Annotated in this window: 40 protein-coding genes and 1 tRNA gene; 22 read left to right on the plus strand and 19 right to left on the minus strand. The window is 67.6% G+C overall.

Annotation, left to right across the window (positions count from 1 at the left end):
- The 3 genes from BKN37_RS06245 to BKN37_RS06255 form a co-directional block, all read left to right on the plus strand.
- Positions 1–217: (d)CMP kinase (locus BKN37_RS06245; RefSeq protein WP_207547211.1), on the plus strand; the 217-nt coding region annotated here is incomplete at its 5' end.
- Positions 214–1,641, plus strand: a complete 1,428-nt coding sequence (gene der / locus BKN37_RS06250) for a ribosome biogenesis GTPase Der (RefSeq protein WP_071023396.1) — start codon at positions 214–216, stop codon at positions 1,639–1,641. The genes BKN37_RS06245 and der, both read left to right, overlap by 4 nt.
- A gap of 71 nt (positions 1,642–1,712) precedes the next feature.
- Positions 1,713–2,468, plus strand: a complete 756-nt coding sequence (locus tag BKN37_RS06255; protein WP_423212768.1) for a sulfite exporter TauE/SafE family protein — start codon at positions 1,713–1,715, stop codon at positions 2,466–2,468.
- Between the two features lie 45 nt (positions 2,469–2,513).
- Here BKN37_RS06255 and BKN37_RS06260 read toward each other — a convergent pair whose 3' ends face one another.
- The 3 genes from BKN37_RS06260 to BKN37_RS06275 form a co-directional block, all read right to left on the minus strand.
- Complete coding sequence (locus tag BKN37_RS06260) at positions 2,514–3,281, minus strand: group I intron-associated PD-(D/E)XK endonuclease (protein WP_071023402.1); 768 nt, start codon at positions 3,279–3,281, stop codon at positions 2,514–2,516.
- Positions 3,282–3,330: 49 nt separating this feature from the next.
- Positions 3,331–3,404: transfer RNA gene (locus BKN37_RS06265), tRNA-Pro, on the minus strand.
- Between the two features lie 947 nt (positions 3,405–4,351).
- Positions 4,352–5,266 (minus strand): alpha/beta hydrolase family protein, encoded by a 915-nt coding sequence (locus BKN37_RS06275; RefSeq protein WP_071023409.1) that lies wholly within the window; start codon positions 5,264–5,266, stop codon positions 4,352–4,354.
- A gap of 113 nt (positions 5,267–5,379) precedes the next feature.
- Between BKN37_RS06275 and BKN37_RS06280 the strand changes: the two genes are divergently transcribed.
- Positions 5,380–8,508, plus strand: a complete 3,129-nt coding sequence (locus tag BKN37_RS06280) for a tetratricopeptide repeat protein (RefSeq protein ID WP_083341608.1) — start codon at positions 5,380–5,382, stop codon at positions 8,506–8,508.
- 154 nt (positions 8,509–8,662) lie between these two features.
- On the opposite strand, the gene BKN37_RS06285 is transcribed toward BKN37_RS06280, so the two are convergent.
- From BKN37_RS06285 to BKN37_RS06295, 3 genes are read right to left on the minus strand one after another with little or no spacing between them, the layout of a single operon-like run.
- Positions 8,663–9,655 carry an NAD(P)H-quinone oxidoreductase gene (locus BKN37_RS06285; RefSeq protein WP_071023415.1) on the minus strand — a complete coding sequence of 331 codons (993 nt, stop codon included), beginning with the start codon at positions 9,653–9,655 and terminating at the stop codon, positions 8,663–8,665.
- Between the two features lie 12 nt (positions 9,656–9,667).
- Entirely contained in the window at positions 9,668–10,729 is a 1,062-nt protein-coding gene (locus BKN37_RS06290) for an AraC family transcriptional regulator (RefSeq protein ID WP_071023418.1), read from the minus strand.
- The gene (locus BKN37_RS06295; protein ID WP_242657113.1) at positions 10,726–11,799 is read right to left on the minus strand and encodes an AraC family transcriptional regulator; all 1,074 of its coding nucleotides are present in this window, start codon (positions 11,797–11,799) and stop codon (positions 10,726–10,728) included. Before BKN37_RS06295 ends, BKN37_RS06290 begins: the two co-directional genes overlap by 4 nt.
- A 194-nt stretch (positions 11,800–11,993) precedes the next feature.
- On the opposite strand from BKN37_RS06295, the gene BKN37_RS06300 reads away from it, so the two are divergent.
- From BKN37_RS06300 to BKN37_RS06310, 3 genes are all read left to right on the plus strand, one after another.
- Positions 11,994–12,683: a type 1 glutamine amidotransferase domain-containing protein gene (locus BKN37_RS06300; RefSeq protein ID WP_071023422.1), complete on the plus strand. Its 690-nt coding sequence runs from the start codon at positions 11,994–11,996 to the stop codon at positions 12,681–12,683.
- 320 nt (positions 12,684–13,003) lie between these two features.
- A complete protein-coding gene (locus BKN37_RS06305) occupies positions 13,004–13,972 on the plus strand; it encodes a phosphotriesterase family protein (protein WP_071023425.1) in 969 nt (322 codons plus the stop codon).
- A gap of 44 nt (positions 13,973–14,016) precedes the next feature.
- Positions 14,017–14,754, plus strand: coding sequence for an SDR family oxidoreductase (locus BKN37_RS06310; protein WP_071023429.1), 738 nt, complete (start codon positions 14,017–14,019; stop codon positions 14,752–14,754).
- A 35-nt stretch (positions 14,755–14,789) separates the two neighbouring features.
- Here BKN37_RS06310 and BKN37_RS06315 read toward each other — a convergent pair whose 3' ends face one another.
- Complete coding sequence (locus BKN37_RS06315; RefSeq protein WP_071023432.1) at positions 14,790–15,887, minus strand: saccharopine dehydrogenase family protein; 1,098 nt, start codon at positions 15,885–15,887, stop codon at positions 14,790–14,792.
- A gap of 261 nt (positions 15,888–16,148) precedes the next feature.
- On the opposite strand from BKN37_RS06315, the gene BKN37_RS06320 reads away from it, so the two are divergent.
- The gene (locus BKN37_RS06320; protein WP_071023436.1) at positions 16,149–17,045 is read left to right on the plus strand and encodes an oxygenase MpaB family protein; all 897 of its coding nucleotides are present in this window, start codon (positions 16,149–16,151) and stop codon (positions 17,043–17,045) included.
- A 132-nt stretch (positions 17,046–17,177) separates the two neighbouring features.
- On the opposite strand, the gene BKN37_RS06325 is transcribed toward BKN37_RS06320, so the two are convergent.
- The 3 genes from BKN37_RS06325 to BKN37_RS06335 form a co-directional block, all read right to left on the minus strand.
- Positions 17,178–17,618 (minus strand): nitroreductase family deazaflavin-dependent oxidoreductase, encoded by a 441-nt coding sequence (locus BKN37_RS06325; protein WP_071023440.1) that lies wholly within the window; start codon positions 17,616–17,618, stop codon positions 17,178–17,180.
- A 91-nt stretch (positions 17,619–17,709) separates the two neighbouring features.
- Positions 17,710–19,284, minus strand: a complete 1,575-nt coding sequence (locus tag BKN37_RS06330) for a succinic semialdehyde dehydrogenase (protein WP_071023443.1) — start codon at positions 19,282–19,284, stop codon at positions 17,710–17,712.
- Positions 19,285–19,320: 36 nt separating this feature from the next.
- The gene (locus BKN37_RS06335) at positions 19,321–20,283 is read right to left on the minus strand and encodes an alpha/beta hydrolase (protein ID WP_071023446.1); all 963 of its coding nucleotides are present in this window, start codon (positions 20,281–20,283) and stop codon (positions 19,321–19,323) included.
- A gap of 266 nt (positions 20,284–20,549) precedes the next feature.
- On the opposite strand from BKN37_RS06335, the gene BKN37_RS06340 reads away from it, so the two are divergent.
- From BKN37_RS06340 to BKN37_RS06355, 4 genes are all read left to right on the plus strand, one after another.
- Positions 20,550–21,464, plus strand: a complete 915-nt coding sequence (locus BKN37_RS06340; RefSeq protein ID WP_071023450.1) for an acetoacetate decarboxylase family protein — start codon at positions 20,550–20,552, stop codon at positions 21,462–21,464.
- Between the two features lie 66 nt (positions 21,465–21,530).
- On the plus strand, positions 21,531–22,016 hold the full coding sequence (locus BKN37_RS06345; RefSeq protein WP_071023455.1) for a pyridoxamine 5'-phosphate oxidase family protein: 486 nt from the start codon (positions 21,531–21,533) through the stop codon (positions 22,014–22,016).
- 20 nt (positions 22,017–22,036) lie between these two features.
- Positions 22,037–22,531, plus strand: a complete 495-nt coding sequence (locus tag BKN37_RS06350; RefSeq protein WP_071023458.1) for an O-acetyl-ADP-ribose deacetylase — start codon at positions 22,037–22,039, stop codon at positions 22,529–22,531.
- A gap of 127 nt (positions 22,532–22,658) precedes the next feature.
- On the plus strand, positions 22,659–23,732 hold the full coding sequence (locus tag BKN37_RS06355) for a hypothetical protein (RefSeq protein WP_071023505.1): 1,074 nt from the start codon (positions 22,659–22,661) through the stop codon (positions 23,730–23,732).
- A gap of 13 nt (positions 23,733–23,745) precedes the next feature.
- On the opposite strand, the gene BKN37_RS06360 is transcribed toward BKN37_RS06355, so the two are convergent.
- The 3 genes from BKN37_RS06360 to BKN37_RS30360 form a co-directional block, all read right to left on the minus strand.
- The gene (locus BKN37_RS06360) at positions 23,746–25,260 is read right to left on the minus strand and encodes a hypothetical protein (RefSeq protein WP_071023461.1); all 1,515 of its coding nucleotides are present in this window, start codon (positions 25,258–25,260) and stop codon (positions 23,746–23,748) included.
- Positions 25,261–25,338: 78 nt separating this feature from the next.
- Entirely contained in the window at positions 25,339–25,674 is a 336-nt protein-coding gene (locus tag BKN37_RS06365; RefSeq protein ID WP_071023465.1) for an antibiotic biosynthesis monooxygenase family protein, read from the minus strand.
- A gap of 8 nt (positions 25,675–25,682) precedes the next feature.
- Positions 25,683–25,859 (minus strand): CocE/NonD family hydrolase C-terminal non-catalytic domain-containing protein, encoded by a 177-nt coding sequence (locus tag BKN37_RS30360; RefSeq protein ID WP_423212766.1) that lies wholly within the window; start codon positions 25,857–25,859, stop codon positions 25,683–25,685.
- Between BKN37_RS30360 and BKN37_RS06370 the strand changes: the two genes are divergently transcribed.
- Both BKN37_RS06370 and BKN37_RS06375 read left to right on the plus strand, forming a co-directional pair.
- The gene (locus BKN37_RS06370; RefSeq protein ID WP_071023469.1) at positions 25,815–26,111 is read left to right on the plus strand and encodes a TetR/AcrR family transcriptional regulator; all 297 of its coding nucleotides are present in this window, start codon (positions 25,815–25,817) and stop codon (positions 26,109–26,111) included. The genes BKN37_RS30360 and BKN37_RS06370 overlap by 45 nt on opposite strands.
- Before the next feature lie 59 nt (positions 26,112–26,170).
- Positions 26,171–26,458: a hypothetical protein gene (locus tag BKN37_RS06375; RefSeq protein WP_071023472.1), complete on the plus strand. Its 288-nt coding sequence runs from the start codon at positions 26,171–26,173 to the stop codon at positions 26,456–26,458.
- Positions 26,459–26,478: 20 nt separating this feature from the next.
- Here the strand turns inward: BKN37_RS06375 and BKN37_RS06380 are convergent, their stop codons facing one another.
- Genes BKN37_RS06380 through BKN37_RS06395 form a run of 4 tightly spaced genes read right to left on the minus strand, consistent with a single transcriptional unit; the run spans position 26,479 to position 32,670 of the window.
- Positions 26,479–27,543: a PDR/VanB family oxidoreductase gene (locus tag BKN37_RS06380; RefSeq protein WP_071023475.1), complete on the minus strand. Its 1,065-nt coding sequence runs from the start codon at positions 27,541–27,543 to the stop codon at positions 26,479–26,481.
- Between the two features lie 22 nt (positions 27,544–27,565).
- The gene (locus BKN37_RS06385; RefSeq protein ID WP_071023477.1) at positions 27,566–28,471 is read right to left on the minus strand and encodes an alpha/beta fold hydrolase; all 906 of its coding nucleotides are present in this window, start codon (positions 28,469–28,471) and stop codon (positions 27,566–27,568) included.
- 6 nt (positions 28,472–28,477) lie between these two features.
- Positions 28,478–29,386, minus strand: a complete 909-nt coding sequence (locus tag BKN37_RS06390) for a metal-dependent hydrolase (protein WP_071023479.1) — start codon at positions 29,384–29,386, stop codon at positions 28,478–28,480.
- A 47-nt stretch (positions 29,387–29,433) separates the two neighbouring features.
- Positions 29,434–32,670 (minus strand): fatty acyl-AMP ligase, encoded by a 3,237-nt coding sequence (locus BKN37_RS06395; protein ID WP_071023508.1) that lies wholly within the window; start codon positions 32,668–32,670, stop codon positions 29,434–29,436.
- Positions 32,671–33,364: 694 nt separating this feature from the next.
- On the opposite strand from BKN37_RS06395, the gene BKN37_RS06400 reads away from it, so the two are divergent.
- A complete protein-coding gene (locus BKN37_RS06400) occupies positions 33,365–33,646 on the plus strand; it encodes a hypothetical protein (protein WP_071023481.1) in 282 nt (93 codons plus the stop codon).
- Positions 33,647–33,660: 14 nt separating this feature from the next.
- Here the strand turns inward: BKN37_RS06400 and BKN37_RS06405 are convergent, their stop codons facing one another.
- A complete protein-coding gene (locus tag BKN37_RS06405; RefSeq protein WP_071023483.1) occupies positions 33,661–34,659 on the minus strand; it encodes a diacylglycerol/lipid kinase family protein in 999 nt (332 codons plus the stop codon).
- Positions 34,660–34,798: 139 nt separating this feature from the next.
- On the opposite strand from BKN37_RS06405, the gene BKN37_RS06410 reads away from it, so the two are divergent.
- Both BKN37_RS06410 and BKN37_RS06415 read left to right on the plus strand, forming a co-directional pair.
- Positions 34,799–35,668, plus strand: a complete 870-nt coding sequence (locus BKN37_RS06410; protein ID WP_071023486.1) for an oxidoreductase — start codon at positions 34,799–34,801, stop codon at positions 35,666–35,668.
- A gap of 28 nt (positions 35,669–35,696) precedes the next feature.
- Positions 35,697–36,635 carry a DMT family transporter gene (locus BKN37_RS06415; protein WP_095407008.1) on the plus strand — a complete coding sequence of 313 codons (939 nt, stop codon included), beginning with the start codon at positions 35,697–35,699 and terminating at the stop codon, positions 36,633–36,635.
- 17 nt (positions 36,636–36,652) lie between these two features.
- Here BKN37_RS06415 and BKN37_RS06420 read toward each other — a convergent pair whose 3' ends face one another.
- A complete protein-coding gene (locus tag BKN37_RS06420; RefSeq protein ID WP_071023488.1) occupies positions 36,653–38,347 on the minus strand; it encodes a patatin-like phospholipase family protein in 1,695 nt (564 codons plus the stop codon).
- A 100-nt stretch (positions 38,348–38,447) separates the two neighbouring features.
- On the opposite strand from BKN37_RS06420, the gene BKN37_RS06425 reads away from it, so the two are divergent.
- From BKN37_RS06425 to BKN37_RS06445, 5 genes are all read left to right on the plus strand, one after another.
- Positions 38,448–40,799: a Tex family protein gene (locus tag BKN37_RS06425; protein ID WP_071023490.1), complete on the plus strand. Its 2,352-nt coding sequence runs from the start codon at positions 38,448–38,450 to the stop codon at positions 40,797–40,799.
- A gap of 563 nt (positions 40,800–41,362) precedes the next feature.
- Complete coding sequence (locus BKN37_RS06430; RefSeq protein ID WP_423212767.1) at positions 41,363–43,666, plus strand: FdhF/YdeP family oxidoreductase; 2,304 nt, start codon at positions 41,363–41,365, stop codon at positions 43,664–43,666.
- A complete protein-coding gene (gene fdhD / locus BKN37_RS06435; protein ID WP_071023495.1) occupies positions 43,666–44,526 on the plus strand; it encodes a formate dehydrogenase accessory sulfurtransferase FdhD in 861 nt (286 codons plus the stop codon). Before BKN37_RS06430 ends, fdhD begins: the two co-directional genes overlap by 1 nt.
- On the plus strand, positions 44,495–45,055 hold the full coding sequence (locus tag BKN37_RS06440; RefSeq protein WP_071023498.1) for a class I SAM-dependent methyltransferase: 561 nt from the start codon (positions 44,495–44,497) through the stop codon (positions 45,053–45,055). Before fdhD ends, BKN37_RS06440 begins: the two co-directional genes overlap by 32 nt.
- A 96-nt stretch (positions 45,056–45,151) precedes the next feature.
- Entirely contained in the window at positions 45,152–46,633 is a 1,482-nt protein-coding gene (locus tag BKN37_RS06445; RefSeq protein ID WP_071023500.1) for a neutral zinc metallopeptidase, read from the plus strand.
- Positions 46,634–46,880 lie beyond the last annotated feature (247 nt).

Consider the following 46,880-nt stretch of genomic DNA (forward strand, 5'->3'; position numbering starts at 1 on the left):
GCGCAACGACCAGAACGTCGCCGCCGGGTTGGCCGACGACTACGACGCGGTGTTGGCCGACGTGCGCCGCCGCGACCAGCTGGACTCCACCCGGGCGATGTCCCCGCTGCGCGCCGCCGACGACGCGGTGGTGGTGGACACCAGCGAGATGACCCAGGCGCAGGTGGTCGCGCACCTGCAGGACCTCGTCACCCAGCGCAGCGGGGCGATGCGATGAGCGACTCGGATTTCTCCGGCGCCGACGGCACCTGGTCCGACGAAAGCGACTGGGAAATCGGCGATGACACCGGCTTCGACGACCTGGCCGAGGAATCCGGCCCGCCACCGGTGGTGGCGGTGGTCGGGCGACCCAACGTCGGCAAATCCACGTTGGTCAACCGCATCCTGGGCCGCCGCGAGGCGGTGGTGCAAGACCTGCCCGGGGTGACCCGGGACCGGGTGTCCTACGACGCGCTGTGGACCGGGCGCCGGTTTGTGGTGCAGGACACCGGCGGCTGGGAACCCGACGCCAAGGGCCTGCAGCAGCTGGTGGCCGAACAGGCTTCGGTGGCCATGCGCACCGCCGACGCGGTGATCCTGGTGGTGGACTCCGTGGTCGGGGCCACCACCGGGGACGAGGCCGCCGCCCGCATCCTGCGCCGCTCCGGCAAGCCGGTGTTCTTGGCCGCCAACAAGGTTGACGGTGAGAAGGGCGAAGCCGATGCGGCCGCGTTGTGGTCGCTGGGGCTGGGCCAGCCGTATGCGGTCAGCGCCTTGCACGGCCGCGGCGTGGCCGACCTGCTCGACGAGGTGGTCGCCGCGCTGCCCGAGGTCGCCGAATCCGCCGGTGGCGGCGGGGGGCCCCGGCGGGTCGCGCTGGTCGGCAAGCCCAACGTCGGCAAGAGCTCGTTGCTGAACAAACTGGCCGGCGATCAGCGGTCGGTGGTGCACGACGTCGCCGGCACCACGGTGGATCCGGTCGACTCGCTGATCGAGTTGGCCGGCGAGGTGTGGCGGTTCGTCGACGCCGCCGGGCTGCGCCGCAAGGTGGGCCAGGCCAGCGGGCACGAGTTCTACGCCTCGGTGCGCACCCACGGCGCCATCGACGCCGCCGAGGTGGTGCTGGTGCTTATCGACGGCTCGGTGCCGTTGACCGAACAGGATCAGCGGGTGCTGTCCATGGTGATCGAGGCGGGTCGGGCGCTGGTGTTGGCGTTCAACAAGTGGGACCTGGTCGACGAGGACCGCCGCTACGACCTGGAGCGCGAGATCGACCGGGATCTGGCCCGGGTGGGTTGGGCGCAGCGGGTCAATATCTCCGCCAAAACCGGTCGCTCCGTGCAGAAACTGGTGCCGGCGCTGGAGAATGCGCTGGCGTCGTGGGATACCCGCATTCCCACCGGGCGGCTCAACACGTTCTTCAAAGAGGTCGTGGCGGCCACCCCGCCCCCGGTGCGCGGCGGCAAGCAGCCGCGGATCCTGTTCGCCACCCAGGCCGCCGCCCGGCCGCCGACGTTCGTGCTGTTCACCACCGGCTTTTTGGAGGCCGGCTACCGGCGGTTTTTGGAGCGGCGACTGCGGGAGACGTTCGGGTTCGACGGCAGCCCGATCCGGATCAATGTGCGGGTGCGCGAGAAGCGGGGCGCCAAGCGATCACGCTGATCCTGGCGCTGTCGCGCTGACGCCGCCCGGCTAGGGTGCTGCGAGTGCCCATCTCGCAGCTGTTGTTGATCATGCTGGCCGGGGTGGGGGCCGGCGCGATCAATTCCCTGGTCGGATCCGGCACCCTGATCACCTTCCCCACGCTGGTGACGCTGGGGTTTCCGCCGCTGACCGCGACCATCTCCAACTCGATCGGCCTGGTGGCCGGCGGCGTGTCGGGCACCTGGGCCTACCGCCGCGAGTTGCGTGGCCAGTGGCGGCGGCTGCGGTGGCAGATCCCTGGTTCGCTGCTCGGCGCCGTCTGCGGGGCGTATCTGCTGTTGCACCTGCCGGAGAAGGTGTTCAACCGGGTGGTGCCGGTGCTGCTGGTCTTGGCTTTGGTGCTGGTGGTGGCCGGCCCGAGGATCCAGGCCCTCGCGCAGCGGCGCGCCGAGGCCGCGGGCCGCTCGGTGGATCATCTGAGCCGGCGGCGGTTGGTGGCGCTGGTGGCCGGGACGTTCGCGGTTGGGGTGTACGGCGGCTATTTCGCCGCGGCGCAGGGCATCTTGCTGATCGGCGTGATGGGGGTGCTGCTGCCCGAATCGATGCAGCGGATGAACGCCGCGAAGAACCTGCTGGCGCTGGTGGTCAACGTGGTCGCCGCACTGGCCTACACGCTGGTGGCGTTCGACCGGATCAGCTGGGTGGCGGCCGGGTTGATCGCGGCCGGCTCCCTGGTGGGCGGCTTCTTGGGTGCGCACTACGGGCGGCGGCTATCGCCGACCGCGCTACGGATCGTGATCGTGGTGGTCGGGTTGATCGGGCTGTACCGGCTGATGGCGGAGTAAGCAGCTGGCGGAGCCAGGGTTTGCGTCGACGGGTGCGTCGATGACCTACCTCGATGGTGAATTGACCGAACCCGCCGAGCTGGATGGCCAGCGACAGCCGTCCCGGGGGAGTCGGTAGTCCTGGTAGGCGGACAACTGAATCGCCGTCAAACCTCCCACGGCAGACACAGGGATCAGGTAGCAGTCGAAGTCGCCGTCGATGACGAAGAATTGATCGATCTCATCCGGGTCGTACGTCTTACGCTCTTTGCCGGCAGTGGAGATCCACACCGTCCACGACGTCCGTTGCTTCACCGTGGTCGTCTTGACTTGGATGCGTTCGGCCGTCGTCCCCATCCAGACGAGCAGGTCGTAGCGGCACGGCTCCAGCGGCCATGAAACGGAATAACCACAGAGTTCAAACCACGCCGCGGCCATGAGCGACCCGGCCCTGGCCAGATTGACCTGTTGCGGACGCATCAATTCGACCGGCGGCTGCGGCTTCCTCGGCTGGGTGAGATGCGCAGTGTAGAGGCCGAGCCGTACGGCGTGGCCCCGTATCGTCGTCGTACTCGAGCCGCCGGACAATCCGAGCATCTCCGCGACCTGTGTCCAGCTCGTGGCGGCGGCAATCGCGGCTTCAAGCTGCTGGTCGGTCCAGCGCCGCTGGCCGGTGAAGTGGCTGTAGTCGAGTCCCAGTCGGTCGGCATGCACACGAACGGAGCGCATCGCAGCCGCGGACGTGGCCGAGAGACCCAGTGCACGGAGGACACCGCGCCAGGAGTGGGAAGCCTGGATGGCCTCAACCAATTGCGCATCCGAATAGCGCCTCATGACACGACATTACCTTATCGCGCCCCCCATGATGCGCCATCATGCTCGGTCGGGCTGACAGGATTTGAACCTGCGACCCCTACACCCCCAGTGTAGTGCGCTACCAAACTGCGCCACAGCCCGCGAATCCGCCGGAACAAACCGACGGACGCGAGGGAACGATACCTCAACGGTCGGCTGAACTCCGAAACGATCCCTACTGGGCGCCCCCGAGGACTCCGATGACCGGGGAAAACGCATTACCGCTTCTTCCTTGGCTCAAGCCACCGTGGCGCCGGCTTGTTGAGTCGACTGTCGTCGTGTGGGTGACCAGATCCGTGGCCAGCCGACGCTGGACGCGTAGACAAGGTCCTCGGCCTCGTCCAGAAATATCCGAGCACGATTGCGCTGCTGGGGATCAGACATCCGGTGCAACCTCCAAGCTCCGGGCCCGGCGCACGGCGTGCCGCGAGATCGGTGCACGATCACGGCCCGGCCAGGGCTAATCTCCGCGGTGTGTCCGGTTTGCGTAATCAGCCCGGCACCGCGGGTCTGGAACAGGGCGTACAGGTGCCTCCTTGTCCTCGGTTCCACGTGAAATCAGCACGCGGCTTCGAGTTACCTTTTCCCGCTCGTCCGCTTCATGGACAGGGCGAAGTCCCCGTAGCTGGCGTAGCTGATCTCGCCGAAAACGTCCGGACCGTAAGGCGTCGGTGCGACGTCGACGTAGGCTTTGCTCCGCACGGAGCGCCAGTAGTCGATGGCGATCTGAGCATCAACTATCCGTGTGGACCATGTCGCGGTCTCTGGCGCGGCAGCCGCGTCGTGTCGGGACACGTCAGCCTCCGCAACCTGCGGGCCCCCCGGACTGTATGCGCTAGCGGACCGCAGGGACGACGTCTGAACCATCGGTGGTCCACCCTGACGCCTTTCCCCTGAGAAAGTGCAGTCAGCTGACCTGCTTGTTTTAGAGACGTTGCAGCTCAATCGTCGCAGGTTCAAATCTCGTCGGCCCGACCACAAAGAGCGAGGTAGAAGGTGGTTTCGGAACTACACCGTTATTCAAGCCCTCCGGGGCCGCGCGTTCCAGGTCACCGGAGTGCATCAGCGACGGCGGATCCGCAGCTCTTCTTCGTGAGGTAGAAGTTGACCTGGTGGGGTTTCGATCCATTCTCGACTCTCCAGGTCTTTTCGAACACCGCTCCGTGGGGCCTGTCGCGGTCAAAGACAGGGTGCAGATCACGGCGGGCCGCTACCACATCGTCGGGTGCGGCGATGTTGACCCACCGCCGGACCGCCGCTGGAAACGCCGGAGGTTGAGGCTTAAGCCGTTTGCTGATCGCCGACAGCCCCAGGGGGCTTCCCAACGTCACCAATAGCGGCACCGGTTGGTTGGACGGCCGGGCGCGCAGCGTGTCGTAGGCGACGACCGAGCCCAGACTGTGCCCGATGACCACCCTTGTTTCGGGCCTGAGGTGGTGGTTGACCTGGGCAATCGCATGGTCGTGGATGGCTGGTTCATTAAGGTAGCGGGTCACTTGCGCCAGGGTGCGGTTGACTGCGGACCCGGCGGCGAGGGCGCCGCGCCCAAACCACGGGATGTGGTCGAGGACACCGGCCGCGCTGACAGCCATCGTCTTGAGAGCCCCCTGAGCATCGTCGGCTTCGGCGGTGAGAATCTCCAGTTCGAGGCGCGCTTCACCGGCATCGCTTTGGTTCTCGGATTCCGCGGCACTCCGGAGCAGGTCCAGCGCGAGCTCTTCGGCGATTAATTGCTCATCTGCCGTGAGTTGATCCGGTTCCAGACCTTGGTGGTCGGCGGTGAGAAATATGTCGCCATAAAAGGCCATCCTGGCGTCGAAATCTCCGGCGCGTAGGCGATCGGCGAGCGAGCCGAACTTAGCGTTTTCCAATCCACCCGCCAGGCTGGGCAGCCATTCGTCTTCGAGGTCGGCGGCGGAGCTCTGCTCTTGGGCGATGCCGTGAACCAACACGATCGTGGCCATCTGTCATCTACCTCCTCCACGGGTGGACGGGCCATTGATTTGGCCTGGCGCCCACAGCGAATAGACCGCATTATCCCGTTGTGGCAGGCCTTTCGCGGTGGGATTCTGATGAAATGAGCAATCCGGCAATAGGGCGCCGCGCCTTGGTGATCGGTTCCCAATGCGACGCTCTGGGTGAGTCGAGCAAGCTGAGCTTCCTACCCGACCTGGCAGCCGAACTGTACGAGGTCCTCATCGATCCGCACCTCGGAGCTTGCGAGCCCGCACTTCCCCGCCGGCATTGCGGAGGCTTGTTGCTCGACCCAACACACAACGCGGCCCTCAATGCCCTGCATAACGCGTTTGCCTGGGCGAATAAGGACGGCGCGTTGCTGTTTGTGGCGGTGCTCGGACATGGCATGGTCAAATACGGAGATTTCTTCTTTCTCAGCCGCGACAGCAGCGGCACAGGCGACTACAGACGTGACGTGTTCTTGTCGCACGCCCTCAAGCACTTGCTGGGTGACTGTGGCGACCTGAACGGTCTGATCGTCTGGGTCGACAGCTGCCATTCCGGCGTGGCTGCCCAGCAGGCGGCCACCGAGTGGGGTCAGGTCGGCCTGGGGCAAGCGGCCCGCCGATACGAACTGCTGTCGGCTGCCGACGATAGGCCCGCTTACCGCGGGGATTTCACCCGCGCATTGATCAGTACGCTGCGCCACGGTATCGCTGGTGCCGGTGAAACCATCGACGCCCGTGATTTGCGTGAACCGTTGAAGATGGGCGCGAAAGCGCAGCGGCCGCAACGCGTCACCATCGATGGCGGTCAATGGGCCGCCCGCGGCGACCAAGGTCTATGGCTATCTCGAAACCACGCGCTCTATAGCGCCCAAGACAACACGGCCAGTGTCGCCGCGCAGGCCCGAGTCGGAGAACTCACCGATTACCTGCAGCCCACCGAGACGCTTGACGCGCTGGTCGCCGCCGCCAAGGTTCACGACTGTGTGATGCTCACCGGCCCGCGCGGCACCGGCAAGAGCACGCTGGCAGCAGCGTTAGCGCAGCCCAGCGTGACAGACGGCCGCGTTCCCGACGGTTTCGTCAACGCGATCATTTTCGCGACCCCGCTAAGCACCATGAACACCCTTTCCTCGGCGCTGGCCGGCGGGCTGCGGCGTACCGTCAAAGGATTCTCACAGGCCGTCAACGCTTTCGACGAACGACTCGACCCCGCTGAACGAGAAAGCCTGCCGGCGCTGGAACGTCAAGTAATGGGCCCGCTGAGGCTCATCAAACGCAGACGTCCGGTAAGGCTGGTGATCGACGCACTCGACGAGTTGCCCAAAGCTACCGAGCGGGCCCTGCGCAAAGCTGTGACTGACGCCCGCGTCCGCAGGAACGGGGAGTCCGGGAGCGCCGGGGTGAGCTTCGTGTTGACCGCGCGCCCCGGCGCCGCCCCACTGGCGGGTGCGTGCCGGATCGCGGTTACGCCGCCCGGCGACGCCGCGATCGGCGCGTATTTGCGCCGTCGCGAGATCCCCGACGACCACATACCCGCCCTGGTCGATAGGGCAGGTGGAAATTGGCTGCACGCGTATCTGCTCGCAGAGCAGGCGGTGCGCCCCGGATTCGATCCTGGCCAGCTTCCCGTGGACCTGGCCCCCTCGCTCGCGGAGCTTTACACCACGGAACTCGCCGCCGCGGGCGCCGAAGACCGCGAGCGGTGGGAAACCCAATTGCGCCCGGTGCTTGCAGTGTGCGCCGTTGCCGGTGTCGGACCGGTGCTGCCACTGCCGCTCGCCGTGGCGGCAGCGGCCCGCCTCGGCGGCCCCAACACTCCCTCCAGGTTCCGAGATTCGGTGGTCCGGTTGTCCGGGCTCATCGTCCGCGCCAAACCTGGCCAACCTGAGGAGCAAGTCGGCATATTCCACCTCAGCCTGCGCGACGACTATCTGCTCAAGCCGGATCTCGGTGTGCAATTCACAATCGATGGGCCCGAAGCACACGGGGCGCTCGCCGAGGCCCTAGCCGAACTCGCGCCTGTTCAGCAGCACGATCCCGAAAATCCCTTGCACAATTACGCAATGCGTGCCGAGGCTGAGCACCTGTGGGCCTGCGGCGACACCGCCGATGTGGTCAAGAGCCTTACCTGGCGCCCCCTCGAGCGGGCCGTGGATGAAGTGGAACGCTGGCAACGCTGGAAAGCCCGACTCGATGATCGGCTCAAACCTGAGGACCCCGCCGTCCTCACCGCCAGGTCATATCTTGCCTATTACACCGGCACGGCGGGTGACCCGGCGGCGGCCCGCGACCAGTACTCCAACCTGCTTCCCCTCCGGCGGAAGGTGTCGGGGCTCACACACCGCGACACCTGGAGTGACCTGGTGGCTCTCGCCCGCTTCACCGGGGAGGCGGGCGACCCGGTCGCGGCCCGCGACCAATATAGCGATCTGCTGCCCGCCATCGAGAAGGACTACGAACCCACCGACCCCCTCGCCCTCCTCGCCCGAGCGAATCTTGCCTACTTCACCGGGGAGGCGGGAGACCCGATTGCCGCGCGCAACCAGTACGCCAGACTGCTTGAGATCCGGCAGGAGGTCTTCGAGCCCACACATCCCAGTATCTTCACCACCCGGATGAATCTTGCCTACTTCACCGGGGAGGCAGGTGAACCCCTCGTGGCCCGTGATGCGTTCGCTGAACTCCTCGAGATTCTGAAGCACGACTCAAGGCCCGCACGCAGCCACACTCTGACGGTCCGGGCGCATCTGGCCCGTTTCACTGGGGAGGCGGGGGATCCGGTCGGGGCGCGCGACCAGTTCAAGGCGTTGCTGCCCACTCTCGAGGAGGTGTGGGGCCCCGACCATCCGGACACTCTGACCGCACGGGCGCATCTGGCCCGTTTCATCGGGGAGGCGGGCGCGCCGGCTGAGGCCCGCGACCGGTTCGCGGTACTGGTCGAGATTCGGAAAAAGGTTTCCAAACCACGACACCCCGACACCCTTTGTGCCCGCGCGAATCTCGCCCGTTTCACCGGGGAGGCGGGGGACCCGATAGCCGCCCGAAATCAGTTAAAGGCATTGCTCCCCACCATGCTGAAGGTCTTGGGAGACAGACACCCCGACACGCTGACCGCTCGGGCGCATCTGGCCCGTTTCACCCGAGAGCCGGATCGCCCCGGCCGCCGTCCGCAACCAGTTCGCCGTGCTGCTCGCCACCATCGAGGCGGTCGTGCGACTCAGGCGCCTCGGTCACTATGTTGAAGGGCTCGGCTTCGCGACACGACCGAGAAACCCGCGGGCGCGGACCACGAGGAAGACCCCAGTTCGAGCACTAAGACCAAAAATGGCGCAGTCGAGCCACGCGCTCAAAACGTACCGATCTGCAAGCCTCAACCTGGCCGACCGCGGTCAAAAATCACGGCTCGCGCACGGTCAGCAGTACCTTGCCAACGGTCTGGGCGGAGTCGAGCAGCTTATGCGCCTCCGCGGCATCGGTGATCGGGACTTCGGCGGCGACGACCGGCGCTACCGTCCCCTGCGCGATCAGCGGCCACAGCTGCCGCCGCAGTTCGGTGATGATCTCGGCCTTGGAGCCGGGGCCCTGCTCGGGCCGGCGACGCAGGTTCGTCACGTGCACCGATCCCCGTTTGAACAGCAGCGCGCCGAGATCCAGTTCCGCGGTGGCGCCGCCTTGTAGTCCGATGATCGTCAGGTGGCCGTTCTCGGCCAGGGCTTGCACGTTCTTGGCCAGATAGCTGCCACCCATGATGTCGAGGATGACGTTGGCGCCGCCGTACTCGGCGTTGACCACCGCCGGGAAATCCTGTTCGCGGTAGTTGATCAACGTTTGTGCGCCGAGCTCGCGGCAGCGGTCCAACTTGAACTGCGTTCCGGCGGTCACCGCCACGTTGGCGCCCAACCCACGGCCCACTTGTATGGCGTGCGTGCCGATTCCGCTGCCGCCACCGTGAATCAGCAGCGTCTGTCCACGGTCCAGGCCGCCGGTCATCACCACGTTGGACCACACGGTGGCGGCGGCTTCGGGTAGGGCCGCTGCCGCGGTGACGCTGACGCCCTGCGGCACCGGCAGCACCTGGGTGGCGGCCACGTTCACCCGATCGGCGTACCCTCCGCCGGCCAGCAGTGCACACACCGCATCGCCGGGCGCCCAACCTTGCACTTCTGCACCGACGTCGGCGATAACACCGGAAACCTCGAGGCCGGGGGTCTCACTGGCGCCCGGCGGCGGCGGGTAGAAACCCATCCGTTGCATCACATCGGCCCGGTTCACCCCCGCCGCCACCACATCGATCGCAACTTGTCCCGGGCCGGGCGGGGGCAGGTCGTCGACCCGAGCCCACTCCATCACCTCCGGGTCGCCAAATCCGTTGAGCGTTATCGCATACATGTAGCTTTCCCTTCACTTACTTCTCATGGTCATGGTCCGACGCGTAGACGTCGCCGCGCTCCGGCGGGCTAGGTAGGCCCGCGGGCTATCGCCCTTCCATCGGTGGAAGGCGTGCGAGAAGTTGCTGACGTCGGTGTATCCCAGCCGGTTCGACACCTGCTCGACGGTCATGCCGCTCTGAAGTAGCTCCGTCCCGAGGTGTTGGCGCACTTCGTCGAGCAGTCTGCGAAACGAGGTTCCCTCTGCCTCCAGTTGCCTGCGCAGCGTCCTGGCACTGCAGGACAGCCGATCCGCCACTTGGGCAAGGCTCGGTGGTCGAGCCGGGTCGGCCAGCAACAGATCACGCACCACACCGGCGCGACCGGTTCTGGCTTCACGCTGCTCGAGCAGCATTCGGCATTGCTGCTCGGCGAGCTTGGCGCTGTGGGTACTGGCCTGCGGCAGGGGAACGTTCAGCTGCTCGGCGCAGATGGTGACGGAGGTTTCTGCCTCACCGAATTCGGGTACCGCGCCGAACATCTCCTCGTACCGGCCGATGGCCGGCCCGGGGTCGGGTAGGGCGAACGAGATACGGCTCGGTGGTGGCGGCACGCCGAGGATCTCACGGTACAGATTGGGGATGGCCGCAGCGTCACGTTCCAGCACGAACCTGCGTACCGGCGCCGGTATTGAACGGGCGTCGATGACGATCGAGAGCTCGTCGCCATGCTGCCGCGTCTCGAAGGTGCAAAAGGCGTAGCTCAGTCGCACAAATCTCACCGCGACGTCGATCGCCTCACCCAGAGTTGGGCTGGTGAGGATGGCGAATCCCCACACCCCGAAGGCGGTGACCGGATATCTGGCCGCGGCCTGCAGGCCGAGCCCGGGCCGGTCCCCGAGCGCGGCGACAATATTGGCGATCGCCTTGAGTTCTTGTTGTCCGCTGACCTCGGCCGCGGGGCTCCGCAGGGCGGCGGGTGTCGTCCGGGTGCCGGCCAGACACTGTTGGGGGGTGATCCCGAATTGACCGGCCCAGTCGAGCAGCACCACCAGACTTGCGGCCGACCGCCTGGTTTGCAGGTCAGGCGTGGTCATCGGGTGCGCGCCTGCTGCCGGTATTCCCGGGGCCCGACACCCTTCCAGCGCCGGAAGGCCTGGGTGAAGCTGGACACCTGCGAATAACCGAGACGTTCGGCTATTTCCGCGACGGAACGCCCGTCGCTGACGAGCAGTTCCTCGGCGAGCGCCTCGCGCACCTCTTCTTGCAGGACCCGCAGCGAGGCCCCTTCCAGAGCGAGGTGCCGCCGGAGGGTGCGCGAGCTGACGGTCAGTTGCCGCGCGGCCTGGTCGAGCGACAGTACCGGGGACGGATTCGCCAGCATCAGGTCGCGCAGCAGGCCTGCGACGCCCGCCCGGGCAGATCGCTGTCGCAACAATTCGACGGCTTGGTTCTCCGCCAGCGACCGGGCGTAAAGATTCGCCTGCGGCAGCGGCTTGGCTAACGACTCCCGGCTGACGATCAGGCAGTTCTGCAGCGCACCGAACTCGGGTTCAGCGCCGAACACGTCGATGTACTTGTGCACCACTTCGTCTGGTGGCCGCGCCATCGTGTAGGCGACCCGCAGGTCGATATCGGGCGTCATGAGCAGGTCGCGTTGCAGGGTCTGGATGCCGGTGCTGTCGCGCTCGACGGCGAACCGGCGGACGTCGATCGGGAGGGCCGTTGGGTCGAGAATCAACCGGACGGAACCGTCGGTCGTGTCGGTAGCGACACTGAGGCGGCACAGACAGAAGCTGAGCGCGGCCAGCGACATACCCACCGACATCGCGTCTCCCAATGTCCGGGAGCTCATCAGCGCGAGCCCCCAGATCCCCGGCGATGTGGCATGGCAGCGCAGTCCAGCCTCGATGCCCAGCCCGGGAACCTCCTCGAGCGCGGCGACGATATTGCTGATGATCTGGAGCTCATCGCGCAGCCGGACCTCGGCGTCGAGGTCGTCGAGGGCATCCCGGGTCAGCGGCGTGCCGCGCAGTGAGTCGGCGTGTGACACTCCGTGCTCGGTCGCCAGGTCGACGAGCAGCGCCGCGCTCGCCGGGGAGCGCAGAACACCGTGCGTACTCACATCAACCTCACGTAGCCGTAGCTCGCTGATTACCGTCATCATGCGTTATTCCAATGCGTCCGACTCCGCGAATACCGTGTTTGGGGCTACGTCGTCCGGGAGGTGGGCACCGGGCGACACGCAGTACCGAGGTTAGGGACCAGTCCACCGCGGACAACAGGTGACGGATGGCCAACTAGTTGTGGGAAGTGGCCAGCCGGTGGCGCCGCCCGGTCGTCAACAGGAATGCTTAGACCATGGTCAAGCGCATCCTGAACGTCGTCACCAACGTCGCTCACTACGAGGATCCGTCCGAGCCGACCGGGCTGTGGCTCTCGGAGCTGACCCACGCCTATCACGTTTTCGCCGAAGCGGGGTACGAACAGACGATCGTCAGCCCGAACGGCGGCCGCTCACCGTTGGAGCCGCGTTCGCTGAAGTTCCCGAACTACGACAAGAGCGCGAAGGCGTGGAAGGCCAACGACGCGAAGATGGCGCTGCTGGCCAGCACCGCCGCACCCGACGAGATCGACTCGGCCGATTTCGACGCGATCTACTTCACCGGTGGTCACGCGGTGATGTTTGACTTTCCCGACAGCGAGGGCCTGCAACGCATCACCCGCGAGATCTTCGAACGCGGCGGCATCGTCTCCTCGGTCTGCCACGGCTATTGCGGCCTGCTCAACACCAAGCTGTCGGACGGGTCGCTGTTGATGGCCGGGCGCAAGCTCACCGGGTTCGCCTGGTCGGAGGAGGTGTTGGCACGGGTCGACAAGTTGGTGCCCTACAACGCCGAGGAGGAAGCGAAGAAGCGCGGCGCCCGGTACGAGAAGGGCCTGATTCCTTTTGCCTCGCATGTCGTCGTGGACGGGCGGCTGGTCACGGGCCAGAATCCGGGGTCCGCTAAGGCGACGGCCAAGAAGGTCGTCTCCGTGCTGGAGGGCTGAGCTACGGCGCGGGGGAAATCTCGATGCCGAACGATGCCTGCTGGCGGTGGGTTATCCAGACCCCGAATTCTGGTGAACGACACATAGCTGGCTCGGCCGACGACATCCCAGTTCGTGACGTCGCTCATCCCGTCTCCCTTACTTGTTGCGCCTTGCCGCCGATTCTTACGCAAGGCGGCGCCGAGCGCACCGGGGCGGCCATTAGCCACAACTAACTGGCCGCTGCTCACCTTCAAACCCGGCCGTTGGACAACTAGCGTTGACCGTGCCTGCCACACAACGGCATTCGGCGTCGGCCGGGGCACCAAGAGGAGCTACACATGACCCGCGTTCATACCGTCCGCGGCCCCGTCGGCACCGCCGAGCTGGGCCGCGTCCTGATGCACGAACACGTCTTCGTTCTCGGCACCGAGATACGCCAGAACTACCCCGATTTCCCCACCCCGTGGGACGAGGAGGCCCGAGTCGCCGATGCGGTCGCCAAGCTCAGCGCGTGCAAGTCGCGCGGGATCGACACGATCGTCGACCCGACGGTGCTCGGCCTGGGCCGCTACATCCCGCGCATTCAGCGGATCAACGCGCAGGTCGACATCAACATCGTCGTCGCGACCGGCATCTACACCTACAACGACGTCCCCTTCCAGTTCCAGCGGGGCCTGATCTTCGATCGACCCGATGCACTGACCGAACTGTTCGTCAAGGACATCCGTGAGGGCATCGCCGACACCGGCGTCAAAGCCGCCTTCCTCAAATGCGCCATCGAGAAGCCAGGCCTGACGCCCGGGGTGGAACTGGCCATGCGGGCGGTGGGACGGGCCCATGTCGAGACCGGGGCACCCATCACCGTGCACACCAATCCGCACACCGAGTCGGGTCTGGTGGCCCAACGGGTCCTGGCCGAGGAGGGCGCGGATCTGACCAAGGTGGTGATCGGGCATTCCGGCGACTCCACCGACCTGGACTATCTGTGCAGGCTCGCCGACGCCGGGTCCTACCTGGGCATGGACCGCTTTGGCCTGGACGTGACGTGTCCGTTCGAGGAGCGGGTCAACACCGTGGTCGAGCTGGCCCGCCGCGGATACGCCGAGAAGATGGTGCTCGCGCACGACGCGGCCTGCTTCATCGACTGGTTCTCCGAGGAGAGCAGGCTCGCGGCCGTGCCGAACTGGCACTTCACCCACATCAGCGACGATGTGCTGCCTGCGCTTCGCGAGCGCGGCGTCACCGAGGACCAGATCACCACCATGCTGGTGGACAATCCGCGCCGCTATTTCGAGACCGCGACATGACCGATGCCCGCATCCCACCCCGATAGCAGAGGAGCGCCAAGAACATGGAAATCGACGGCAGCGTCGTCGTGGTGACCGGGGGCCAGCGTGGACTGGGCAAGGCCTTGGTCAACGCCTTCCTGGACGGCGGGGCCGCCAAGGTCTACGCCACCGCGCGAACACCGCAGGACAGCGCCGACGACAGGGTCATTCCGGCGCGACTCGATGTCACCGACCCGGCGTCGGTGACGGCGTTCGCGGCCCGTGCCGCCGACGCGAACATCGTCGTCAACAACGCCGGTGCACAGCACCGCGCCAAGCTGTTGGACATCGACATCGATTCCGTACGAACGCTGTTCGACACCAACGTGTACGGGGCCCTGCGCATGGCCCAATCCTTCGCACCGGTGCTGAGCCGCAACGGCGGGGGGACGCTCGTCAACGTCATGTCCATCTTGTCGTGGTCGGTCGGTACCGCGGCCGGGGCCGCACCCTACGGCGCCACCAAGGCGGCCCTGTGGTCGCTGACCAACTCCCTGCGAGTCGAACTCGCCGAGCAGCACACCCAGGTCGTCGGCGTGCACCTGGGCTACCTCCAGACCGACATGACGACCACGCTCGATATCCACAAACTCGACCCGGCCACCGCGGCGGAAACCATCGTCAGCGCCATCGCCGCCGGCGCCAGCGAGGTGCTGGTTGACGAGGATTGCCGACGGGCCAAGGCCCTGCTCGGCGGCCCCCCGGAGGGACTTGCCTTCCGGTTCGTCGACGGACGGATCAGTTTTGCCGGCGACGCGTAGCGAGCCCGAGCCGGTACCGCTAAATCCCCGGTGTTTCAGACCTGCACCAGGCCGGCGGCGGCGCAACCGGTGACGAGCTCGTCGAGGCCGAACGCGTCGACCGGACCGACAACCCCGGGTGTCTTCCCGGCTCCGCAGGCAAGTTCGTGCGTGGCCCAGGCCATCAGCTCGCCGGTCAATGAGTAGGGGCTGGGCCCTTCCAGATGCACCTCCGCGACCGTCTCACCCGATGCGTCGCGGGCCACGGCGACGACGTGGCTGAGCGTGCGTGCTCGCTCGGCCGCATCGGGACCGCCGCTGCCCCCGACCGTGCGCGCCGCCAGCGCCTCAACAAGGTTGCGACCGTAAGGAAGCCTCACGGTGGTGTTCGCGAGCGTCGACACCAGTTGGATTACGCGGCTTAGCTGCGGGAACCAGCCGTTGTAGACCGTCACCGAATCAAGCTCGGGTAGCTGCGCGGGCAAAAAGAGCACCTCGGTGCCCGAGACGAGAAACGCCTTCTTGCGCGCCGCGCGCACCGGGAATTCGCGGACCTGGCGTGCGGTGATTTCGTCGACGAGACGCCCGTGGCGCCACACCGGCGCGGGCAGGATCAGCCCCTCTGCCATGGTCTTCCGGGTGCCCTGGCTCAGCCCGTTGCGCAGCGAGCCGATGGCGAAGTAGCCGACCTCCATCGCGCGGACCGCCGCGCCGGCGGCTCGCGCGGCCAGCGCGCCGGCAAGGATTCCGGGAACGTAGTCGTAGCCGAACGCCGGCGCGATGATGGCCCCCGCCGCGCGGGCCCGGGCGTCGTGCCGCTGGCGGAGCGCACGAACGAAGCCGACCTCACCGGTGGAATCCACGTAGTGGGCGCCGGCGTCGACCGCAGCCCGCGCGACCGGGTGGCCGAATTGCTCAAACGGGCCGACGGTCGTGACCAGGACGTCGCCCGCACCGACGAGAGCGCGGACGCTGGCGGGGTCGTCGACGTCGGCAACGCGGTACTCCAGTCCGCCCAACTGTTCGGCCAGTTTGGCCAGACGCTCGGCGCCCCGGCCGGCCAACACCGGTCGAACCCCACGCCGCAGGAGCGCGTCGATCACCAGTCCACCGGTGTACCCGGTGGCCCCGAAGACGACGATCTGATTGGTCATGCGTTGATCCTTTCGGACGGCGGCGCACACCGCGACCCCTACTCTCTGCGACCCGTTGCGCCCGTGCCGATTCTCCGGCAGGCGTCGGCAAAAGTGCACTGCCCTGGCAACTAGGCACAACTAGTTGGCCATTGCTCACCTGCAGGCGCCGCCGTTCGACAACTAGATTTGGCCTCGCCCCGGCATTCGGATCCGGTGGGGACGGCCAATGGGCGCCGTCACCGTGCCGGATATCAGTCGCACGCACCGTCAGGAGTTCACATGACCGGCGTCCACACGATCCGCAGCATGGCATCGCGCCAGGCGCTTTCTCCAGTCCAACATGGCCTTGCGCGGGGGCGTTGGAAGTGGATGCGCGACGAGATCGAGCGCCTTGATCCTGTGGCAGACAGCGAGCAGATTATGCGTTTGATGATCAGTTCGTTGCTGCCGCCATTCGGTAGTCGGTTCATATTGGAACTGCTGTTCACAGTTTCCTTGATGCGGGTAATGGGGCAGTTCGAGGGCGCTGCCGCCGTCGATCGTCAGGGTCGCGGCAAGGTCTACCGCAACGGTGACCGGCGTGCGGACGACACGATCCGCTACCTGACCGGGTGGGTGTACGACGGCGCCAGCAGCCCGCAGACCCAGGCGTCGGCGGCTGATGTGAAACGCATTCATGACCGCATCGGTCAGCGGTATCAGATGTCGAACGAGACTTTCGTACACACCATCGCGTTTTTCACGGTCCAAATCGAGTGCATAACGAACATCGTGGGTGCACCGGGATTTACCGAGCGAGAGCGCGCGGCGCAGGTGCGGCACTGGAGGGCGGTCGGTGAGTATCTGGGCGTTCGTGCCATGCCCGACAGCTGGTCCGGTATGCAGGAGGCCATGCGCGCCTACGAGACAGAGCCACAATGGTTTGGTCCCTCCGAGGCAGCGCACCGTGTCAGCGAAAAACTGCTTGAGCAATTCGGTAGACGCACCTTTCCGCCCGGATTGCGTTGGCTCGCCCGACCTCTCGTTCTGTCCCTCCATGAGGATCACGTCTTGACGGCGCTGATGATGGTGAAACCAAGACCTGCCGTGGTGGCCGTCAATCGTCGGATGGTCCGCGCCGCCTTCTGGGTGATACGCGAGCTACTGCCCGACCGGCGCGAAGTCATTACGTCATAGACGCCGACCCGCCGAAACGGTTCTAAAGGCCGCCGTTTCGGCGTTCGCCGGAGGGACCGAGGACGACCTGGCCAACGCTCTCTCGTGCTAAGCAAGAGGGTTCGCGTCCGCGCCATCACCCGATTTGGCCATTTAGCTCCGCAGCTCGCAGATCACCACGGGTATCTCACGGCTGGTCCGCGTTTGGTAATCCGCATACCCGTTGTAGGCCGCAACAATCTTCGGCCACAACTCGGCCCTCTCGTGCGAGGTGGCGGTACGTGCGTGAACTTTGCGCCGGGTGCCGTCGATCACCAGTTCGGCGTCGGGATACGCCTGAAGATTGAGGTACCAGTCGGGGTTGCGGTCGTCGCCACCCTTCGATGCGACGAGCACGATCCGACCCGAATCGTGAATTGGTGTCGTCAGATAGCAAGACCGGGGTAGCCCGGACTTGCGCCCGGTCGTGTGGAGTTCCACCACCGGCATCCCGAACGGCCTGGCCAGCAACCTGTTCCCGCTGACCGTGAGGATCAGCCGGTGCGCGCGGTTCATCAACTTGGCCCCGGTGTCTTTCAGTGCGTAGCTGGTCATCGAATGTTCCTGTCTCGAAGTGCGTTGCCGTGCCGTGTGCCGTCGGACAGCGTCCGGGTGTCGGCCGCCGTGAGCACGAAGAGAACCTTGGTCATTTGACCCCGGGGAGGTGCCGCAGGGCACGTAGAACGGCGGTCATAATCCGCGCATAGCGGCCCGGGTTGAGCCAGTCCGGCGCCCCCATCGGCAGCACGCGCTCCACCGCAATCGTTTGCGGTTCGGTGTATTTGAGGATTCCGTGCTCGCCGTGGCGGCGTCCGATGCCGGAGGCTTTCATACCGCCCATCGGTGCGTCGACCGAGCCCCAGGCGGCGGCGTAGGCATCGTTGACGTTGACGGTGCCGGCTTTCAGCTGGGCGGCAACCCGCCGACCACGCTTCGGGTCGGAGGTCCACACGCTGAAGTTCAGACCGTAGGGGCTGTCGTTGGCCTTCTCGATCGCCTCAGCTTCGCTGTCGACGCGGTAGAGCGAGACCAACGGCCCGAACGTCTCGTCGGCGAACACCTCCATGCCGTCGTGCACATCGGACAGGATGGTCGGCTCGTAGAAGAACGGTCCCAGCTCAGGGCGTGCTCGCCCGCCGGCCAGCACCGTGGCGCCTTTGCTGACCGCGTCGTCGACGTGCTCGGTGACCTTCTTGAGTTGCTTCTCCGAGATCAACGAGCCCATTTGGGCCGAATAGTCCAGGGCTGCTGACAGTTTCATGGCTTTCGCAGCGGCCGCAAAGCGGGTAGTGAACTCCTCCCACAACGCTGCCGGGACGTAGATGCGTTCGATCGAAATGCACAGCTGCCCGGTGTTGGAAAAACACGCGCGGATCGCGCCGGACACCGCCTTGCCGATGTCGGCGTCGTCGAGGACCAGCAGCGCGTTCTTCCCGCCGAGCTCCATCGAGCAGTCGATGAGCGCTTTACCAGCTTGGGCGGCAACATTGCGGCCCACGGCGGTGGACCCGGTGAACATCAAAAAATCGGACTGTTCGATGATCGGTGTCCCCAGTTCAGCGCCCGATCCGGTGACCACCTGCACCAGGCCCGCCGGCATGCCGGCCTCCTCGAGCAGGCGCACCGCCCACAGTGCCGCAAACGGTGTCTGCTGATCGGGTTTGGTCAGCACGGCGTTGCCGGCGACGATCGCCGGCAACGCATCACTGATGCCCAGGGTCAGCGGATAGTTCCACGGTGAAATGACCCCGACCAGACCCTTGGGATGATGCAGCTCCCACACCTGGGTCAGAGCCAGTTGTGCACCGTGGCGACGCACGGGCTTCAGGTAATCGGCGGCGGTATTCGCGTAGTAGCGGGAAACCATGGCGACGTCCATGATCTCTTCGAACGCGTGCCGGCGGGCCTTGCCGTTCTCGAGCTGGATCAGGTCGAGCACTTCATCTTGGCGTTGCAGTACCAGATCGTGGAAGCGCCGCAGCATGGCCGCGCGTTCGGCGACCGGTCGTGCTGCCCACGCGGGCTGGACCGCGCGGGCGCGTTGCGCGGCGGCGGCCACATCAGCAGCGCTGCAGCGCGGGACGTCTCCGAGCAGGCGACCGGTCATCGCGTTGAGGACTTCAAGGCGAGAATCGGGGTCGGCGGCCTGCACCCGGCCGGCCAGTTCCTCCAGAAAGGCGCTGTCTACCCCGCCCGCAGAGCGGGCCGCGAATGTGGTCATGGTGTTGTCTCCCCTTTCAACTTGATATGGCGGGTTTCAGGGCGTCCACCGCAGCGCCTCCCGCAAGGTGTCCTGTGCCAACTTGGTGGCGGTTGTGGCGGCGTGGGTCGAGCGCAGCGCATTGAGCATCATGAAGTCGTGGATGATGCCTCCGAACCGCACCTGCGTCACCGGCACACCGGCTTGGCGGAGTTTGGCCGCGTACGCCTCGCCCTCATCACGCAGGACATCGGCCTCGCCGGTGATGACCAGTGCGGGCGGCAGTCCTGCGAGCTGCTCCACCGAGGCTCGTAGTGGGGAGGCGTAGATCTCGCCCCGCTGGGCGTCGTTCTCGGTGTACTGGTCCCAGAACCACTGCATACCCGCACGAGTGAGGAAATAGTGCTCGGCGAACTGGTGGTAGGAGCCAGTGTCGAAGTTGGCGTTGGTGACGGGGTACAGCAGCACCTGCTGTTTGATGCGTACATCGCCGCGCTCTTTGGCCATCAGGGCGAGTACGGCGGCCATGTTGCCGCCCACTGAATCACCAGCGACCCCGAATCGCGAAGAATCAAGACCCGTTTCGGCACCATGGGCGAACACCCATTGTGCAGCCGCGTAGTTCTGTTCGATCGCGGTCGGATATTTCGCCTCCGGGGACAGGTCGTACTCGGGGAACACCACCGCGGCGTGCGCGCCGACGGCGAGTTCGCGGACCAGTCGGTCGTGGGTCTGCGCGTTGCCGAACACCCAGCCAGCGCCATGGATGTAGAAGACGACCGGCAGGGTTGCGCTCGCCCCGGCGGGCTTGACGATGCGAACCTTCACCGAGCCCGTGGGCCCGCCCTCGACGGTGATCCACTCCTCGTCGATTTCCGGCATCTCGACGGCCCCGGACTGCACCTCGTCGACCGTCTTGCGCCCTTCCTCCGGTGGCAGTTGGTAAAGGAACGGCGGGGAGTCGGTGGCCTTGCAGAACTCGGCGGCCTCGGGCTCTAGCACCGGCTTCATGTCGGTCATGGTTGGCTCCTCGTGCTCGTGGTCCTACTGTTCATGGCGCCTGGGCCGGCACGAATCGCCGTTTGGCAAGTGCCGACCCCGCACGTGGTCAATCCTTGCCGAACGGGCTTCGAAGGACACCCATCTGGCCATTTGCCACAACTTATTGGCCATCCGTCACCTGTAGACGCGCCCGTCGCGCCGCCTAGGCTTGAGGTCGTCGGTCGGCGTTCCTCCACGAGGCGACGCCGGGCCACCAACCCCTACGAACGATGAGGTCCATCACCATGGCTACGCAACTCACCGAGGTCGAATTCGCTGGCCACACCGTCGAAGTGCTCAAGGGCGGCTACTACGACCGCTACCGGTCAGACCCCAACCTCGACGAGGTGGCAGAAGACCCCGCGGTGGGAAACGTCGACTGGTTCCGCAGGATCCCGAAGGTCCAGGTTGACTCCCGGGTCGGCCGGATCTGGGCGCCGAACTTCTACTACCGCGCCAGCATCATTCAGGCGAACATGCTCGCCCCGTTCGACCGCCTGGCAGCGATGCTGCCGGCGCCTCTCAAGCCACTGCGCGCCATCCCCGGTTACGGAATCGCGGCGCTAACCTTCTTCTCATATACGGTCTGCGACAACGACCCCTACGACGAAGTGTCCGTCGCGGTCGTCGTCCCAAAGCCCGGTAAACAGGGTCTGGTATCCGGCCTACTTCCCGAACTCGAACTGCTCAACGCCTTAAGGACCAGGAAGTTCTACGCCCACGTATTGGCGCTGCCCGTCAACACCGAGATCGCCCGGGTCCGCGGCGTCGAAGGCTACCAGCTACCCAAGTGGTGCACCGACATCAGCGTCAATATCAGCGACACGGTACACGCCGAAATCGCCGGCACCACAGGCAAACCGGATCTGATCCTGCAGGCGCCGCTACCGGAGTTCACCGACGTCCCGTCACAGTCCCGGATGGTAACCAACACCATGGTGCATCTGGTCGACGGGCACTGGAACCAAACCTCGGTGCAATCCAACACGCTGTCGTTCGCCCAACGCAGCTTCCCACGCGACGTCACACTTACCCGACATGGCGGCCCCCTCAGCGACCTGCTCAACGGACTCGGCGCCACCCAAATCCTCAGCCTCGAGATCACCAAAGACGCGCAACTAGTGCTGAACCTACCGCGGTCCCTGAAAGCGTTCGGCTGAATTGGGCGGGCAATCTGGGGATCACCGTGGGACAACACGGCAAGACCGGGTACGACTAGGAGTGTGATGAATGCGCAGGAGTTGGCTCGGGAACTTGGCCACCCCGACGCCCAGAAGCTGCTCTCCGGCTCCATGGCCCGGCTCGCCTACAACGGATACGATGGCTTCCCGCGGGTGATCCCGGTCGGGTTCTACTGGACCGGCGAACACATCGTCGTTTCCACCGCCCCGACCTCCCCGAAGGCCCGCGCGCTGGCGTACCGCCCGCAAGTCGCGCTGACCATCGACACCGGCTCCACGCCGGAAGAGGCGAAGGCCCTGCTGGTGCGGGGCCTTGCCACCCTGGAAACCGTCGACGGCGTCACCGATGAATACCTCGCATCCGCGCGGAGGTCGATGGACGGGCCCCAGCTCGCCGAGTTCGAACGCAGCGTGCGAGCGACGTATCAGCAGATGGTGCGCATCTCGATCGAGCCGTTGTGGGCGCGGTTCTACGACTTCGGCGCCGGCCGGGTACCCGGCTTCCTTGCCGACCTCGTCAACGATGGTTAGCGATCGCCATACTGGGCGGTATGCCAGGTATCACGGTCGTTCGCGGGGACATCACCCAACAAGACGTTGATGCCATTGTCAACGCCGCCAACAACGCGATGCGCGGCGGGGGCGGCGTCGACGGCGCCATCCATCGCGGCGGCGGTCCGGCGATCCTGCGGGACTGCATCGAGAAGTTCCCGGACGGGCTGGCCACCGGCGACGCCGGCTGGACGACGGCCGGCGACCTGCCCGCCCGCTGGGTGATTCACACGGTCGGGCCCAACTACCGGGCTGGACAGCGCGACCGCACCCTGTTGGAGTCCTGCTACCGCCGTGCGCTGGCGGTGGCCGACGAACTCGGCGCCGCCAGCATCGCCTTCCCACTGATCAGCAGCGGCGTCTACGGGTGGCCGCTCGGTGACGCAATCGACGCGGCGGTCGACACTCTCGCCGCCGCCACCACCGGTGTCGAAGACATCAGGCTCGTGGCCTTTGACGCCAAGACGCACGACGCGATCCGGGCCCGGCTGTAGGTTCGATCCGCTACTGGCGCCACCGTGGTGAGACCACCCCCGGACCAACCGAACCGCCTGTGCCCGGCCCGTATGCTGGGTCGACGTCCACAACGCCGAGGAACCACACCTGCCGATGAACACCCCGATGGTCGCGGTGACCGCGCGGACCGAATACCTGACCCGGCGCCACCGCGCGGCGGCGAGGACCGGGGCCGCGGTGCTGAGCGCGGGCCTGATCGCGCTGGTGGGGCTCAACGTCGCCGGCGCGTCCGGATTCGTCATCGCCGCGATCGTGGCGGCGTTGGTGACGGTCTCGCTGGGCGTGGTGGCCTACGGCCGGCTGGGGGATCGGGGTGCGGTGCTGGTCACCGTCGACGCCGAAACCGTCTATTTCGGTACCGAGGACCACGAGATCGTCAGCTACCCGCTGGCGTCGCTGACCGCGGCGCGCCGAGGCGGTCCGGCGGAGGCGACCTCGACGACGGGCCGGCACCTGACCGTGCGGGGGCAGAAGTACCTGAAACTGACCTTCGCCACCGACACCGGCAGCGATGAATGGTGGGTGGCGATCATCGAATCGGATCCCGCGGCGGCGGAGGTGCTCGATCGGCTGCAGGCGACGCTGCCCGAGCCGTACGCCGCCGCCGGCCCTAAACCCGTTGCCGAGCCGACCGCGTCCGCGACTCCGCGGATCGCCGACGCCGGCACCGAGGACGCGGCGAAACGGTTGTGGGAGGAGGCGGTTCGCCGCCACGACGACATCCTGGGCGCCTACAGCGTCTACGAACTCGACCCGGCGATGCTGCTGCGTTACCCGGCGATCACCGATGTGACCGTCGAACAGACCCAGACCTTTCACGTGGCGCTCGAGGATGCGCAAGCCCTGCGCACTGAGGTCTACCCGGCCAACCAGGGCCTGGCCGACGCCTACCAGCAGGCGGTCGTCACGCTGCGGCGCGCCTGGATCGGGTGCGAATCGCATGGGAAGAAGGTCGGCACAACCTACCTCGACACCGCCGACCAGGACGACCTCGATACCGCGCTCAAGCTCTACAACCATGCGGCGGCCAGCACCACGCCCGCCGAGCAGGCCACCTACTACGGCCGGGTCCGCGAGATCGTCAGCAGGCTCGCCGACCGCGGCGCGATTCACCCGCCCAAAGTGCAACTCGCACAACTAGAAGGCGTCACCCGCCGGGCCATCGAATCGGCACGGTAGGTCAACCCGGTCACTAGGTGCCTTGGGCGAGGAACTCGCCGGTGGGGGAGTAGGTGCCGGCCGCGGCGTCCACGCCGGCGAGTTCAATGCGGATCGCCAACCCGAACCGATCCGTCCGCGGATCCGACATCTCGATGTCGACGGCTCGGCTTTCGTAGGGCTCTAGCGAGCCCCGTTGCATCGCCTGGGCGCGCACCGAGTCGAAGGTTGCCGGGGACACATCGTCGAAGGCGAAACCGTCCGAAGCCGAGCCCGAGCGGTCGGTGATCTCGGGGAAATGCCCCGGCACGATGACGATGCTGCCGGACCGGTCATCGGACTCGAACTCGACCAGCACCCCGCCGCTGTTCTGGATTTCGCTGGCGTGCAGGTTCGGGGTGTTCTCGGTGATCCCGCGGATCTGCAGGGTGGTCACCACCCGGTCCGACGGGGCGATCCCCGCCGACTGCAAGGCTTCTCGCGCCCGCCGAAACGACACCGCGAAGTCGGACGGGTCGAACAACTCGGCGATGGTCCCGTCCGGGCGTGCGTCGATCGTCCTGCTGAACGGGAACGTGTTCGGGCCGCTGAACGTGCCGGTGAGCATGATCGGCTGTTCGGGCCCGGAACGTTTGATCTCCAACGTTTCCAGGCGGTTTTCCTTGCCCGCGGACCGGAATTGCTGGGCCATCTTGTCGGCGACCGCGGTCAGGCTGGTCGACGCGAGGTCGTCGGCGGCGAAGGTGCTGGTCTTGCGTAGCGTGTTCGGTACCGCAGTGGTGTACACGTCGCCGCTGGAGCTGATGTAGACGGTCGTCGCGTCACCGTTGGCCGGGTTGAAGACCGTGCCGTAGTCGGAGCCGGAATCGGTGAACCGCAGATCGAGCAGGTTCTCGGGCGCGGTGGGTCCGAGCTTGGCGGTGACCGCGCGGACCATGGCGTCCCGGCGGGCGTCGAGGTCGGTGGCCTTCTTGTCGGTCTCGGCCGGGCGGTGCACCGCGGGTGCCGACGGCAGGGAGATCGAGACGTGCCACGCGTCACCGACGCCGAACAGCACCGCCAGCGTCGCCACCACGGTGATTCCCGGATAGATCACCGCCCATTTGCCGGGCTGATCGGCGAAGTCCGGCGTGCGGTTCGGCGCGCGTGGCGGCAGCCGATCCGGCGGCAGCGCGGTCAACGGGCTGTCGGTGAGCGACCGAAAATCGCCGCGCGACATCGACGCGATCCAGCGCGCCTGATAGGCGGTGTCGTTGGGTGGGCTGATTGTCGCGGTCACCAGCGTCGGCTGCAGGTCAGCGGTGGCCAGGCTGCTGCGGGTCAGCGCATCGACGCGGATCGGCGCCGACGGGGCGCCTGTTGCGGGTCGAAAAACCGGGAGCTCGGACAGGCGTGACGGCCGCGGGGCGACCAGCAGTCCGGCGATGACCAGCGGAACCGCGATGCACAGCGCCACCCACCACGCGTTGTACGCGCCAAGCCCGATACCTGCGGCGATCAGCGCACCGGCGACACCGGCGCGGCCCGCATGTACCGCAACGTTGCTCATCTACTCACCCTCTCATCGACGCGTCCCACGGCGTCGCCCGACCACGGGGTAAGGATGTCAGAACGCCGGCATCCGGGGTCAGTCGAGTTTGCTGGCGGTGCGGTAGATGCCGCGATGAGCGGTCCAGGTGGAGCCCGGCGCCGATGCATAGGAGTAGAGCTCGTGTCGGAACTGGGGTTCTTGGGTCGCGGCCTCGAAGTGGGCTCGACTGCGCCACTTGCTGACGTTGACGAGTTGGAATTCGGTTTCGGAATCGATGGCTCGGTGCAGTTCGGCGGAGATGAATCCGTCAGCGGAGCTGATCAGACGGGAGCGGTGCTCCCACGCGGTGATGAAGCCGTCGATCTGGTCGGTGGGGATGTTGACGACGTTGATGACGGTGATCGGAATGTCGTCGACGGTAAACGTGTTCACGGGGGCTCCTAACGTGGTTCAGAAGTCTTGATCGGCAGCTGCAGAAATGATGCGCGCTCCCCGCCGGTGTGGATGATGTGTGTGCCGCTGTTCTGCGGAAGGTAGTCCCGGGTGCCGGGCATGATCGACCCCAGCGCGTTGTGGGCGCTGATGACCAGCCGGAGCTGCTCGCCGGGGTAGAACACCAGCCCGACGGGGAACAGGTCGATCTCGACGTCGACGATCTCGCCTCGGTGCGACTTCTCGGCGCCGCCGCGGCGCGGTCGGCCGACGACGCGGCACTACGGGCGGGACTCGTCTCGTCGATGGTGGTGGGCCTCGTCGTGGGACGGCGAATCGTCGGCGTCCCGGTCTTGGCGAACGCGGACCTCGAAACGCTGGTGGCGCTCCTTGCGCCCGCGGTGCAAAACGTGCTGACGTCGGGGGAGAACGCCTGAGACTGGTCTGGCTGAACGCAACTCAGCTCGCCAGCTGGCCCCATGGAAGACTGCCGCTCGTGGCTTACGACATTCACATCAAGACCGCTGACGGCGGTGTCGCCTACCTGAACGCGTTCAGCTACGGACTCAAGGACGGGATGATCCTGTGGGTCCAGGCCGGCGACGACCTGGACCACGCGGACACGATCCACTTTGCCCCGGGCTATTGGCAGCAGTACGTCGTCGACCCGCACAGCGCCGACCCCCTCGACCTCGGCCTGGACGCCGAAGACGACGAGTACGAAGACGACGACGACTACGAACCCGACGAGGACTACGAAGACGATGAGGACGAGGGCGAATAGGCCCTAAGCGCCAAGCCCGATCAGGCGTCGATCACCACGCGGCCACCGTGGGCCCGTGAGACGCAGACCAGCATTTCGTCGTCGCCCTCGGCGGCGCGGCCCCGGCGATCGACGTCCCCGCACAGCACCTTGACCTTGCAGGTGCCGCAGAACCCCTGCTGGCAGGAGTACGGCGTCGTCTGGTCGCGGTCGCGCATCACGTCCAGCGCCGACCGGTTGGCCGGCACGGACAGCACCCGCTGCGAGCGCGCCAGCTCCAGCTCGAAGGGCACACCGTCGACCACCGGCGGCGGGCCGAACCGTTCATAGTGCAGCGGGGCATCGGCGTGTTCGTCGCGTGCGGTGCGCACCGCCTCCAGCATGGCGGTGGGGCCGCACACGTACACCGCGGTAGCCGGCCCGGCGTCGGCCAGCAGCTCCTCGGCGGTGGGGACGCGGCCGCGCTCGTCGTCGGCCCACACCGTCACCCGGTCCGGCGCGACCGCCAGCACCTCATCCAGCAGCGGCATGTACTCCCGGCTGCGGCCGGCATACACGGCGCGCCAATTGATTCCGCGCTGCTGGGCCGCCCGCATCATCGGCAGGATGGGGGTCACACCGATGCCGCCGAGCACAAACAACACCTCTTGCTCGTCGGTGACGAGATAGAACGCGTTGCGGGGACCTTCGAAGACCAGGGTGTCGCCCACGTCGAAGGTGTCGTGCATCTCGATCGAGCCGCCGCCGCCGTCGGCGATCCGGCGCACCGCGATGCGGTAGTCGGTGCGCCGCCCGGGCGGCCCGCACAGCGAGTACTGCCGACGCCGACCCGAGGACAGACGCACGTCGATGTGCGCGCCGGGCGTCCAGGACGGCAGCAAGCCACCATCGGGGTCGGCCAGCGTCAACGCCACCACGTCCGGGGTGAGCAGTTCGCGTTTGGTGACCACCGCGGTGGTGGTGCGCTGCACCGGCACCACCCGCGTCGGTGTCCACCGTGACGCCGACGCGAAGCCGCCGAACAGCACACCCGCGCCCCATAGCGCGGAGTACATCCGGTCACGTTTGCGGCGGCCGTACAGGTCGGCCGGTCTGCTGCTCCACATCGTCTGCGACACAAAACTCTCGCTATCTCTGTCGAATCTTCTCGACCCATTCGCCGGTCAGCTCCGCGATGACCTCGGGACGCGAGCTCACCACCCAGTGCCCGCCCTCGATGGGAACCACCCGGCCGTCGGCCGGGATCGCGCCGGTGAACCGCTGCAACGCGGGGGACACGAAGTAGTCCTGGCGGGCGACCAGCACCTGCACCGGGACGCTGGTCTGCGGCAGCTGCGCCGGCGGCGCGAAGATCGGTGCGGGCATGTTGGCGCGGTACAGGTTGAGCCCGTTGAGGTAATCGCGGGCGGATCGGTAGTCCGCCGGGCGATGCCTGCGGGTACCGGAGCGGCCGATATAACCCACCGCTTCAAAGACTTTCGCCGTCGCACCGGCCCGGATCGCCAGCTCCGGCACCCGCGGGCACAAGAAGAACCAGATGTAGCTGGAAGCCAGGATCTGTTTGGCGACGTCGAACACGGCGCGCGGGGTGCGCGCTGACCGCAGAAACTTGCCCGCGTAGTTCAGGTGCGGCCCGGAAATCGAGGTCAACGAGGCGATCTTGCCCATTACCGCGTCGTCGGTGACCGCCGCCCAGCACTGGATCGAGCCCCAGTCGTGGCCCACCAGGTGAACCTGGCCCACCCCCAGGCTGTCGATCACCGCACCGACATCGGCAACCAGGTGGCCGAACCGGTACCCCGACCGGTCGGCCGGCGTTGCTGATTCACCGGCCCCCCGCACGTCGTAGGCCACGACGTTGTAGCGGTCGGCCAGCTGCTCGGCGACCCCGTCCCACACGTGGTGGTTATCCGGGTAGCCGTGCACCGCCAGCACGGTCGGGCGGTCCGGGTCGAGCTCGCCGTAGCGGTGTACGGCCAGGGTGACGCCGTCCGGCGCGGTGACGGCGGTGGCTGTTGCCGGTGTGGTGATCATCGGTGCTCAGTGCGCCGCGCGCGCGGCAGGTGATTTGGCCAGGTACTCCACCGCGCGTCCCACCCCGCCCAGCTTGGACGGATGGAAGTTCGGCTTGTAGTAGGCGCTAATGACCCCCAAGAACTGGAACGGCCCGGGCACCAAACCCCGGCGCGCGGCGCGGAAGTAGTCGCGCCAGCGCACTTTGGTCCCGGGTGGCAGCAGCGGGTCGATCGAGTACATGAACCGCACCCCGCGGGCAAACAACCACGCCATCACCGGCGTCACCAGCAGCTGGGTGCGCACTTGCCGCCAATAGCCGACGCGCAGATGCTTCATGGTGTCGAAGGCCACGGCCTTGTGCTCGACCTCCTCGGCGCCGTGCCAGCGGATCAGATCCAGCATCACCGGGTCGGTGCCGAGCGCATCCAGTTGCGGGGTGTCGAGGATCCATTCCCCCAAGATTGCGGTGTAGTGCTCCAGGGCGGCGACGATCGCCACCCGCTCCGCCAACCAGCTGCGCTGCCGCCGCCGGCTCCACCGGGGCCGGTCACCGACCACCCGGCCGAACAGCCAGGTGAGTTGGTCGGTGAACGGGGAAAGGTCAATGCCTTTGGCGGTCAAGTGGTCCGCCACCCCGGCGTGCGCCTGCGAGTGCATGGCCTCCTGGGCGATGAAGCCCTGCACATCCAACCGCAGCTGGTCGTCCTTGATCAACGGCAACGCTTGCTTGAACACGTCGACGATGAACTCCTCGCCGGCCGGCAGCAGCAGGTGCAGCACGTTGCAGAAATGGGTCGCGAACGGCTCGTTGGGCACGTAGTGCATCGGCAGGTTCGCCCAATCGAACTCGACGTCCCGCGCCTGCAGGACGAGTCGCTCGTGATCGAGCGACTCCTCCCGCGGACCCGTTGCCTGATCATCGATGGTGAACATCGTGACCTCCCTGCTAATACCTAATGTCGTTGCTCTGGCTGGGCGGGCTAGGCGCTGCGTTGCGCCTCTTCAGCCTCGGTGATCAGCCGCTCGCGCTGGAGGAACCGCACCAGGTCGTCGATCGTCTCGGCCAGCGCCGGCTCGTGCGTGCGAACCTTGGCCAGCTCGCGCGCCTGACGGTACTGGGCGTTGTCGTAGCGCTTGTCCCGCATCGCGGTGATCTTGCCGGCCGACCGGGTGAGGAAATCGACCAGCGGGTACAGCGGGTCGCCCGGCGTGGCGCGGTGGTTGACCTCCGTGGTGAAGGACGGGATGTCATGGTAGGCGAACCGGTAGCCGTAGCGCTCGGACAACACCCGGGTGACATCGGTGAGGTTGTAGTAGTCATCGGCGGTCAGGTTGAACACGGTGCCGGCCTCACTCGGCACGTCCATCAGCGCGACGATGTGCTCGGCGATCAGATCCGCTGGCAGCAGGCTGATCTGGTTCAGCGCGTTGACGGCCACCCCGTGCTCGATCATGAACGCGGTCAGCCGCACCAGGATGTCGTCGGAGCTGCCGAAGCCCGCGCTGGTGGGGGAGATCAGCGACGGCCGGTAGATCCGCACGTCGAGCCCTTGCTGCTGGGCGGACAGCACCAGCTGCTCGGCGACCCACTTGGTCTGCGAGTAGCCGAAGTCCAGGCCGGCCATCTCCTCGTTCGCGTAGTCCTCGCCGACCACCGGCATGGTGCTCCAGCCGTAGATGAAGGTGCTGGAGACCAGGTGGAAGGCCTTCCGGTGCGCGGTCATGGCCAGCCGCAACAGCTCCCAGGTGCCGACCACGTTGGTGGACCGCAGCGCGTCGTAGGTCCGGATGTAGTTGACCAGGGCGCCGTTGTGGACGATCGCGTCGACGCTTTCGGCCAGCTGCTGGAACCCGGCCTCGCCGAGACCCAGGTGCGGTTCGGCCAGATCCCCGCAGATCACCTGCACCCGCGCCCGGACCTCGGATTCCCGCGCCGGGGACCAGATCTGAGCCTGCCGCAGGCCGGCGATGATCCGGTCCAGGCCGTGTGCCGCATCGGTGCCGCGAACCAGCGCGTGGATGCGGTAGGACGTCTGGTCCAACAGGTTGGCCAGCAGGAACGGCCCGAGGAACCCGGTCGCACCGGTGAGCAGGATGTCGCTGGGCGCACCCGATCGCGCGGGCGGCAGCGCCGGCAGGGGCAGTTGGGTGTCGGCGCGCATCTGGTTGGTCTCGTACGCGTCGTAGTCGGCGCGAATCTGATCCAGCGCCTGCCGCAGTGTGTCCAGCCCCTGCCCGGACTCGTCGCCGAACTGCTGCACCAGGCCGAAGAACTCGGCGACCGTCAGCCGCTGCAGCAGCCGGGTGTTGACCTCCTCGGCCAGCCCGCCGGCGCCGTGCTCTTCCAGCAAGGCCTGCAGGTCGGTGCGCAGCTGGGCCAGCGCCAGCGAGTCGATACCGAGGTCGGCGAACGAGCAGTCCTCGGTCCCGGTCAGGTCGTAGCTTTCGATGAGGTCACGGAACCGCTCCAGCGGACCCACGGCGATGGCCGGCGCTTCCTGAACCTGGTGGGTGTAGCTGCCCAGCACGGTCAGCTTGCCGTCCAGCCAGAGCTGGCGGGTCCGCGCGCGCTGGATCTTGCCCGACGTGGTCTTGGGAATGCTGCGCGGCGGCGCGAACAGGATGGTGTGCGGATCGATGTGGCAGTGCCGGCGGATGGCGCGTGCCAGCATCTTGCCGTCGGGCAGTGCCTGCTGGTCCCGCACCTCGGCGACCACGACCAGCGCTTCCTGGTCGTCGCGCTCGACGGAGAAGGCGGCGACGCAGCCGTTGCGGATCTGCGGGGCCGACCGCTCCGCGATGGCTTCGATGTCGGAGGGGTAGCAGTTGACGCCGCGGACGATGATCAGGTCCTTGGTCCGGCCGCAGACGAACAGCTCACCCTCGTACAGGAAGCCGATGTCACCGGTGCGCAGGTAGGTGTGCTCGTCGTCGCCGACGATGCGGGCTTCGAACGTCTCCGCGCTGGCCTCGGGGCGGTGCCAGTAGCCGCCGCCCTTGGACGCGCCGGCCACCCAGATCTCGCCGATCCGGTTCTCGCCCTGGTCCCGATGCGTGTCGGGCTCGACGATGCGGATCACGTTTCCGGCGATGGGCTTGCCGGAGCTCACCAGCGGGGTCTGGTTGTTGTTCTCGGGCAGGGCCTTTTCGATCCGCACCAGGTTCTGCTCCAGCGCCCGCTTGTTCACCGTCACGGTCTGACGGCCCCACAGCGACACGCCCAGGGTGTTTTCGGCCAAACCGAACGCGCCGGTCACCGCGTCGGGCCGCAGGCCGTAGGGGGCGAAGCGCTCCCGGAAGCGGGTGAAGGTCTTGTCCCGCAGCGGCTCTGCGCCGACGACCACGCTGTCCAGGCTGCTCAGGTCGATGCCGGCCAGCTCGGAGTCGGGCAGCTTGTCCTCCCGCAGGCAGTACTCCAGGCCGAAGTTCGGCGACGGCGCGTGACTGGCACCCGTCTCGCTGATGAGCCGCAGCCAGGACGACGGCCGCTGCAGGAAGTCCACCGGCGACATGCCGTGGGTGGTCCCGCCGAGCACCATGATGAACAGGTAGGCGGAGATCAAGCCCATGTCGTGGTGCTGCGGCAGCCAGCTGGCCGCCACCAGCGCGCCGTCGAAGGCCGAGGCGTTGGCGATGATGTTCGCGTGGCTGACGATCACACCCTTGGGGTCGCTGGTGGAGCCGGAGGTGTACTGCAGGAACAGCACCTCGCCGGGGGTGTCGGCCACACGGGTGCCGCCGAAGTCCTGCGTGGCGTCGGTGGCGAACCAGGGCAGCTCCGGCAGCTGCGCGATGTCGGCCCAGGGCAGCCCACCCTGCTGGTTGCCGAGCAGCAGCCGGAAGTCGTACTCGAGCTGTTTGGTGGACAGCACCGCCTTGGCCTGGGAATCCCGCGCGATGAAGCTGAGCTTGGCCAGGCCCGCCTCGAACGACATCGGCAACGGGGGGCTGACCGGGACGGCGATCACCCCGATGCGTGCGCAGGCGTAGAACGCCGCCACCATCTCCAGCCCCGGCGGGTAGACCAGCAGCGCCCGGTCTCCGCGCTGCAGCCCGGCCTCGGTGGACAGGTAGGAGGCCAGCTCGCGGGTGCGCTCCGCGAAGCTCTGGTAGGTGTAGTGCTCGAGCTCGCGGCCCTCGACGTCGACAAACCGGAAGACGGTCTGGTCGGGCTTCTGCGCTTCCCATGTCTGCAGGTAGTCGATCAGCGTCTTCATCGTCGGCGCCATCCTCTCTTCCAATCGGCCTTAGCCGGAATCAACGTCCTTCACCACAATCGGTAAGGAGATACTAGCGCCGCCAGGCGGCCTCAAGCAAAGTCATTTGGATCGTTTTGGCCGGTGTGTATTAAATTCACAAGAATCTCCCAGGCTAACTCGGATATATTCCAGAACTTCCGTATTTGTGCAGTGCAGCGCGCTACGTTTCCTGGTGCCAGGATTAACGAATTCACGTAATCGAGTAGCTCTGCGGATACTGCGATGCGTATCTCAGTAGATGCCGTCTGAACTGCAGAATTGTAGCTGAGTATGCAGATACGCCGATACTGAAGTGCGGATCTACGCGCTTGTTCATTCAATGATCGTTGGGCTGGAGTTCACCCGATAGTACCGCGTAGGGCCAGGTCGTCGGCGGACTCATGACGGCCTATCCGCAAACATGTATACCGCAGCATTGAGGTGCTATACCAGCCAAGCTCGCGGCTCCACAGCAACCTTGGCTGATGGCGCCGACGGAAACGTGCCGCTGCTATCGGGGACTCCGCAGCCGGCGAAGCGCGGCATTCCTGCCGGGGCTCCTGGGGGTCCAGCGACATCGCGTAACGCCACCCGCTCCGGGGACGCGCGTCCCGTCCATCGTCACTGATGTCCTCATATACTGACACAAGCCGAAGAAGGGAGGTCGCACCAAATGAGCAACGACAGGTCCCGCACACCGTCCAGGCCCTCGGTCGCCGCCGCGCCGACCCAACCCGTCGTCATCGGACAGCCGCGGATCCAGCGCACCCGGCGCACCGTCGACTTGCCACTGGCCCAACACCGCGCCCTCGACAACTGGCAGCGCGAAGCCGCCGACCGGCTGGGGCTCGCGCGGGTGACCGGCCAGGAGGTTCTCGCCGCGCTCATCGACCAGCTGCTGGCCGACCCCAAACTCTCCGCCCAGATCACCCACGCCATCCGCACCCGGCGCTGAGCGTCCACCGACCGTTACGAGGCGACTACCTGCGCGACGCGGACCCGCGGCCCGGCTTGGGCCACCAACTTGACGATGCCGTCGAACCGCTCGCCGTCGATGATCGGCGACAGCGGCTCGTCCTCGGCCTCGATGACCATCTCCCGGCCGTTGACGTCGCGGACCCGCTCCCCGCGCATCCTGCCGTTGGTGAGCGCCGTGGGAAGCTGCACGATGATCCGCGACGGCGATGTCTCGCCGGCCTGAAAGTGCAGCAGACCGGGCTCGGACGCCCGGGGGAACAGCCGCAGCGGTCCGCCGATCCGCAGGTCGATCGCGCCGGCGTGCAACAACCGGTGGCTCCGCGTCGGGACCTCCTGGCCGTCGATGACCACGCGGGCGTGCGTCGGTGCGAACAGGTGCGCCGCCCAGTTGGGCCGGTGCACCCGGCCGGGCGCAACCTTATTGGCGAGGTAGTCGGCCAACGAGCGCCCGATCACCCGGGCGACGGCCAACCGGCCATGATCGGGGTTGGAGTAGTACTTGTCGTAGAACCGGTTGCCGACACCCCCGGCGGCCAGCCCGAAGCACAGCCGATGAAATGCCGCGCCGTCGGCCGTCTGCCCATCGAGGGCCAGTGTGTCGAGGCACACGTCGGGCGGTGGCTGGTCCGCCTTGGCCGCGGCCGTCAGCGCGCGAACAATCGCATCGGCCCGTCCGCGGATCCGCGCCTTGCGCGCGACCGCGTTGACGCTGCCACCGTTGGTCGGCACAAACGTCGGCCAGCGTTGCTGGTCGGGGACGCAGTGCTCGATTTCGTTGATCAACCAGTGCAGCGCCCCGTCGCCGCCGTCGGCTACCAGGTGGGTGACCCGCGGATTGAGCTGCTTGATGGTCTCGCGGAGATCCTCGATAGAGGCGGTTTCGTGCACCTCGCCCCACTGGCCGACGATACGCCGCAACGCGGCGCTGCGATCACCCCGAGCGGCAAGGTTCTTGCGGGCTTGCGGGTTGACGATGACGGCGAGGTACATCCCGCGCACGATACCTGCGGCGTCCCCGTTGACGAGCAATGCGGTCCGCGATTCGCCGGGTCGTCGTTTCCCGCCGGGATCGCCGCTCCCGACCAATCCCCGTCGGAACCACCCGCACCGCCGGATTAGGGTGGCTGCCATGTCTGATTGGACCGCAGCCGATCTGCCGTCGTTTGCCGGCCGCACCGTCATCGTCACCGGCGCCAACAGTGGGCTCGGCGAGGTGACCGCCCGCGAGCTGGCCCGAGTCGGTGCCCGCGTCATCCTGGCGGTGCGCACCGTGGCCAAGGGGGAGGCCGCCGCGCAGCGGATGACCGGTGACGTCGAGGTGCGCCCCCTGGACCTGCAGGATCTGGCGTCGGTGCAGCGCTTCGCCGACGACATCGCGAGTGTTGATGTGCTGATCAACAACGCCGGGGTCATGGCGGTGCCGTACGCGCTGACCGTCGACGGTTTCGAGAGCCAGATCGGCACCAACCACCTCGGCCATTTCGCGCTCACCAACCTGCTGCTGCCCAAGATCACCGACCGGGTGGTGACGGTGTCCTCGCTGATGCACCACTTCGGCTACATCAGCCTCAACGACCTGAACTGGAAGTCCCGGCCGTACTCGGCGTGGCTGTCCTACAGCCAGTCCAAGCTTGCCAACCTGCTGTTCACCAAGGAACTGCAGCGGCGCCTGGATGCGGCCGGATCACCGCTGCGCGCGCTGGCCGCCCACCCCGGCTGGTCGCACACCAACCTGCAAGGCAACTCCGGCAGCAAGTTCGTCGACGCCGCGGTGTTGGGCGTCGACCGGATGGTGTCCACCGACGCCGACTTCGGCGCCCGGCAGACGCTGTACGCGGCGGCGCAGCGGCTGCCAGGCAATACGTTCATCGGCCCGCGATTCGGGCTGTACGGGCGCACCCAGCCGACCTGGCGCACCCCGTTGGCCAAACGGGCCACCACCGCCGCCGCGCTGTGGGAGCTGTCCGAGCAGCTCACGGCCACTAAGTTTCCGCTCTAACGCTCCGGGAGGACCCCCAATGTCGATTATGGATATCGCGATCCCGGATCCGACGATCGCGGGATTCCTCGCGCTGTGCGCCGCGCTGGCCGCCGCGATCGGGAGCGTCATCCGCCAACGGTCCGCCCAGGAGGTCACCGACGAGCAGGTGGGCCACCTGCAGCTGTTCGGCATGTTGGTGCGCGACTTCCGGTGGTGGCTGGGCGGCCTCGGCGATGTCGCCAGCTATTGCCTGCTTGCTGCGGCCCTGGACAAGGGCTCGGTGATGCTGGTGACGGCCCTGCAGGTGACGGTGCTGCTGTTCGCGCTGCCGATCTATGCCCGAGTGACCGGCCACCGGGTGACCGGCCGGGAATGGATCTGGGCGGTCGTGCTGGTCGCCGCGCTGGCCGCGCTGATCAAGACCGCCGACCCGGCGGTCGGCCAATCGCGCGGCTCCTTGCAAGCCTGGCTGGTGGTGGCCGTCATCCTGGGCCCGGTCTTGACGTTGTGTGTGCTGGCGGCCCGGCGCTGGGCGGATCGCCCGTTCTCGGCGGTGCTGCTGGCGGCGGTGTCCGGCTCGTCGCTGGCGCTGTTCGCGGTGCTGACCAAGGGCGTCGTCGAGGTGCTGCACCAGGGGGTGGGCGCATTGGTGCTTACCCCCGAGCTGTACGCCTGGGTGCTGGCCGGGGCGGCCGGGATGATCTTTCAGCAGTCGGCGTTCCGCGCCGGCGCCCTGACCGCCTCGCTGCCGACGATCACCGTCGCCAAGCCCGTGGTGGCCGTGGCGCTGGGGGCGACCGTGCTCAAGGAGACGTTGGAAGCCGACGGCCCGGAGTGGGCGTTGCTGATCGCGATGGTGGTGGTCGTGATCGTCGCGACGGTGGCCCTGGCGCGCGGCGAGGCCGCCAGCATGTCGGCCGGTGCGGGCCGCGATGTCAAGCGCCCCGACGTGCCGACGGCGTCGACCCACCCGGTGACCGACTGACGTCGCGGGCGGGGCGCTCAGCTCGACCGGCGGTTGCGCCACCGGGCGAACCGCTGGGTGGGCAGCGGGATCGCGCTCATCACCGTGCTCATCGATGCGGCCACCGACTTCACCAGCGGCGCAGCGCCGGGTACCGGCGGGCGGTCGCCTTCCCACCACGTCGGCTGCAGCAGCGCCGACGTCACCGGAATCGCCCGATCGACGCTGCGATGCCCCCACTGGCAGGCGCGGTCGATGGTGGCGACCGAGGGCGCCAGGTTCGCCGGCGACAGCGTCGGGGAGAACCGGACCAGGTGGTCGGCGTAGGGCGCATTGCGCACCATCTGCAGCTGGATCGCCTGGGTGATCGGGACCAGCCACAGGTGCCGCGGGTCCCATTGCGGGTGGAAGCAGTCGAACGCCAAGTAGCAGGCGTTGCGGGTGCCGAGCTTGCCGTCGCGGACCCGCTTCCACGCCAGTTCCACCGGCACGTTGCTGGCCGCGCCGCCGTCGACCAGGGCGCCGACGTCGTTGTCCTCCAGCAGGGCGTCGAGCAGCGGTTCCATCCGGGGGTCTTTGGTCTCGTGGTGCAGCACACCCGGGATCGACGACGAGAACGACGCCGCGTCAACGGCGTTGAAGTCCCGGGTCGCCTCGTCCCCGATGACGATCGGCTTGGTCACCCGCGAGTCGATGAACGCCGCCACCTGCCACATCCGCGCCGCCACCTGCGGACCGATGCCGATCGGCAGGTACGGGATCGACCGCAACCGCAGCGCGGCCAGTCGCTGCTGGCGAAACCGCGACGGTAGGGCGGCAAAGGAGCCTCGGCGCACCCCGGCGACCACGGCCTCGAACGGGATTGCCAGATCCGACATCCGGATCTGTTCGCCGTCCTCGCGGCGGAACAACGCGTCGGCGAACTCGTCGAAGCGCAACGAAAACATGCCGGTCAGCCCGTGCCGGCGGCGCAGTTGCTCGGGCCCCAGGATGGCGCGGTAGGACACCGTTTTCGCCCACGCCACATACTCGTCGATCGGCACCGGCAGCGCGCGGGCGACGACGCTGCCGAGGATCGACCCGAACGACGACCCGATCAGGTAGTCGGGCACCTGCCCGGCCTCCAGCAGCCGCTGCATGCCGCCGATGTAGACGAAACCGGCGCCGCCGCCACCACCGAGGACCGTGACCAGCTTTTTGTAGCCGACCTCGGCGTCCAGTTCGGCGACCGAGAAGTCGTTGCGGTGGTGTTCGGCCAGCAGCTGCCGCTGCTCGTCCTGGTCGCCGGCCAGGCCCGCCAGCACGTCGCGGGCCGCCTGCAGGGCCGTCACCGTGTCGCGCTCCTCGCGCAGCGGACCCTCGAAGGCGTCGGCGATCCGGGCGCGCCAGCCGGCGATCTCGGCGCCGACGGACACGTCGCCGCGCCCGCGGGTGCCGCCCGGGCCCGCCGCCCCCGGCTCGAAGTCGGCGAGCCGCGCGAAGTTGAGCACGTAGCGCAGCCGGCGCAGCTGCTCGCCGTTCAGCACGTCCGGGTTGCGCAGGTGATGCCGAACCAGCCGGTTCTCCATCTTCTGCAGCAGCAGGGCGGTGTCGGTCGACGGCAGTTCGGCGTCGGCGAAATCGTCGACGGTTTCGTCGAGGTTGTCGACCTCGTCGATGGTCACGTCCGGATCCGGCGCGGCCGGGCGTCGGTCCAACGCCCGGAACACCGCATCGACGAACGGGATCTGCATGGGCCTGCTTCCTGGTGTCGATGGCCAAAACCCGAAGACTCGCCGGGCTCAACTCCGCGATTCTCCGTACGGTCAGACCCATTCGGTAGGGTCCCTGCGCGTGACAGCGAGCCTAACCGTCAAGTCTGTAAATGCCCGCCTGGCCGAGGAACTGGCCGTGGGGGAGGCCCAGGTCGCGGCCGCCGTACGGCTGCTCGACGAGGGCGCGACCGTCCCGTTCATCGCCCGGTACCGCAAGGAGGTCACCGGCAGCCTCGACGACGGCCAGCTGCGGACCCTGGAGGAACGGCTGCGCTACCTGCGCGAACTCGATGACCGCCGGGCCACCGTGCTGGCCTCGATCGAGGAGCAGGGCAAGCTCACCGACGAGTTGCGGACCGCGTTGCTGGCGGCCGACACCAAGGCCCGGGTCGAGGACATCTACCTGCCCTACAAACCCAAACGCCGCACCAAGGCGCAGATCGCCCGCGAGGCCGGTCTGGAGCCGTTGGCCGACCGGCTGCTGGCCGAGCCCACCGTGGTTCCCGAGGAGGTCGCCGCCCAGTTCCTGGGCGAGGCGGTCGCCGATACCGCCGCCGCGCTGGAGGGGGCCCGCCACATCCTGGTCGAACGGGTGTCCGAGGACGCCGAGCTCGTCGGCGCGGTCCGGGAAAAGTTCTGGGCCGACGGCTCGCTGCGGACCGCGCCCTGGTCGGAGGAGGCGGCGAAAAGTGCGGCGGCGCAGAAGTTCCGCGACTACTTCGAGTTCACCGAATCGCTGGAGAGCATGCCGTCGCACCGGGTGCTGGCCGTCATGCGCGGGGAGAAGGAGGAGGCGCTGGCGCTGACCTTCGACGGCGGTGCCGACGACGGCTACCAGGCGATGATCGCCCGGTCGCTGGGCATCGACATGACCGGGCCCGGCGCCGCCACGGCGTGGCTGGCCGACACCGTGCGGTGGGCGTGGCGCACCCGGTTGATGTTCTCCGCGTCGGTCGACGCCCGCATCCGGCTGCGGCAACGCGCCGAAGAGGAGGCGGTGGCGGTGTTCGCCAAGAACCTCAAGGACCTGCTGTTGGCCGCGCCGGCCGGTGCCCGCACCACGCTGGGCCTGGACCCGGGCTACCGCACCGGGGTCAAGGTGGCCGTGGTCGACGGCACCGGCAAGGTCGTCGACACCTGCGCGATCTTTCCGCATCAGCCGCAGAAGCAGTGGGATACCGCCAAGGCAACGCTGGCGGCGCTGGTCGCGCGGCACGGCGTGGAGCTGATCGCCATCGGTAACGGGACGGCGTCCCGCGAAACCGACGCCCTGGCCGCCGAACTCATCGCCGATATCCGGGCCGCCGGCGCCGCCGCACCGGCCAAGGCCGTGGTGAGTGAGGCCGGCGCGTCGGTGTATTCGGCGTCGGCCTACGCGGCCCACGAATTGCCGGAGCTCGACGTGACCCTGCGCGGTGCGGTGTCGATTGCCCGCCGGCTGCAGGATCCGCTGGCCGAGCTGGTGAAGATCGAGCCGAAGTCGATCGGTGTCGGGCAATACCAGCACGACGTGGCGCCCGGCACGCTGGCGCACAGCCTGGACGCCGTCGTCGAGGACGCGGTGAACGCGGTGGGCGTCGACTTGAACACGGCGTCGGTGCCGCTGCTGTCGCGGGTCTCGGGGGTCACCCAATCGCTGGCCGAGGCCATCGTCGCGCACCGCGACAAGACCGGGCCGTTCCGCCACCGCGGGGCACTGCTGGAGGTGCCCCGGCTGGGACCCAAGGCGTTCGAACAATGCGCCGGGTTCCTGCGGATCCGGGACGGCGATGACCCGCTGGACACCTCCGGGGTGCACCCAGAGGCCTACCCGGTGGTGCGGCGCATCCTGGACCGCGCCGGTATCACCCTGGCCGAACTCATCGGCGATGAGCGGTTGCTGCGGTCGCTGCAACCCGGCGACTTCGCCGACGACCGCTTCGGTATCCCCACCGTGACCGACATCCTCGCCGAATTGGAAAAGCCCGGACGCGATCCGCGCCCGGCGTTCACCACCGCCACCTTCGCGGCCGGCGTGGAGAAGGTGGCCGACCTCAAGGTGGGCATGGTGCTGGAAGGGGTGGTGACCAACGTCGCCGCGTTCGGCGCGTTCGTCGACGTCGGCGTGCACCAGGACGGCCTGGTGCACGTGTCGGCGATGGCCGACCGGTTTGTCTCCGACCCGCACGAGGTGGTCCGATCCGGGCAGGTGGTGCGGGTCAAGGTCGTCGACGTCGACGTGGAACGCCAGCGGATCGGGCTGAGCCTGCGGCTGAATGACACCCCGCAGCCCGGGAAAGCCGGCAAGCGTGGCGGGCGTCGCGACGGGGCCCCGCCGCCGCGCGGTGAGCGCAGAAACCCGCGGTCCGGTCGGGGTGCTGATCGCCGAGACTCGGCGCCGGCCGCCGGGTCGATGGCGCAGGCGCTGCGCGACGCCGGTTTCGGGAGATAGCCGCCGGCTTCGAGCCTGTGTCTGTGGCGTCGAGGCTGTATCCATGGCGTCGAGTCTGCGTCTGTGTCGTCGAGACTGCGTTGAGGGCGTCGAGACTGCGCGTAGGGCATCGAGTCTGCGGTGAGGCCCTCGAGACTGCGCTCACGGCATCGAGTCTGCGGTGAGGCCCTCGAGACTGCGGTGAGGCCGTGTTTCCGCGCCGATATTGGGCCTGAGCGCAGGGTCGGCGCCGTGGACGCAGACTCGGTGCCGCCACCGCAGGCTCGGTGCCGCCACCGCAGGCTCGGTGCCGCCACCGCAGGCTCGGTGCCCTCAACGCAGGCTCGATGCCGCCAACGCAGACTCGACGCCCTCACCGCAGGCTCGATGCCGCCAGCGCAGACTCGGTGCCGCCAGCGCAGGCTCGACGAGCGAGCACCGGGTGCGGCACCGGGCCAGCGCGGCCAACGCGAAAGCACGGGCAGCCTGGACGCTCACCCGCTCGTGGCGCCCACCGGCATTTTGGGACAATGACAAGGCCGCGGACCGCGTGGCCACAGGGAACACGTCGTGAGGAGGCAGCGGTGAGCCATCGCGACATCGATGCCAGCTACGACGAACACGCGGTGCTGGCCACCGGCCCCAAGCGGGAAGCCGCCGGCGTCAAAGCGGTGCTGGTGTCGCTGCAGCGCGGGCTGACGTCGATGGGGGCGTGGCGGACCGCGGCGTCGCTGACCCGGCTCAATCAGCGGCACGGGTTCGACTGCCCCGGCTGCGCCTGGCCCGAGGAACACGGTGGCCGCAAGGTCGCCGAGTTCTGCGAGAACGGCGCCAAGGCCGTCGCCGAAGAAGCCACCCGCCGCCACGTCACCCCGGAGTTCTTCGCCCGCCACTCGATCGCGGAGTTGACCGAACGCCCGGAATACTGGCTGTCCCAGCAGGGCCGGCTCACCCATCCGATGGTGTTGCGCCCCGGCGACGACCACTACCGGCCGATCGAATGGGACGACGCCAACCGGCTGATCGTCGAGCACCTGCGCGCCCTGGACAGTCCGCATGAGGCGGTGTTCTACACCTCCGGGCGCACCAGCAACGAGGCCGCGTTCTGCTACCAGCTGCTGGTGCGCAGTTTCGGCACCAACAACCTGCCGGACTGCTCCAACATGTGCCACGAATCGTCGGGCACCGCGCTGGTCGACGCGATCGGCGTCGGTAAGGGCTCGGTGACCGTCGAGGACCTCACCCACGCCGATCTGATCATCATCGCCGGGCAGAACCCGGGCACCAACCATCCCCGGATGCTGTCGGTGCTGGAGAAGGCCAAGGCCAACGGCGCGAAGATCATCGCGGTCAACCCGCTGCCGGAGGCCGGGCTGATCCGGTTCAAGGATCCGCAGAAGGTGCACGGGGTGGTCGGGCACGGGGTGCCGATCGCCGACGAGTTCGTCCAAATCCGGCTCGGCGGCGACATGGCGTTGTTCGCCGGCCTGGGCCGGCTGCTGCTGGAGGCCGACGACCGCGCGCCCGGCACCATCGTCGACCGCGACTTCATCGCCGGGCACTGCGCCAACTTCGCCGAATATGAGACCCGCACCCGCGCCGTCGATTTCGACACGGTCTACGAGGCCACCGGGATCGAGCAGGACCAGCTGCAGCGGGTCGGAAAGATGCTCGCCGAATCGAAGCGCACGGTGGCCTGCTGGGCGATGGGACTGACCCAACACCGGCACGCGGTGCCGACGATCGCCGAGGTCACCAACCTGCTGCTGATGCGCGGGATGATCGGCAAGCCGGGCGCCGGATTGTGCCCGGTGCGCGGGCATTCCAACGTCCAGGGCGACCGCACCATGGGCATCTGGGAGAAGATGCCCGAGGAGTTCCTGGCCGCGCTGGACGCCCGGTTCGGCATCGTCACCCCCCGCGAACACGGGTTGGACACCGTCGACGCGATCCGCGCCATGCGCGACGGTCGCGCCAAAGTCTTCCTGGGAATGGGCGGCAACTTCGCCTCGGCCACACCGGATACCGCGGTCACCGAGGCCGCGCTGCGCACCTGCGCGCTGACCGTGCAGGTGTCCACCAAGCTCAACCGCAGCCACCTGGTACACGGCCGCACCGCGCTGATCTTGCCGTCGCTGGGACGCACCGACCGCGACATCCAAAACGGCGTCAAACAACAGGTGTCCGTGGAGGATTCGATGTCCATGGTGCACCTGTCCCGCGGCCGGCTCACCCCGCCCGGCGACCAGGTGCGCAGCGAGGTGGCGATCGTCTGCGGGCTGGCCCGCGCGCTGCTGGGCCCCGAGCACCCGGTGCCGTGGGAAGACTTCGCCGGCGACTACGACACCATCCGCGATGCGATCGCCGCGGTGGTGCCCGGTTGCGCCGACTACAACACCAAAGTCCGTGCCCCCGACGGCTTTCAGCTGCCGCACCCACCGCGGGACGCCCGCGAATTCCCCACCGTCAGCGGCAAAGCCAACTTCGCGACCAACCCGCTGCAGTGGGTGAAGGTGCCGCCCGGCCGGCTGGTGCTGCAGACCCTGCGCAGCCACGACCAGTACAACACCACCATCTACGGCCTCGACGACCGCTACCGCGGGGTCAAGGGCGGGCGCCGGGTGGTGTTCGTGAACCCCGCCGACATCGCGCGGTTCGGGTTGACCGACGGCGATCGGGTGGACCTGGTGTCGGAGTTCACCGACGGCGACGGCCGCACCCAGGAGCGCCGCGCTCCCGACTTCATGGTGGTGGCCTACCAGACCCCGGTCGGCAACGCCGCCGCCTACTACCCGGAGACCAATGCGCTGGTCGCGCTGGACCACGTCGCCGCCAAATCGAACACCCCGGTGTCCAAGGCGATCGTCGTCCGGCTGGAGCGGCGCTGATGGGGCGGGTGACCGCCCGGCGGCGGGCCCGGCACCTGACCGCTGAACGCAGCGTGACCCGGCCGGAAACCCTGGCCGTCGAGGAGCCGCTGGAGATCCGGGTCAACGGCACCCCGATCACCGTCACCATGCGCACCCCGGGCTCCGATGTCGAACTGGCGCAAGGCTTCCTGCTGACCGAGGGGGTGATCGCCGGCCGCGACGACATCGTCGCCGTCCAGTACTGCCGGGGTGCCACCGACGCGGGAATCAACACCTACAACGTGCTGGACGTGACGTTGGCGCCCCACGTCCCGGCCCCCGACGTGGACGTCACCCGGAACTTCTACACCACCTCGTCGTGCGGCGTGTGCGGCAAGGCCTCGCTGGATGCGGTGCTGCTGACCAGCCGGTACTGCCCGGGTGATGATCCGTTCCGGCTGGCCGCCGAGACCCTGGCGGTGATGCCGGGCCGGCTGCTGGACGCGCAGAAGGTTTTTGCCAGCACCGGCGGGCTGCACGGCGCGGCGCTGTTTTCCGCCGACGGCGCCATGCTGGCGGTGCGCGAGGACATCGGCCGGCACAACGCCGTCGACAAGGTCATCGGGTGGGCGCTGGAACACCACCGGATCCCGCTGGCCGGCACCGCCCTGCTGGTCAGCGGTCGGGCGTCGTTCGAGCTGACCCAGAAGGCCGTCATGGCCGGGGTGCCGCTGCTGGCCGCGGTGTCCGCGCCGTCCTCGTTGGCCGTCGACCTGGCCAGCCAGTCCGGGCTGACCCTGGTGGCGTTCCTGCGCGGCGAATCGATGAACGTCTACACCCGGCCCGACCGCCTCGTAGGGTGGGCGGGTGAGCCGCCAGGACCGCATCCGCTGGGATGACAAATACGCCGGCCGCGGAGCGGCACCGGTCACGCTGATCGGCCCACCCCTGGTTTTCCGTCCCCACCAACACCTGTTCCCCACCGCGGGACACGCCCTGGAGCTCGCCTGCGGACAAGGGCTGGCCGCCGTGTGGCTGGCCCGCCGCGGGCTGGACGTCCTCGGCGTCGACGTGTCGCCGGTGGCCATCGATCAGGCGCGAAAGCTGGCCCGGCGCAGCGGAGTCGGCGACCGGTGCCGCCTGGACGTGGTGGATCTCGACGGTGGTCTGCCGCCCGGGCCGCCCGCCGACATCATCTTGTGCCACAAGTTCCGGGACCGCCGCCTGGACCGGGCGATTATCGCGCGGCTGGCGCCCGGTGGGCTGCTGGCGATCAGCGCGCTCAGCGAAGTCGGCGCCGCGGCCGGGCCGTTTCGGGCCAGCGCCGGGGAACTGCCGGCCGCGTTCGCCGACCTGGAGCTGGTGGACGCCGGGGAGGGTGGCGGCGAGGCCTGGCTGCTGGCCCGGGCGCCGCTGCCGGCGTCCTGAAATTCCCGCCCAAAAACCGCGGGGCTGGGACAGTATTCTGGTTCCGCTGGTTGCGGCAACCACGCCGCCTGGCGACGCCCGAGACGAGGTTGGCAGATGGATCAAGGTCGCGACCGGCGGGGCCGGACCCGAGCACCGATGACGGCGGCGATCATCGGTGCCTGCGCGGCGCTGGTGCTGGCCGGATGCGGGTCGGTGGTCGACGGGCAGGCGGTCTCGATGCTCTACAACCCGGCGCGGGTCGGGGGGCTGCCGGTGACCGAGGGCCCCAGCGGGCCGCGCGACAACGCTCCGGCACCCACCGGCACGGTGGAGCACACCGACAATGGGAAGATCGACAAGCTGGCGCTGCTGTCGGTCAACGACATCCAAGACTATTGGCAGCAGAACTACGACGGGCTCAACGGCACCACGTTCACCCCGATCGAGAAACTCATCTCCTACGATTCGGCCGATCCGTCCAGTCCCAAGGTCTGCGGCACCCGGACCTACAAGGAGCCCAACGCCTTCTACAGCTTCAAATGCAAACTGATCGCCTGGGATCGCGGCGTGCTGCTGCCGACCGGGCAGAAATACTACGGCGACATCTCGGTCACCGGGGTGCTGGCGCACGAGTACGGGCATGCGTTGCAGGACATGTCTAAGCTGGTCGACATCCGAAAGACCCCGACCATCGTCGCCGAGCAGCAGGCGGATTGTTTCGCCGGGGTGTACATGCGCTGGGTGGCCGAGGGCCAGTCGCCGCGCTTCACCCTGAGCACCACCGACGGCCTCAACCACCTGCTGGCCGGGCTCATCCAGATCCGCGACGACGTGCTGCGGCCGGGGGAGGAAGAGGGGATCAAGGAGGGCCACGGCACCGCCTTGGACCGGGTCAGCGCATTTCAGATCGGCTTCGACACCGGCACCCCGGCCTGCGCGGCCATCGACCTCAAGGAAATCGAACAACGCCGCGGCGACCTGCCCATGTCGCTGCGGGTGGAATCCACCGGCCGGGTGGAGACCGGGGAAGTCCCCATCGACAAGGACAACCTGTCGACGCTGATGGACGTGATGAACCGGATCTTCGCGCCCAAGGAGCCGCCCACGCTGTCCTACGACGCCGGGAAGTGCGCCGACGCCGAACCCAGCCCACCCGCCTCGTACTGCCCGGCCACCAACACCATCAACATCGACCTGCCCGCCCTGCAGGAGATGGGCCAGTCCGCCAACGAGGCCAACAAGGTCATGCTGCAAGGCGACGACTCCGCCTTCTCGGTGGTCATGTCGCGCTATGCGCTGGCGCTGCAGCGCGAACGCGGCGTGGGGCTCACGTCGGCGATGGCGGGTCTGCGCACCGCGTGTCTGACCGGGGTGGGGCAGCGCGGGATGGCCGACCCGAGCGGTATCGCCGAGGGCAAGGGCCTGATTCTGTCCGCCGGCGACCTCGATGAGGCCGTCTCCGGAATCCTGGCCAACGGCCTGGTCGCCAGCGACGTCAACGGCAACACCGTGCCCGCCGGCTTCACCCGGATCCTGGCGTTCCGCTCCGGCCTGCTCGACGGCGACACGGACCGGTGCTTCCAACGCTTCCCGTGAGGCCTGGCACGGCGGCCGCACCGCATCGGCAAACCTAGCAGCGATCGGGCGGACGCGGCGCTCGTGTCGGAAATTGCCGCCGAAAGCGGTGGTGATGGGACAGTATTCTTGATCCGCTGGTTGCGGCGCCCGGGCCGCTGGGCGAAGCCTGAGACGAGGGTGGCAAATGGGGCGAGGTGGCGGGGGTCCGCGGCGGCGGATTTCGGCGTGCGCGGCGGCGGTGATCGGTGCCGCGCACGCCCAAATC

Source organism: Mycobacterium talmoniae, assembly GCF_001854525.1.
Classification (GTDB): Bacteria; Actinomycetota; Actinomycetes; order Mycobacteriales; family Mycobacteriaceae; genus Mycobacterium; species Mycobacterium talmoniae.

Bases quoted from the DNA above. Each gene is read 5' to 3' on its own strand.
- der (WP_071023396.1), top strand. From the start codon at position 214: ATGAGCGACTCGGATTTCTCCGGCGCCGACGGCACCTGGTCCGACGAA.
- BKN37_RS06255 (WP_423212768.1), top strand. From the start codon at position 1,713: ATGCTGGCCGGGGTGGGGGCCGGCGCGATCAATTCCCTGGTCGGATCC.
- BKN37_RS06260 (WP_071023402.1), bottom strand. From the start codon at position 3,281: ATGAGGCGCTATTCGGATGCGCAATTGGTTGAGGCCATCCAGGCTTCC.
- BKN37_RS06275 (WP_071023409.1), bottom strand. From the start codon at position 5,266: ATGGCCACGATCGTGTTGGTTCACGGCATCGCCCAAGAGCAGAGCTCC.
- BKN37_RS06280 (WP_083341608.1), top strand. From the start codon at position 5,380: ATGAGCAATCCGGCAATAGGGCGCCGCGCCTTGGTGATCGGTTCCCAA.
- BKN37_RS06285 (WP_071023415.1), bottom strand. From the start codon at position 9,655: ATGTATGCGATAACGCTCAACGGATTTGGCGACCCGGAGGTGATGGAG.
- BKN37_RS06290 (WP_071023418.1), bottom strand. From the start codon at position 10,729: ATGACCACGCCTGACCTGCAAACCAGGCGGTCGGCCGCAAGTCTGGTG.
- BKN37_RS06295 (WP_242657113.1), bottom strand. From the start codon at position 11,799: ATGATGACGGTAATCAGCGAGCTACGGCTACGTGAGGTTGATGTGAGT.
- BKN37_RS06300 (WP_071023422.1), top strand. From the start codon at position 11,994: ATGGTCAAGCGCATCCTGAACGTCGTCACCAACGTCGCTCACTACGAG.
- BKN37_RS06305 (WP_071023425.1), top strand. From the start codon at position 13,004: ATGACCCGCGTTCATACCGTCCGCGGCCCCGTCGGCACCGCCGAGCTG.
- BKN37_RS06310 (WP_071023429.1), top strand. From the start codon at position 14,017: ATGGAAATCGACGGCAGCGTCGTCGTGGTGACCGGGGGCCAGCGTGGA.
- BKN37_RS06315 (WP_071023432.1), bottom strand. From the start codon at position 15,887: ATGACCAATCAGATCGTCGTCTTCGGGGCCACCGGGTACACCGGTGGA.
- BKN37_RS06320 (WP_071023436.1), top strand. From the start codon at position 16,149: ATGACCGGCGTCCACACGATCCGCAGCATGGCATCGCGCCAGGCGCTT.
- BKN37_RS06325 (WP_071023440.1), bottom strand. From the start codon at position 17,618: ATGACCAGCTACGCACTGAAAGACACCGGGGCCAAGTTGATGAACCGC.
- BKN37_RS06330 (WP_071023443.1), bottom strand. From the start codon at position 19,284: ATGACCACATTCGCGGCCCGCTCTGCGGGCGGGGTAGACAGCGCCTTT.
- BKN37_RS06335 (WP_071023446.1), bottom strand. From the start codon at position 20,283: ATGACCGACATGAAGCCGGTGCTAGAGCCCGAGGCCGCCGAGTTCTGC.
- BKN37_RS06340 (WP_071023450.1), top strand. From the start codon at position 20,550: ATGGCTACGCAACTCACCGAGGTCGAATTCGCTGGCCACACCGTCGAA.
- BKN37_RS06345 (WP_071023455.1), top strand. From the start codon at position 21,531: ATGAATGCGCAGGAGTTGGCTCGGGAACTTGGCCACCCCGACGCCCAG.
- BKN37_RS06350 (WP_071023458.1), top strand. From the start codon at position 22,037: ATGCCAGGTATCACGGTCGTTCGCGGGGACATCACCCAACAAGACGTT.
- BKN37_RS06355 (WP_071023505.1), top strand. From the start codon at position 22,659: ATGGTCGCGGTGACCGCGCGGACCGAATACCTGACCCGGCGCCACCGC.
- BKN37_RS06360 (WP_071023461.1), bottom strand. From the start codon at position 25,260: ATGAGCAACGTTGCGGTACATGCGGGCCGCGCCGGTGTCGCCGGTGCG.
- BKN37_RS06380 (WP_071023475.1), bottom strand. From the start codon at position 27,543: ATGTGGAGCAGCAGACCGGCCGACCTGTACGGCCGCCGCAAACGTGAC.
- BKN37_RS06385 (WP_071023477.1), bottom strand. From the start codon at position 28,471: ATGATCACCACACCGGCAACAGCCACCGCCGTCACCGCGCCGGACGGC.
- BKN37_RS06390 (WP_071023479.1), bottom strand. From the start codon at position 29,386: ATGTTCACCATCGATGATCAGGCAACGGGTCCGCGGGAGGAGTCGCTC.
- BKN37_RS06395 (WP_071023508.1), bottom strand. From the start codon at position 32,670: ATGAAGACGCTGATCGACTACCTGCAGACATGGGAAGCGCAGAAGCCC.
- BKN37_RS06400 (WP_071023481.1), top strand. From the start codon at position 33,365: ATGAGCAACGACAGGTCCCGCACACCGTCCAGGCCCTCGGTCGCCGCC.
- BKN37_RS06405 (WP_071023483.1), bottom strand. From the start codon at position 34,659: ATGTACCTCGCCGTCATCGTCAACCCGCAAGCCCGCAAGAACCTTGCC.
- BKN37_RS06410 (WP_071023486.1), top strand. From the start codon at position 34,799: ATGTCTGATTGGACCGCAGCCGATCTGCCGTCGTTTGCCGGCCGCACC.
- BKN37_RS06415 (WP_095407008.1), top strand. From the start codon at position 35,697: ATGGATATCGCGATCCCGGATCCGACGATCGCGGGATTCCTCGCGCTG.
- BKN37_RS06420 (WP_071023488.1), bottom strand. From the start codon at position 38,347: ATGCAGATCCCGTTCGTCGATGCGGTGTTCCGGGCGTTGGACCGACGC.
- fdhD (WP_071023495.1), top strand. From the start codon at position 43,666: ATGGGGCGGGTGACCGCCCGGCGGCGGGCCCGGCACCTGACCGCTGAA.
- BKN37_RS06445 (WP_071023500.1), top strand. From the start codon at position 45,152: ATGGATCAAGGTCGCGACCGGCGGGGCCGGACCCGAGCACCGATGACG.